Raw genomic sequence first — 55,932 nt, 5'->3', positions numbered from 1 at the left:
ATGGTCAGCAATCTGCTGGTGGTGCTGTGCGGCGACAAGAGCACCCAGCCTGTGGTCAATGCCGGCAGCCTGTACTGAGGCGCCTATGAGTAAGAAAGCCTACCCCTTGCGGATAAGCAGCGATGTACTGGCAGCCATGCAGCGTTGGTCGGACGATGAGCTTCGCAGTCTCAATGCCCAGATTGAATATGTGCTGCGGGATGCGCTGGTGAAAAGCGGCCGGGTGAAGCTGGTACAAAAAGTGGTGACTGAAGTGGTTCAGGACAGCGAAGACGGCGCTGACAACAGCTAAACCACAGTGCTCAGACTGAAAAAGGAAGCCTATGGCTTCCTTTTTTATCGCCCGGCCACCTCAGTGCCTGGATGAGCGCTGCTTAGAGCTGACGGCTCTTTTGCAGCAGCTCCTGACGAATGGTTTTCGAGAGGTTGTTCACCCACTTGTTGTAGTTGCGGTGAATGCTGCCATCATCAAAGTCGAGGTTTTCACTGTCTTTGTAGTGAATGGAGTAGCTGTCTTCGCTGAAGGGGATAAGCACATTGGCGCCGTGGCTGCGCACCGAAATTTGTGCCTCAATCAGACCTGGCTCGACTACCCGGGCAATCCAGCCTCGCTTGCGGCTGGCATCCAGGATGCCGCGCTCCACCGAGTCCAGACTCAGGCGGTTGCCGGTCACGGCAACGGGCACCAGCTGATCGTCCAGATCGTGTACCGGCTTGCTGGTGCAAGCGCCAAGCAGGCTTAAGGAAAGTATCGCAGTCAGGATCAGTCTCATGATGTACCTCGCTCATGTGGACAGCGTGCGGGGGAGGATGTGCTGCCGAATTCGATCGACGGCAGATTAGCAGACCGAGCTGAACCTTAGCTGACCCCGGCATACATTTGCTGCCGGATTGTGAGTTAATTCCTGTGTTGCCTCACATTTGCCAAAAATAAAGCCGCCCGGAGGCGGCTTTAGCGGATTATTCACCCTTATTCGACTTTCCAGCCGATGGTTTCACCGGCGCGGATTGGCACCACAGTGCCGCCGCCCAGCGGGTAAGATTCCGGCACCTGCCAGGGGCTTTTCACCAGGGTCACGCTGTCGGTGTTGCGTGGCAGACCGTAGAAGTCAGGGCCATTGAAGCTGGCAAAGGCTTCCAGCTTGTCCAGTGCACCTTCGGCCTCAAAGGCTTCGGCATACAGCTCCAGCGCGGCATGGGCGGTGTAAGAACCGGCGCAGCCACAGGAGGCTTCTTTTTTATCCTTGGCGTGGGGCGCAGAGTCGGTACCGAGGAAAAACTTCTTGCTGCCACTGGTGGCGGCAGCCAGCAGCGCTTGCTGGTGGGTGTTGCGCTTCAGAATGGGCAGGCAGTAGAAGTGCGGACGAATGCCACCTGCCAGCATGTGATTGCGGTTATACAGCAGGTGATGGGCGGTGATGGTGGCGGCCACGTTGTCACCGGCTGACATCACGAAATCCACAGCATCCTTGGTGGTGATGTGCTCAAGCACAATCTTGAGGCCGGGGAAGTCGGCGACCACTTTGGCGAGGATGTTTTCGATAAAGATGCGCTCACGGTCGAAAATATCAATAGCAGAATCAGTAACTTCACCGTGAACCAACAGCAGCAGGCCTTCTTCTTCCATGGTCTTGAGCACGTCACGGATGTTGTCAACATCGGTTACGCCGGAATCAGAGTTGGTGGTGGCACCGGCTGGGTAAAGCTTGGCTGCCACCACTTTGCCGGATGCCTTGGCGGCGCGGATTTCGTCCGGGCTGGTTTTGTCGGTGAGGTAGAGCACCATCAGTGGCTCGAAAGCGGTGGTGCTGTGGGCCTTGATGCGCTCGTAGTAGGCAATGGCGGCCTCGGTGGTGGTCACCGGTGGCACCAGATTGGGCATCACAATGGCACGGCCCATGTAACGACCGGCGTCGCGCACTGTATCGGCAAGGGAGTCGCCATCGCGCAGGTGAATGTGCCAGTCATCAGGGCGGGTGAGGCTAATTTGGGTCATAGGGGTATCTTCTGCTGTGAGGGTGGGCAGATTTTAAATTTCGCGGGCTCAAAGGGCAAGGAAAGCCGACGTTATCCCCTGGTCGGGCTTTGCCCCAAGCCGGGTTTGGGATATAGTCTGGCCTCGACTACGGAGCGGTTCCAACAAGGAAAAGATGTTGAAAATCCTGTCTAAATTAGCACTTCTGTTTGCCTTTATTCCCCTGTATTCCCAGGCGGACGCCGAACGGATCATCGCCTTGTCGCCCCATGCGGTGGAGATGCTGTACGCCATTGGCGCCGGCGATCGCATAGTGGCTACTACGGATCATGCCGACTACCCGGAGCAGGCCAAGCTTATCCCGCGCATTGGCGGCTACTACGGTATTCAGATGGAGCGGGTGTTGGAGCTCAAGCCGGATTTGATAGTGACATGGGATGGTGGCAATCGCGCTGAAGACATTGAAATGCTGAAAAAATTCGGCTTTAAGCTGTTTGCCAGCAATCCCAAAACCCTGGATGCGGTGGCCCAGGAACTGCTGACGCTGGGCGAACTCACCGGCACTCAGGGCAAGGCTCGCACTGTGGCGGCGGATTACCGCGCCGATCTGGCGGCGCTGCGGCTTGCCAATCGCAGCAAACCCAAGGTTCGACTCTTTTATCAGCTGTGGTCTCAGCCGCTGATGACCGTAGGCAAGGGCAGCTGGATTGAGCAAATCATTGATGTTTGCAACGGTGAGAATCTGTTTTTGGATGCCAGCGGTGATTATCCCCAGGTGAGTGTGGAGTCGGTGCTGCTGAAAAAGCCGGAGGTTATTTTACGAAGCCAGGACGAAGGTAACGTCAATGGCATCGACTGGAGCCGCTGGCCTGAAATCCCGGCGGTAGCCAAAGGGCAGATTTATGAGCTTAATGCCGACCTGCTGCACCGCGCTGGCCCCAGAGCCATAGATGGTGTGGAAGCACTCTGCGGAGCGCTGGATAAGGCGCGCTGATAGTCGCTCCTCAAGCTAGGTCATTAATCAAACAAAAAGGCGACCCGCAGGTCGCCTTTTTGTTTTCATGCAGTGGATTAGCTTCGTCAATCATCAGTTACCACTGCCAGCCATCAGTCACCACTGCCAGCCGGAGCTCTTCTTGCCAAGAATATGGCCATCGAAGATTTGACGGGCGGGGGCATCGCCTGCGGCGCCGAAACACAGATGCAGCGGTAACAGATGCTCTTCTCTGGGATGGCAATGCAGCGCCCCCGGGGCTTGCTGCCAGTGGATAAGCGCCGATGCTTTGGCGGCCGCATCGGTATTTGTGTCCAGCAGGCAACCGGCAAGCCAGTCTTCGAAGGCGAGATTCAGCAGGTCTTGGGTGGCGCCATTTCGAAACTCACGCAGGTTGTGGAATGAAAAGCCCGAACCAAGAATAAGCACATTGTCGTTTTTCAGCGCTGCGAGTGCCTTGCCGATGGCGATGTGCTGCGCAGGGCTTAGCCCTTTCACCAGTGACAGCTGCACGCAGGGAATATTGGCCTCTGGGTACATCAAGGCCAGCGGCACAAACATGCCATGGTCAAAGCCGCGCTCATTATCAATATGAGCCGCTATACCAGCTTCTGCCAGCAGCCCCTTTATCCGCCGCGCCAGCACCGGCTGGCCCGGAGCCGGATAACGTATCTGATAGCTCTCAGGCGCAAAGCCGTAGTAGTCATAAATCAGTCCGGGCTGCTCGGCGCCGGTAATCGTCGGCTGGCTTTCTTCCCAATGGGCGCTTATCACCAGGATGGCGTCAGGCTTAGGCAAACTGGCGGGCAGGGCTTTGAGAAAGGCCACCAATTCCTGATGCCCCGGATCGCCAAGCAGTGGCAAGGGCCCACCACCATGGGGGATAAAAAGCACGGGCGCAGTCGTGGCGTTAAGGGTGCTGGTATTCATGGCGTTATCTGTTGCCTTGCTGTTGTCAGTCAAAGCAGCGAACCATTCTTGGCGGTCCGCTGCCAGGTTCGGATTACAGGTTGCCAAACTTGCCGTTGGCGTTTTTCCATTCTGAGCTTGGTGGGATCTGCTCAATCACGTCCCAGTGCTCGACAATTTTGTTCTCTTCAACCCGGAATAAATCGTAGTAAGAAGTTGGCTTACCGGCAAAGTCGCCTTCGCTGATGGTCAGCACGAAATTCCCTTCTCCCAGTACCTTGTGCACCTTGGAATAACTCATGGTGACGCCCTGCGCCTGCATGGCCTCAATGGCATTGGCAAGGCCTGAGAGTCCATCGGCAATCATGCTGTTGTGCTGATGGTAATTTTCACCCTCGATAAACTGGTCCAGCTGGTCGTAATGACCTTGCACCAGCACCTGCTCGACAAACTGAGCCACCAGGGCTTTGTTGGCTGCAGTCAGCTTCAGGGAGGTGGCGGCGGTTGGACCATCAAGTTGGGTGCGGCCGCTGGGGTTTGGCGCCGTTTTCTGTGCCAGGTTGTCCCAGTGTTCGACAATTTTGCCATTTTCAAAGCGGAACAGATCGAAGCCGACTTCGGGGCCGAAAAAGTCGTAGTCGGTGTGGGTAAAAACAAAGTCACCATCCTCGAAGGCTCGCACCACATTTACCCGGGCACTGCCTGGGGGCAATTGTGCCAGCAGGGCAGTAAAACCCGCCACGCCATCGGCTACCGCCAGGTTGTGTTGGGTGTAACTCTGGGCGTTGATATAGCCCACGGCATGCTGGTCGCCAGTTTCAATGGCGTTCAGCAGGGCAACGGCTTTTTCATGGTTGGATAGAGGCATGGTGGATTCCCCCTGGGGTGCCGCAATAGCGCTGCCGCCCAAAATCATGGCAGCAAACAAAGTGGCGATGGATGAGATTTTCATGGTGTTGACCCGGTGATTTCGACAGGGGGATAGCATCGCCGCTTTGGCGGCAGCAATGCAGGTCAGAACCGGAGTGAAAATGGTAAAAATCGAACCTTATTCCGTATGCCTGAACTGATTCGGAGTCATGCCAGTATGCTTTTTAAAGTATTTGACGAAGTTGCTTGGCTCATCAAAACCAAGCAAGCCCGCCAACTGCTGAACCTGTAACGTATCGACTCTGAGCCTGAGTTTCGCTTCCAAAATACGATGTTCATCAATCAGTTGCTTGGCAGTTTTACCGGTTGCCGCTTTGCAGATAAGGTTAAGGGTTTTATAGCTGGTCCCCAGTTTCTCGGCATATTGGTGGGCGCCGGAGGTGGCGCTTAGAGGGGTATTCCCGGCGCTGGTATTTGTCAGCGCTTTTTGCAGCATATGTACAAAGCGCTCGAACAGTATGCCGTGATGATGCGCCAGCTTATGGTGCTTAAGTTCGGGCCTTGCTTCGCTCGCCTTGGTTAACAGCGCCGCAAACAGCACCTTCAAAAAGGTGGGATTGGGAGCGCGTCGGCCAAACTCGGACACCACTGCAACAATCAGCTGCTCCATGGCGTGGCAGGTGTCGCTCGACAGGCAAAAGCTGGGCTGATAGCTCATCACAAACTGGCTTGGCGCAAACAGTTGCACGTCGATGCGGTTAAGCACATCGTCCAGAAAGGCTTTGGTAAACAGCAGCAAAAATCCCTGTGGCCGGTTTTGGGTATCGAATGCGTGTACCTGGCCCTGATTGATAAGCACCAATGAGCCCGAGCTGACCGGATAGCGCTGAAAATCAATGAAGTGCTCGCCCGAGCCCGAGGTAATCAGCAGCATATTGTAAAACTGGATCCGGTGCGGCTGGGCGGCAAAGTCAACCGGCGCTGCCAGTGCCCGCTGGTAGAGGTGCTCAAGGGGCATGATTTCAAACCCAAGCTCCGGCAGTGAAGGCGCACTGAACCAAACCTCGGGAATGGTATCGGTTTGAGCGGAAGCTGAGTGGGTCATCGTGGGGCCGTCCGATTAGTTCGGGTCATGGATCTGAGCCTGCGTTGGCTTTGCATCAACTGATTGTTGCATCCCGTTGCCATTAAACCAAATTCTGCTTCATGGCTGATACCGGCGCCACTGTGTCTTTGTCTTTGCCCGGAACCCTTCGATTGCGCCAGCGGCTGTTGGCGCTCAAGCACATCAATCCTTCGTCGGTGATGGCACGGCCTTTTTTGTAATCCAGGTCACTGTTCCTGTGGCTTCGTACTTTCAGACTATTGGGCTTGGCGATTTATTCACCGTAAAGTCAAATGGTTATCTTACGCCATACCGCTCGGCTGGCGCTGGAGTGTTAATACGGAGAATGGATTATGAGTAAAGCTTTGCATGCCAAATGGAAACCTCAGCTTAAGGCCCTGTGCGCCGCAGTTGCTGTGGTGTTTGCCGCCTCAGTCCCCATTCAAAGCGCCACAGCCTGTACCGGTGTCACTCTGATAGCCGAGGATGGTGCCGTGATTTTTGGCCGCACCGAGGAGTGGGGCACCTTTGATTTGAATTCGCGTCTCGCTATTGTGCCGCGGGGTTATCAAATCAATACCGAGCTGCCGGATGGCAAACAGGGTTTATCCTGGCAGACAAAATTTGGCTTTGTCGGTGTCGATGCGCTGAATAAAGACCTGCTGATCGATGGTATGAACGAAAAGGGCCTGACGGCGAATCTGTTCTACCACGAGGGCTTTGCCAAATACGCCGATTATGATCCGAAAAAATCCGCCAATTCAGTGCCGATTTTGGCGCTGGCGCCCTATCTCTTGAGCAACTTCTCCAACACAGATGAGGTGCGTGCCGCGCTGGCAAAAATTGCCGTGGTGGGGGTGCATGTCGAGGCGATTGGCGGCGAGCCACCGGTACATATTTTCCTGACAGACAGTCGCGGCAAGGCGATTGTGGTGGAGTTTACCCAAGGGGTAACCAAGGTGCATGAGGCACCCCTGGGGGTGGTGACCAACGGCCCCAATTACGATTGGCACATGAACAATCTGCTCAACTACGTCAATCTGGATGAGCCGCTGCCGCATCGCCATGCCAAAGATATCAAGGCCATCAAATTCGGTGCCGGTGAGCGACTCTATGGCTTGCCCGGCGATTTGACCTCGCCATCGCGTTTCCTGCGTGCGGCGGCCTACGCCAGTTCGGCGCGCAAAACCGCCGATGGTCCCGAAACCCTGTACGAGATTTTCAGGGTGCTGGATAACTTTAACCTGACCGTGGGCACGGCTGCCGAGGGCGGTGGGGAAGTGAACCAGCAAGGCATGCGCAGCTCCACCATCTGGACCACAGCTTACGACACCAAAAATCTGGTGATGCACTATCACACCATGCACAACCGGCGGGTGCGTGAGCTGGATTTCAATAGTCTCGATTTCGATGCCAAAACGGTTGTGCGGCTGCCGCTTGATCGTGAAAAAACTCAGGATATTGAGAAGCTTATTCCTCCGAAAATTTGAGTTTTACCAATTTGCCTTGCCCGGATCTGAGCATGTTGGCCGTTCCGGGCTTTTTTATATCCGTGGGTTTCCAAAGCCTGCCACTAAAGCCTCGAGAGTATCGCCTTGCCGATGGCGCTGCTGGCGGGCAGCAGGGTATGGGGCAGCGGCACCTTCACCAGTTCACAGCGGTCGTCCTGCGTCAACCAGGGGGCGGTAACTTCGCTGAATGCCACCACGCCATCGTTACTTTCGCCATAAAAGGGCGCTATGGCTTTGTTACTGATGCCCTTCATGCCGACAAAGGCGCAGCAGGGAACACCCAACAGCGCACTGGGTGCACCTATGGCGGCCATTCTGTCACCGCTGCCAAGTAGCTGACCCGCATCGCCACTGAATAGCCTGAACAGTGCGCGATGTTTAAGGCCAATCGCCAGTCTTGCCGGGTTAACCGGAGAGCCCAGTAAAAAGAGTTTTTGTGGCAGATTGGCTGGCGGCGCAGGGCCTGTCAGCAGGTAGCGGCTTATCACGCCGCCGAGGGAGTGGCCGATAAGTACATAGGGCGTATCAGGCCCCAATGCATTGATTTTTCGGGCAAGCCGCCCGGCAATGCTTTCGACCGATTCGGTGGCGGCAAGGTATGCGACAACATGGCACTGAATACCGGCCCGCCGCAATGTCAGCAGCAGTGGCAAGCCCGACAGCGGCGTCCGCCCCAGGCCATGGATAAAAATGGCGTGCAATTTTTCCATCTCAGTCTCCCTTGTGTATCACCCCATTAGCTGGCTAAATACCCAAAAACACAAATGAATATTCGTCCATCTATTTGCTATCGGGAAGCTGATTATGACCATTTTGCTCACCTGCCTCATGATTGCCATGTTGCTGCCTTATCTGGCCAAGGGGCCTGTGGCCGTCGCCATGGCCAGGATGGGCGGCTACGATAACCACCATCCCCGCAGCCAGCAGGCGAAGCTCGAAGGCTTTGGTGCCCGGGCGCTGGCGGCTCACCAGAATGCCTTTGAGTCTTTGCTGATTTTTGGCTTGGCGACGCTTGCGGTACTGGCCACTGACAAGGTCAATGGAACGGCAGAAATCGCCGCTGTGGTGCATGTAGTTGCCCGTATTGGTTATCAGCTGGCCTACCTTTACGATACCGATAAGCTTCGCTCAAGCCTCTGGTTTGTGGGCATTATTGCCAGCTTTACCCTGTTGGCACAGGCGTTTTAATCGACATTGACCCCTGAGCCGTTCAGGCTTTAGAGATATAGCCGTGCTCTGGAAATATAGCCGCCACTGCCTTGCTGATGAAGCATGCCAAGTGGCGGCTTTGTTGTATTTAGTGGCGGCTTTGTTGTATTCAGTGGTGCTTGTTTGTGCTTGCTGGCGTTGATCCGTTTTGTGCAGTTTTACCGCTTCCCCCCAGCCTAATCCCTCACTATCTCTGCATTACTTTCTCGGCCTCACTTTCTTGGCCTGACTTTTTTTGCCTTCACTTTTCTTGCCCTCACTTTTTGCCCGCACAAAGCCGTGTCGCTTTTAGCTGCCGCCAGGGCGAGGGTGTACGCGGGCTGTCCGGACACCTCCAGCACGCGGACACTTTCAGTTAGATCGGACACTTTCATTTGTCCGCGGACAGCGAAATGCTGAAGTTGAATTGCTTAACTGTATGAAAAATAAATATTTTAAAAGTTGGCACGTCACTTGAATTGTTAGCTGCATCCAAAAGACAAATAACATGACCGGACACTCCGGTCGGGGATGGAAGCGATGATCAGGGACACCAGTGGACAGGACAAGGTGCTGGCACCGAAACGACATAAACGCCTCGTATGGACGCTTGGCGGCGTAGCGCTTGCCGCCGTGGCCGCAGTGTGGGCCATGGGCAATGTGGATGGCGCCGCCCATTCGGCCAAGCGCAGCGACCTGGTCACCGCCACTGTGACTCGCGGCACCCTGGTGCGGGACATCATCGCCAATGGCAAGATTGTCGCCGCCAATGCGCCCATTCTCTACACCCCCGAAGAAGGCATGGTGACCCTGGAAGCCCGCCCTGGCGATGCCGTGACAAAAGGTCAGCGTGTTGCCGTCATCGACAGTCCGCTGCTGACCAGCAACCTGGCTCAGGAGCAGGCCCGCCTCGACGCCCTCAGCGGTGATGTGGAGCGCGCCATGCTCGATGCCCGTCGTCAGCAGCTCAGCGCCCAGCAGGTGCTGGACACCGCCCGGGTCGAGCTGGAAGCCGCCGAGCGCGAAAGCCGCCGTGGCGACATCCTGATCCAGAAAGACCTTATCAGTCGCATCGACTTTGAAAAGACCAAAGACGATTTCAAAAAAGCCAAGCTCAACTATGCCCATGCCGAGCAGGAAGTGGCGCTGATGCGAGACACTTTGGCTTTCGAACTTAAAAACAAACAGTTGGAACATAAGCGTCAGCAGCTGCTGGTGGAAGATCTGCGCCGTCAGGTGACTGCGCTGGATATCAAGGCGCCGGTGGACGGCATCATCGGCAACTGGCTTACCGAACAAAAGGCCCGCCTCGCCCGTGGTCAGGCAATCCTGACAGTGGTGGATCTCAGCGCCTTTGAAGCCGAGCTGGCGGTGTCCGAATCCTACGCCGATGAACTGGGGCTGGGGATGGAAGTGGAGCTGGATTTGGGCGGCGACAAGGCGGCCGGTGTGCTGTCCTCCATCTCGCCCGAAGTGCAGGGCGGCCAGGTACTGACCCGGGTACGTTTTAAGGATGCCGAGGGGCTTAAGCTGCGTCAAAACCAGCGCCTGTCAGCCCGTATCCTGCTGGAAAATTTAGAAAATGTGCTGATGGTGCGCCGCGGCAGCTTTATTACCGACCCATCCGGTCAGGTGTACAGGGTCGAAGGAGACAGCGCCAGCCGTACTCCCATCAAGCTCGGTGCCCGCAGTGTCAGCCATGTGCAGATTATCGATGGGGCCAATGAAGGTGATGAGTGGGTGATTTCCGGCGCAGAAACGCTGAAAAAAGCCGACCGGGTAAGGCTTTACTGATGAATTACAGACTGATTAAACAGATCCCCGATTTTGCGCTGAGTGGCCTGATGCTGGGTATATCGCTGCTGATTCAGGCCCTGGCTGTTGGGATGATTGAATTTAACGAATTGGGACTCTGGCTGCTGCGTTAAGCCATAAAGAAAAGGAATAACACCATGTTAAGCATGAAAAATATCAACAAACTCTTTCGTACCGATCTGGTGGAAACCCACGCCCTGCGCGACTTTAACCTGCAGGTGAATGAAGGGGAATTTGTGGCGGTGACCGGTCCTTCCGGCTCAGGTAAAACCACCTTTCTGAACATTGCCGGGTTGCTGGAGAATGCTTCCGGTGGCGAATATTGGCTCGACGGTGAGAATGTGGCGAACCTGAGCGACAGTGGCGCAGCCAAGGTAAGAAACCATAAGATTGGTTTTATTTTTCAGGGCTTTAATCTTATCCCCGATTTGAATCTGGCCGAAAACGTCGAGCTGCCGCTGCGCTATCGCGGCTTTAATGGCGCCGAGCGTAAACGGCGGGTGGAAGAGGCGTTATCCCAGGTGGGGCTGGCCGCGCGCCAAAGCCATCTGCCATCTCAGCTTTCCGGTGGTCAGCAGCAGCGGGTGGCCATTGCCAGGGCGCTGGCCGGTAAGCCGCGTTTTCTGCTGGCGGATGAACCCACGGGGAATCTCGACTCACTGATGGCGCGTCAGGTGATGGAGCTGCTGGAAGATATTAACCGCAAGGGCACCACCATCATTATGGTGACCCACGATGGCGAGCTGGCCCGCCGCGCCGAGCGCAATATTCAGATTGTCGATGGTCAGGTGTGCGATTTCCTCAGCGGCCGCGCCGTGGTTAACGGTTAAGGGGGCGCTATGTTCAGTCATTATTTGGATCTCGCCTGGCGCTCTATCCGCAAGACGCCGATGATGTCGTTGCTGATGGTGATGGCCATCTCCATTGGCATTGGCATCACCATCATGACCCTCAATGTGCATCAGCTGATGGCGAACAACCCCGCCGGGGATCGCAGCGATAAGCTCTATTCGGTAAACCTGTGGAGCCAGGGACCGGACACCTGGGATGAGTTCGTGGTCAATCTGACCTATCAGGACGCCATGAACCTGCGCAAGTCAGATGCGGCGCCGCGCAAAGCGGCCATGATCCGCACCGGGCTGGCGTTGACCTCGTCGAATCCTGATATTGAGCCCAAGCTGGAAGATGTGCGGGTAACCGACCGCGACTTCTTTGCCATGTTCTCGGTGCCTTTCCTGTTTGGCGGCGCCTGGGATGTCAGTGTGGATACTGAACCGGCCAACGTGGTGGTGATAGCCAAGAAAGTCAACGACCGGCTGTTTAACGGCAGTAACAGTGTCGGTGAGGTGGTGTTCCTGAACGACAAGCCCTTTCGCATTGTTGGGGTGATTGACGACTGGCATGTGCTGCCGAAGTTCTATGATCTGCACAACGGCCCTACAGACGAGACCGAAGTGCTATTTGTACCCTTCTCGTTGCTGGCGCAGGAAAAATATGACCCCTGGGGCAATGTCAGTGGCTGGAAATATGAAGATGGCGGTTTGTTTAACACCGAAAAAACCTGGGTGCAGTTCTGGGCCGAGCTCGATACCCCGGCCGAGCGCGAAAACTACCGCAACTTTCTTGATGGCTACGTTGACAGCCAGCAGCAACTGGGGCGCTTCACCGACAAGAGTCGTACCTCCTGGGTGAGGCTCAATGATGTGGCCCAGCACCTTATCGACAACAAGGTTGTTCCCGAAGACAACAAAATTCTGATTGGTCTTAGCCTGCTGTTTTTGCTGGTGTGTCTGGTGAATATTCTCGGCCTGATGCTGAGCAAGTTCCTCAAGCGGGCGCCGGAAGTCGGAGTGCGCCGCGCCATTGGTGCCAGCAAGGGCCATATCTTTGCTCAGCATATGGTGGAAGTGGGCATGATAGGCGCCTTGGGCGGCGCCCTGGGATTGCTGTGGGCCTGGGTGGCTTTGCAATATCTGAGCAAAAGGTTTTTGCTGGATGGCATGGATAATCTTGACCCCAGCATCTGGTTTATTGCCCCCGCTATTGCCATCAGTTCGGCCATGTTGGCGGGTATGTATCCGGCATGGGTGATTTGTCGAACCAAACCCAGCGTGTATCTCAAGAGCCAATAAGGAGCGGCCATGACTGCGATTAAACCTATTTTGAGCGCCATGCTGCGAAGCCGCAGCGCGCCGATCCTGCTGCTGCTGCAAATTATCCTGTCGGTAGCCATAGTGGCCAATGCGGCCTTTATCATTCATCAGCGTCTGGGCCTGATGGAGCGCTCCTCCGGTGTCGCCGAATCAGAAGTGCTTACCTTCAAGTTGTACAACTATGGCGAGGGCATGGATTTAATGGCCCGCAGCCAGCGCGATATGGATATATTGCGTGGTCTGCCCGGGGTGAAAGCTGCGGCACCGGCCAACATGCTGCCACTTGGCAGCAGCGGTTGGATGTCGGGCTTTAATGATGGCCCCGACCCTGAAACCTCCAAAAGTTTGCCCGGAATGGCGGTTTATATGGGCGATGAATACCTGCTGGATGCCTTTGGTCTCAAGCTGATTGAGGGGCGCAACTTCCTGCCCGGTCGTATCGCTCAGGGCCTGGATGATACTGAAGTGCCCCGCGAGGTGCTGGTTACCAAGACCTATGCCAAGGAAGCCTTTGGTGAGGAAAGCCCCATTGGCAAGCGGGTGTATGAGGGCAGTAAGGTATTCACTATTGTCGGTGTGGTTGAGAAACTCCAGGGCGCCTGGGTAAATAACGACGACATTGAAAACAGCGTGATGGTGAACGTCAATATGAATGGCGGTGGGCAGTTCAACACCATAGTGGTGCGCGCCGATGCGGTGGATCACTCTTATCTTAGGGAAGCCATTAAGGAAGCGCTGCACAAGGACGACCCTCGCCGGGTACTGTTTTCCTTCAGAAGTATCGCCGAATACCGCGAGCGGGCTTATGCGCAACACGCCATGATGGCCTTTGTGCTCGGGGCCATGATAGTGCTGTTGCTGGGCATTACCGCTCTGGGACTGTCGGGCATGGTGATGTTCAATATCGAGCGGCGCACCAAGCAAATCGGCACCCGCCGCGCGCTTGGAGCCACCCGTGGCAATATTCTGGGCTGGTTCCTGACCGAAAACTACCTGCTGCTGGGGGCTGGCGCTCTGATAGGCTCGCTGCTGGCTTTTGAGCTCAGCCGTCAGCTGATGGCGTTTTTCAGCCTGGATGCCCTGGCCTGGCAATATCCGGCGATGACGGTGGCGCTGCTGTTTTTGGTAACGACGGTTGCGGTGATTATCCCGGCCAGAAAGGCGGCGGCAATCTCCCCATCCATTGCCACCCGAAGCGTATAAGCTGGTCGAACGAGGGCTCGCAAATTGCGGGCCCTTAAGTTAAGGTTTAGCAAAATTACTCAAAATGAATCAAATGGATAAGATACTCATCGTCGACGACAATCTGGATGTTTGTCAGGCGCTTTCGCTAATGCTCGAGCTGAACGGCTATAAAAGCCATTGTGTGCAGAGCCCGGAAGCGGCGCTGAAGGCCATTGGCGAGCATGAATTTGCGCTGGTGATCCAGGACATGAACTTCACCCGCGATACCACCAGTGGTGAGGAAGGGCGCGAGCTGTTCCATGCCATCCGCGCTGAATGTCCATCCATTCCGATCATTTTGCTGACCGCCTGGACCGAGCTTGAAATGGCGGTGGAGCTGATGAAAGCCGGCGCCGCCGATTATCAGGGCAAGCCCTGGGACGATGCCAAGCTGCTCACCAGTATCGGCAACCTGATTTCGCTGCATAAGTTGTCCCGTGAAAATGGTGAACTTAAGCGCCAGAAGGCGGAGCGTACTGCGGTATTTGATGAAGCCGACCTCTGCGGTCTGGTGTTTGGCAGCCCGGCGATGGAGCGCTGTGTCGATTTGGCGCTGCAGCTGGCCAAATCCGATGTATCTGTACTTATCACAGGCCCCAATGGCGCCGGAAAAGATCGCCTCGCTGATATACTGCACGCCAACTCGCCGCTAAAAGATAAACCCTTTATCAAGGTGAATGTGGGGGCGCTGCCGATAGAGCTGATGGAAGCTGAGCTTTTTGGCGCCGAGGCCGGTGCCTTTACCGGTGCTACCAAGGCGCGGATTGGTCGTTTTGAAGCCGCCGATGGCGGCACCCTGTTTCTGGATGAAATTGGCAACCTGCCACTCTCCGGCCAAATCAAGTTGCTGCGGGTGCTGCAAACCGGTGAATTTGAGCGCCTTGGCAGCCATCAAACCCGCAAGTGTAAGGTGCGGGTGCTGAGTGCCACCAATGCGGACCTGCGGCAGGACATTATCGACGGCCGTTTCCGCGAAGACCTTTTCTACCGTCTCAATGTGGTCGAACTGGCGTTGCCGCCACTGGCGGAGCGCAAAGACGATGTATTACCACTAGTGGCGCACTTTACCGGCGGTCGCGAGCTGGATGCTCAGGCCAGGGCGGCGCTGCTGGCCCACAACTGGCCGGGCAACGTGCGTGAGCTTGAAAACGCCTGTAAACGCGCATCTATACTGGCACGGGCCGAGGCCCTGAGCGCTGCCGATTTCGGTCTGACGGCAGTGTCACCCGTCAATTCAGCCGCCGGCGCAACCTCTCCGGCGGCGTTTGCGGCGTCCACCCAGATTTCTGAGTCTGTGGCGACTGCCGCTACAGCAGCGACTCCTGAGTCAATCAACAGCAAGCCCGATCGCAGTGAGATTGAAGCGGCGCTCGCAGAGCATCGCGGGGTAATAGCCCGGGTGGCCAAGTCCTTCGGCCTTAGCCGTCAGGCGCTGTACCGGCGCATGGAAAAGTTCGGCATTGAGGGCAAGCCCTCCAAAGAGAGTGAGTAAAGTCCTTGGCGGATGATAAGCACGAACCCCTGGCGGCGCTGGGATTAAGAGCAAGACTGCTGCTGGCCATTGCGTTCAGCTGGGCGCTTGGCAGTGCTCTGGTGTGGTTGGTGGTGAGCCGCTTTGGCGTTGACTGGCTACTGCCGTCGCTGGCACTGGGCGCGCTTTTGTCGCTGATGCTAAGCGCCTGGCTGACCCGCAGGCTCAGCAATGCCCTTAAGTCGATGGAGCTTGGGCTGCTGAATCTTATCGATAACGACTTCAGCGCCTCGCTGCCCGGCAGTGACGACCCAGTGCTCAGCAAACTCTCGTCGCTGTTTAACCGCGCCAGCGAGACACTGCGCCGTGAGCGCCAGCATCTGTATCAGCGCGAACTGCTGCTCGATAAGGTGATCCAAAACTCGCCCAACCTGATGTTACTGCTCGATAGCAGCGGCCACATCATTTACGCCAATGATTCTGCCCGCCATGAACTCCACGGCGGCAAAGCCATCACCGGCATGACCCTTACAGCCCTCGCTGCCGCCATCGGTGAGCCCATGGCGCCCATTCTGACCGGCGACACCGATGGCCTGTTCACCCTCGAACGGGAAGGCGACAGCGAAACCTGGCATATCAGCCGTGGCCGCTTCACCCTGAATGGCTTTGAGCATCAACTGATTTTGCTCAAGCAGATGACCCGCGAGCTCAGTCGTCAGGAAGTGGCGGTGTGGAAAAAGGTGATCCGGGTTATCAGCCACGAGCTGAATAATTCACTGGCGCCGATGCGCTCGATGGTGAACTCGGGCCGTATGCTGGCGGGCAAGTTGGATGAACCCAGGCTCAATCTGATTTTCGATACCATCGACAAGCGCACCGCACATTTGGGCGAGTTTATAGAGGGCTACGCCCGCTTTGCCCGCTTGCCTCGGCCCATCAAGGCGCCGGTGGACATGGCGCGGCTGTGCCATGAGCTTGGGCTGCAAACCCCATTTGTGGTGGTTGGTGAACTGCCTGCAGAGCCCTTGATTGCCGATGAAGTGCAGCTGGAGCAGGTGCTGCTGAACCTTTTGAAAAACGCCCATGAAAGCGGCTCGGCGCCACAGGAGGTGGCCATGGCGGTTCGGCCTCAGCCAGCTTCGGCTGCCAGCCCCGCGGGGGTTGTGATTGAAGTGATGGACAGAGGGCCGGGGATGTCGCCGGAAGTGCTGTCTCAGGCGCTGTTGCCGTTTTACTCCACCAAGCAGCAGGGCACCGGACTTGGGCTTGCCCTTTGCCGCGAAATCATCGAGGCCCACGATGGCCGCATCAGCCTGCAAAATCGCAGTGGCGGCGGCTTGGCAGTACAGCTGTTTTTGCCCGCCCAGAGCGCCTGAACGAAAGTATTAGTCGCCAATTCGCCTGCTATACCTTTGGGCTAATTTGCTGTAAAGATTAGCCTTTTATGATGACCTTTCCGAGCCATTCCTGATAGATTGCTTGCTTGTTCGTGAGTGATGTAGCGGGACACTGCGGCCTAAGGAGAGGCATGTTGAAGCAGGCATTATTGGCAGCCATCTTGCTGTCCTTGTTATCCTTTTCTTCGTTTGGCGTGAAGGCCAGCGACGATGAAGTTGAGATCAGCGGTCTGGTTATCGACCGGACTCTGACCCGTTTTGGCAAGGAATTCAGCTTCTATTACTCCTCCTATTGGCGCGAATTGCCCTTTACCCAGGGCTTTAACGTGACCCTTACCGAAACCGTATTTCCCCAGGCCGGCACCTTGCTGGTGATGGAGATTAACGGCACCAAGATTTACAGCACTCACTTTGGCCGCAGAGCCAGCTCAATCAAGGATAAGGCCGAGCAGGCGGTACTTATCACGGTGGACTATTTGGCGCAGGTCAGGGCCAATGCTATCGTCGGTGATGACATAGAACTCGGACACAGCAAACAGGAATGACAATGAAAAGGATGTTAGTGATGGCGGTGCTGGCGCTCGGCTTTTCCGCCCAGGGGACCGAATTGGTCTACACCCCGATAAATCCGAGCTTCGGCGGCTCGCCGCTCAATGGCTCGTTTCTGCTGAACAAGGCCCAAAGCCAGAACGATAACCAGTCGCCGTCCAACGAAAAAGACTTTGTGACCCGCTTTAAAGAGTCGCTGGAGCGCAACATTATCAACTCCATCACCCGCAAGGTGGCCGATGGCGATATCACCGACGGCGTGTATGACACCGGTGATTACCGCATTGAAGTGGCCTCCAATGGCGCCGGGGTTATCCTCACTATCACCAACCAGCTCACCGGTGAAGTGACAGTGATTGAGATGCCCGTGTATGGAGGTAACCCATGAGACTCTTAGCCGCAGCTTTGCTGCTTTCTCTGGGTGGTTGCAGCCTTGTGCCCAAGCCGGATCTGAATATCACAGAGGCGCAGGTAAACCCACTGAGCCAGACCATGGAGTCGCTCAAGGCTCAGCCCGGCCCCAAATTCCCCATTCCTGTGGCCGTGTACTCCTTTCGTGACCAAACCGGGCAATATAAGCCGCAGGCCAACGTAAGCAGCTTCTCCACCGCCGTGACCCAGGGCGCCACCTCCATGCTGGTGCAAACCCTGCTGGATTCGGGCTGGTTTACTCCGGTGGAACGTGAAGGGCTGCAAAACCTGTTGACCGAGCGTAAGTTTATCAATCGCCAGAAGAAAGGCGATGAGCTGCCTACCATGGCCAATGCCAGACTGCTGCTTGAAGGCGGCATTATCAGCTACGAAACCAACACCAGCACAGGTGGTGTGGGGGTTGAATACTACGGCATTGGCGCCTCTGAAATGTACCGTGAGGATCAGGTGACCATCTATTTGCGTGCGGTGGATGTGCACAGCGGTAAGGTGCTGATGTCGGTAAACACCACCAAGCGGGTGATGTCCCAGGAGATGCGCGCAGGACTCTTTCGCTTCACCAGCCTTAATCGCCTGGCTGAGGCCGAGGTAGGCTTTACCACCAATGAGCCGGTGCAGTTTTGTGTGCAGCAAGCGATTGAAGTCGCGGTGGCCGAGCTTATTGAAAAAGGCATTCGCCAGGGTTACTGGTCTGCCTCGCAAACCGCCCCCGGCAGCCAGCAGCTGGAGCAGGAAGGCTGATTGGGCCTGTTTCCCCATAACAAAAAGGGTGCCTTGGGCACCCTTTTTGTTTGTCACAGTCCTGTTCATCAGGGGCGCATGGCACGCCAGAACAGCTGAAAGCTAGCGTCTCTGTGCTCTGGGTCCAGGGCAAGTTCCGGGCGGTCCAGAAAAAAGCGGGTGGCAGACAGATACTGGCCGTGGCAGTTTTCCAGCATTAACGGCAGCGGCAAATGGGCGAGAACCCCTTGCTGTTGCCCCTGGCTAATCATGGTGCCGATAAAGCCGAGGATCCCCTGCATCGCTTGTTCTCTAAGGGCTAGCGGGATTTCCACCGACAGTGAAAACTGTTGGAAAAACTGTTGTTTATCCGGGTTGCTTATGCCCCAGTCGAGGGCGCCGAGCCAGAGGGTTTTGGCCTGCTGCTCCAGGTCGCTGCCGGGCAATGCCATGGCGCCAAGGGCGTCGGCAAACTCCTTTTTCACTGCCAGAAACAGCGTTTCCAGCAGTGCTTCCTTGGTGGGAAAGTGGTGAAACAGGGTGCCGGTTGCCACCCCCGCCGCCTTGGCAATGCTGGCGGTGGAGGTGCCATGAAAGCCCTGTGAATTAAAAAGCTTCAGGGCTGCATCCAGGATCAGGCTGCGTTTATCTGCGCCGCCGCTGACTTTGCTCATAGCCAAACCTCAGCGCAAGAATACTTTCATCAGCAGCTGCTGAATGGCATTGCCGTAGGGCGGATGCACCAGCTTGCCGGTATTCAGGCGGCCACGCTTGAGCACGGTTTTGGCGTGGCTGAAGGTGCGAAAGCCTTCTTCGCCGTGATAGTGCCCCATACCAGATGGACCTATGCCGCCAAAGGGCGCATCGTCTGCGGCCACATGGAATACGGTTTCATTGAGGCAGACACCGCCGGAGTGGGTGGCCTTGAGTACCTTGTCCTGGGTCTGGCCATCGAAGCTCATCAGGTATAACGCCAGCGGTCTTGGGCGGGCATTGATGTAAGCGATGGCGTCTTCAAGACTGGCGTAGGGAATGATGGGCAGCAGCGGGCCGAAGATTTCCTCCTGCAACACCAGCATCTCATCATTCACATTGGTCAAAAGCTGGGTCGGCAGCTTGCGGATGGCATCGAGCGGCGCTTCACCGCTGGCACTGTGCACTGTCGCGCCCCTGGCCTTGGCATCCTCCAGCACCTGCATCAGCCGTTGCCACTGGCGCTCGTTGATGATGGCGCCATAGTCGTTATTGGTTTCAACCTTGCCATAGAGGGCGGCAAAATTGGCCTGATAGGCGGCAATAAAGGCATCTTCCTTACCCTGAGGCACCAGTACATAGTCGGGCGCTACGCAGATTTGTCCGGCATTCAGGCACTTGCCATAAATCATCCGCTCAACGGCGGTATCCATGTCCATGTCTGGCGCCACAATCACCGGCGACTTACCGCCAAGCTCCAGAGTCACCGGCGTCAGATTGGCACTGGCGGCGCGCATCACATGCTTGCCAACCGCGGTGGAGCCGGTAAACAGAATATGGTCGAAGGCGAGGGCCGAGAACGCGGCGGCCACATCGGCTTCGCCTTCAACAACTGCCACCTGATGTTCGGCAAAAACCTTTGCCAGCAGGGATTTAAGCACCTTGTTGGTTTCGGGGGTAAATTCCGACATCTTCAGCATGGCGCTGTTACCAGCGGCAATGGCGGTGACCAGCGGCCCCAGGCTCAACATCACCGGGAAGTTCCAGGGCACGATAATGCCAATAACCCCTTTGGGCTGATACTCCACCTTCACACTGGCGGGTGCCAGCAGTATGCCTGCATGGCGGCGGCTGGGCTTTGTCCAGCGCTTGAGGTTGGACAGGGTGTAGTTGATGTGATTTACCACCGGCATGATGTCGGAGATACGGCTGTCGTCGGCGCTGCGATGGCCATAATCCCGGGAAAGCGCAGCTATTAGCGCATCCTGTTGTTCGAGCAGTGCGGCTTTCAGCGATTGCAGTGCGGCTTTGCGGCTGCTTAAGTCCGGATAGCTGTGGCTGGCAAAGTGCGAGCGCTGGCTGGCAAAAATCTGCTGCATTGCGGCTATTTCGCCGGATGTGGCTTGCTGCATCTGGGTGGCTGCATTCATGGTGGTATCCTTGCTGAAAATAAAACCGACTGATTAGTCGGTCTATGGTAGTCCGGGGGACGGATTTTGACAATGCCTTCGGGAAAAACTTGATCGGGATCACCTTTGGCAAGGGCAATGCCCGCCTACAATAAACAGAGAAAGTGGTGAAGGAGCACGATATGACAACTCTCAGACACGGACTCACCATTGGCGTTGAACGCCATGGCAAAGATGATTTCTTTGTGGTGCTCAAGGTGGTTGGCACCTTAACCCACGAAGACTACGAGCGCATGGTGCCTGTGCTGGAAGGCGCCATTGAAGGCGTAAAAGACCCTGACATCTACATGCTGGTGGATGCCACCGAGCTGGAAGGCTGGGAAGCGCGGGCCATGTGGGACGACCTGAAGCTTGGTATCAAACACGGGCGGCACTTTGAAAAGATTGCCGTGGTGGGCAAACCCGGTTGGCAGGAGTGGCTGACCAAGCTTGCCGACTGGTTTACCCCGGCCGATGCCAGGTTCTTTGTCGACCGTCAGGATGCGCTGGAGTGGCTTGGCGATTGACGTCAGGCCTGCACATTTACCAGGCTGGATCTGGAGGTAATTATGGTCAGTAACGCAATTTTGTGGCCGACCGACTTTTCGGAAACGGCATCCCATGCCCTCAGGTATGCGGTGGAAATGGCCAACCTGTATCAGGTGGGGCTGAAGATTTTGCACGTGGTCCCAAGGCCCATGGGCGATGAAAACTTTATGATTTTGGCTATTACCCCGGAGGAGCTGGCCAAGAGCATGGAGGAGGCGGCCGCCGAGAAGATGAAGTCACTGCTCGCCAAACTCAATACCGATTTGCAGGTGGAAACCAAAATCCGTATGGGTGAGGCGGCGGATGAAATCATCAAAGAAGCCAATGAGTTCGATATGGGTATGGTGGTGATTGCCAGCCACGGATACTCAGGCATTCGCCACTTTTTGCACGCCAATGTGGCTGAAGCTGTGGCCAATGGCGCCAAGTGCCCTGTGCTGGTGGTGAAGTAAACCGCGAATGAGGTGGTGACGCAGGTTTCGAACTGGGCTGTGTTGTGCTGGCTTATGCCTTTAAGGCGTAAGCCCGGGAAGCTTTGTATGCTCACAAACCTACGGGGATCCCCGTTTGTCAGTCGCTTTGCCAACATGACAATAAAAAAGCAGCCCTGTGGCTGCTTTTTTGAGGTTAACGTGCGCTCAGGCTATCTCAGGCGTTTTGCTGCTGCATCTTCAGCAGCCACTTGCCGTAGATAAAAATCCCCACCGCAGAGATGGTGCCGATGGCGGCAATGATGTACCAGGCCATGCCAATATTGTGGGCATTGTAGAGCACTTCCGTCAGCTCGCGGCTGCCGCGACCGGTGAATTCCACCAGGCGGGTAAAGGCTTCACCCTGGGGGATGGCGGCCACATCGGTCGGGCTCATGCCTTCTTCACCCAGCATCTGGCGCGCGAACTTTTCTTTCGAGGCGTACATCTCATACAGCTTGGGGCCGAAATAGCCTTCCAGGCCCCAACCTATGCCCTGTGGCAGCATTACAAAGCCCAGATACATGGCTTTTTTGCCCTCGGGGGCGATATTGCCCATAAACTCGTTCTTTTTCGGGCTAATCATCATTTCGCCCACAGAGAACATGGCAATCGCCAGCACTATGTACCAGGCGGCATGGGTGGCACCTATCATCACAAAGGCACCGATGGACAGCAGGCAGCCCCACAGCATGGCGGTGGTGATGCGGTACTTGGCGGTAAGGGCTGCCACCAAGAAGCAGCTGGTCATGATAAGGCCTGCGTTCAGGTTCAGCATGCCCTCTGGCATCACCTTGGTGCCTTCGTTATTCAGCCCCAGCCAGAACTGCAAAATGCCACTGCGGGTACCTTCTTCGCCAAACAGGGTCGAGACAATCACGCTGGTATCCACCCATTCGGCAATGTGAATGGGCAGCACATCGAACAGCGAGTTAAACAGGAACCAGAAACCGGCGAACACCAGCATGTAGTAAATCACCACTGGCTTTTTCAGCTCGTTCCAGGCGTCCTTCCACAGGAAGTCCTGCTTCATTTCGCCGGCTTTGATTTTGCGCTGGCGCTCGAGGCGGGCTTCTTTGCCGGGCTCTTTATAGGTAAGCAAAAACAAAAAGTTAAGCGAGATAATCGCGGCGCAGGCGTAGAACACATTGTCCCAGGAGAGCTGGCGCATATGCACGGCTACCAAGGGGCCAAGGAAGCCGCCGATATTCACCACCTGATAGAAAATCCCCCAGGCCATGGAGCTGTTGTCGCGCCTTGTTGCCAGCACCAGGGTGCCTTGGATACCGGGCTTAAAGATACCTGTACCGGCTGCCAGCAGCATGGCGCCTGCCAAAAAGCCCCAAAAGCTTGGGAAAAACGCCATGCACAGATAGCCGCAGATTTTAATGATGGTGGAGGCGAAGATGGTTTCTTTGTAGCCCACCCGGTCGGAAATACCGCCGGTAAATACCGGGATAAAGGTCTGCAGAATGGCCCAGCTGGAAATAATAATGCCGTAGTCAGACAGGGTAATGCCCAGACCGCCTTCGGACACAGGCGCTTTGGCATACAGACCGGCACTGGCTTTCACGCCGTAGTAGGCAATGCGCTCTACCAGTTCCATGCCGCCAACCAGCCAGAAAATGTAACCCAGGCTCATGATGGAGGCCCACATGCCGAGCTGTTTGACCTCGGTAAGGTCGTTGCCCGACAAATTGCTTGATTGACTCATGACTTGTCCTTCTCTTTGTCTTTTTTATTGGTGTTGTTATCGCGGCAAAACATCAATGGTTATGCCGCTTCCGGGGGAGTCTGCCGCCGGAATAGGCCACTTTACCCTGTTTGCCAGTAAAGGCCAAAAAATGCGGCCGAAGATGTGGCACAGCGCGGCCTGTTTGAGGGGAAAAAGGACAAAAAAAGGGGAGCCTGAGAAACTCCCTTCCAGATGGAAAATCGCTGCATTAAAGGCCGGTAAGCCCTAGAAGGGATACCAGATAGCCTCTTTACGGCGCAGGTTGATGATATAGAAACAAAGCGCCATAAAAACCAGCGCCGGAAAGGGTGAGGGCACATCGAAGGCAATGTGGAAACCTGCCGCACCAGCCATTATTGGAACAAGTCCAGTGGCGGCAAGGGCGCTCCAGCGGGGCAGCAGCAAGCCGATCCCGGCGGCCACTTCAGCCGCACCAATAAAGTAGCCAAACCAGGCTGGCAAGTTCATGGCATGAAAGGCACGGTGCAGCTCGGGCACGCCAGCCAGTTTGGCGGCGCCAAACCCAAGCATGGGCAGTGCCAGCAAAACAATGGGGGCGAGCTTTAATATGCCTTTGAGCTTACTCATAAAATGCTCCGATGTTGATGAACCGCCCTCAGTATTCACAGCTTAAAAAATAAATTATATTGATGTTAATTTATCAGGATGATTCATCAGGTTTATCTTTATGCCCTCTATCGATCAGTTCAAGGTGCTTAAAGCCGTGGTGGAATGCGGCTCGCTGCGCCTTGCCGCCGACAGCCTGTGTAAGACCCAACCGGCGCTGACCCACGCCATTCGGCAGTTGGAGTCCCAACTCGGGCTGCGTCTTTTCAGTCGTGAGGCTTACCGACTGGCGCTTACCGACGAAGGCAAACGCATCCATCAACTGGCGCTGCGGACCCTGGAGACCCATAACGAGCTGTTGCAGGTGGCGACCTTCCTGGCGGGAGGGAACGAGGCCTCAGTCACGCTGGCGGTGGAAGCCTCTTTTGAGCTGGCGCCGATATTGCCAGCCTTTGAGGCGGTGCAGGCCGAGTTTCCCGCCTGTGAAATCGTTATCCGTCAGGAATACTTAACCGGGGCGGTGGAGCTGGTGCAAAAAGATCTGGCCGAGCTTTGCATCAGCCCGGTGAATCCGGCACTGAGCCCGGGCGTGAGGTTGCAAAGCCAATTCCTGACCCGGGGCGAGATGGTTAATGTGGCGTCGCCCAAACTGCTTGCCCGCCATGGTGCGCTTCACTCGGTGGCCCAGCTGAAGGATGAATACCAGATCCTGGTGCAGGACAGCGGCAGCGGCACCCGCGGCCTCAAACTTGGGGTGCAAAGCGCCCAGCGCCACTGGTACGTCAACAACTTTGCCACCAAGCTGTCGCTGATTGAACAAGGGATGGGCTGGGGGCGCTTGCCGTTGTGGATGATAAAAACGGCCCTCGAAGAAGGCCGTTTATTGGTGCCGGAATTGAATGATTTCAGTGCCCGTGAGCAGTTTGGATACTCACTGGTGCGCCGTGCCGATGGCGCACCGGGGCCAGTGGCTACGCGGCTGTGGCAGGCGCTTGCGGGCACTGCAGGCTAGCTTTCACGCCCGCAGGCCCTGTCGTTGAAAGCCTGAGAGACAGGGAGTCTGCTTCGCAGCGTCAGTTATCCAGTGCACAGCTTCAGTTGTTCAGAGCGCAGCTTTAGTTATCCTGTGCGCAGCTTTAGTTATCAATAACACAGCCGCTGATTTGCTGATTGGCGCCCAGGGTGCACTCAAACTCGCCGTGCTTGCCAACAAAGGCATTCAGGCTGCCATCCACGGTTTGATAACCGAAGAGTCCGGCCTCGGCGTCCAGCGCCTGAACCTTACCTTCGAGTTCGATGCGGCTGGTTTGCTGCTTGGCTTCGATTTCAGTCACGATAAACTCGCCCGCTTGCTCGTAACCTGAGAGCGATACCCAGTTGCTGCCGTTAACATCGGCGGGCAAGAGGTCATCAAACTCGGCGGCGGATGACAGGGTCAGGCTGATGCCATTAAGGTTGATGCGGCCGTTGGCATCCAGAGTGGCAAAGCCCGGGGCTTCAAATTCGCGCTCATCCAGCTCAAAGCCGCTGTCGCCCTTGTGCTCAAATTCAATTTCTTTGGCCACCAGGTTCATGGCGCCCAGATCCCAGCTGCCTTCCACTTCAATTTGGTTGCCCACCTTCAGATCGGCGGCGCTGCCGTCTTCAAAACGGGTCTGGTCGGTGATGGCCACCGAGGTTTGCTGATTGAGCAGCAGATGCGAGCCGTCCTGACTCATCCAGCTGATAAGCCCTTCGGCCTCGATTTCATCGCCCTGATTATGCTCGCGGTTTTGCTTTTCGATATTGCTGGCCTTGAGGCTCAGACCATCGAGCAGGCCTTCAACTTCGACCAGATCGCCGTTGTTCAGGCTGATGGAACTGGCGCTGTAGTCCACGGTTACTTTGCCGAGTTTGAACTGTTTCGCCTCGGTATTCAGCGCCGTGACCACACCTTCGAGTTCGCTGTGGCTGTCGTCGCTGCGCTCAATAAAGCTGGCTTTAAGCTGGTCACCATCGAGGTAAAAGCCGCTCACTTCCAGCATATCGCCTGGCTTGATGGCGCTGAGACTCAGGCCGTCATCGAAGTGAGCCTCTTTGGTGAGCACCCGAATGCCCGCCATGGTCAGTACATCGCCATCAATATTGCTCACCGGGGCCTGCAATTCGCTGTTGAGGATCACGTCGGTGGCGACGCCTTTTTCGGTTTTAATGTCGAGTACCATGCCGGGCTTAAGCTCAGATAAGCTGGTGCCTTCGAAGCGGGCACCGGCGGCGTCCAGGCTGCGGCCATTGATGTTAAGGATGCTGCCGGATACGGCTTCGAGCTCACCGGAAATACTGGCCGGGGCCGTTGGGATAACAGGCTGGCCACTGTCGTTATTGTCGCTGCCGCCGCAGGCTGTGAGGCTGGCGACCAGGGGAATAAGTGTCAGAGAAGCTAACTTCTTCATGTTGCAAAGTACTCCTTATTGCAATCGGGTTATTAGGGAAAGGCGCGGATTCTAGCGCCGCAGATGGCGGCCAGAGAAGGGATGTGAACCACAATTAATCCTGATTTAACCTCGGCGGGAGAAGATGTGATCCAGGCCAAATTGGCCGTGTAAATGACTGTGAACCCGGGCTTTACCCGGGCCGGGCACAACCGCATAATGCCCGCTTCTTTTGATACTGTGGATGGATACATGTTCAAGAAACTTCTTGCTGCCGTTGGTATTGGCAGCGCCAAAGTTGATACCCAATTGCACCAAAGCCGCCTGTTCCCCGGACAGGAATTCGAGGCGACTATCGTTATTCAGGGCGGTGATGTACCGCAAAAAGTCGAGGGTATCGATCTTGCTCTGATGACCCGGGTGAAAGTAAGCGGTGAGAACGGCGACTTTTTTAAAAACCATTGCCTGGCCAAGTGGCGGGTGGCCAAGTCGTTTGAAATCCAGCCCGGCCAGGTGCTTGAAATCCCTTTCAAGGGCCAACTGCATCCGGAAACCCCCTTCACAGCGCTGCCGGTGCGCAACAACCAGTGTCAGGTTTGGCTGCAAACCGGGGTGGACATAGACGTTGCCCTCGACCCATCCGATAACGATGCCATAGAAATTTTGCCCACCCCGGTACTGGAACATGTGCTGACCGCCATGAACGAGCTGGGCTTTGCCCTCACCAAGGCCGATGTGGAGCAGGGCTTTTTGAATGCCCCAAGCTTCCGTTCCCGCTCCGGTTGCTATCAGGAGCTGGAATTCCACCCCCGCAGCTTTGGCTTCTCCAGCCTACGTGAAGTGGAAATTTCACTGGTGTGCGACACCGCCGAGACCCACCTCTTGATTGAACTCGACCGCGCTTTCCGTGGCGATGGTTACACCGCGTTCTCGCTGGCCAATAACGCCAGCGCCAGTGAAGTGCTTAGCAGACTCAAACAACATATCCGCTGACAACAACCCACCCCCAAAGGCGCCTGACGGCGCCTTTTATTTGCCGTTTTGCCGTATTCAGGTAGCGCCCCCAAGCACCTTCCCTTTGCTTCGCGTTTATTTCAGCGCTTATTCCGCAGACATGTTATGTTGTAAAAACGTTAAGGCATGAGTAAGTTAGGCCGCTTCCAGGCAGTTTGCTTTATGCCCCAGCCCAGAGATGGATTATGCAAAGCGATATTTCCCTTGCCAGAGTGAAGCAGTTTCCGCGCCTGATGTGGATTTTGCTGTTTGGCTCTTTTATTACCCGTGGCAGCTACTACATGGTGTGGCCGTTTCTGGCGGTGATCCTCTATGAGCGCTTTGGGCTGTCGGCCACCGAGGTGGGGCTGATTTTATCTGCGGCGGCGCTGGTGTCTGTGCTGGTAAGTTTTATTTGCAGCGCCCTGTCGGACAAGGTTGGCAGGCAAAAGATGATGTATGGCGCCGGGGTGCTGTACATCATTTCGTTTTCGCTGCTGGCCGAAGCCGATTCGGTGCCCGGATTTGCGCTGGTTATCACCCTTTGCTCTATTGCCGCATCGCTGTGGCGGCCTTTGGTGGCGGCCCTGATTGGTGACATCATCCATGAGTCCCAGACCCGGGAACTGGCGATGCAAAGCATGTACTTTATCGTCAATGCAGGCTGCGCCATCGGCCCCATTGCCGGTGTCTGGCTTGGGTTAACCGGCGAGCAGTCGAGTTTTTACATCACCACTGTGGCTTTTGCTATTTTGCTGTTGCTGCTCTGGTGGGGATTTGCCAAACACGACTTTAGCCGGGTTGCTGATGGCGTGAACGGCAGTCAGCCGGGCGATACAGGAGTTGGCAAAGAGGGCAACGAGGGCTGCGAGGGCCAGGAGGGCGGAGATGGCAGAGAAGAGCCGCCTGCCGGCAACCACAAGGCCACATCCGGCATGCGCTATACCCTGCGGGTACTTGCCAAAGACAGGCTGCTGCAAAGCCTTATTCTGGCCAATGTTATCTGCATGTTCATCTTCGGCCAGATGGATGGCTCCCTGGTGCAGTACTTAAGCCGCGCCGAGGTGCCCAATGTGCTCGAGCTTATTTCGTCAATGATTTTCACCAATGCGATGATCATCATCACCTGCCAGTTTTTGCTGCTCAAACTGATGGCTCACTGGTCTTTGGTCAAGCGTATTCAGGTGGCGTTGGTGCTGTTAATCGCATCGCAGCTGTGGATGGCGTTAAACCCGGTAACCCTGTTTTGGGGCTGGATTGGCGCCGTGGTGGTGATGAGTCTGGCGGAAGCGGTGCTGTTCCCCACCATGAACGTGCACATCGACCGCATCGCACCGCGCCATCTGCGCGGCGCCTATTTTGGCGCATCGTCCTTCTATGAATTCGGCTTCGCTTTGGCACCACTTGGCGGTGGCATAGTGCTGGATCTCTTAAACGGCTCCTGGCTGTTCTTCGGCTGCGCCGTGCTGACGCTTTTGGTGATCTTCCTCTATAGCCAATTGGAAAGCCTATCCCGCCCAGACTTTGCTACCGAGCGGGCTGGGGGTTAACGCCTTGCTAAGAGGCGAGTAATAGTTGGCTAAAATGTGTAGCGAAGCGGAACCGAGCCAACTGTTACGAGTCCTGCTTGAGCAACTTGTTAGCAGTTTTCACACCTTTTCCTGTTGCTTTTTAAATTCTGCAATCCTTTCTTCATCTGCTTTTCGCTGAGCCTCACGGTCTTTTGAAGTGTAAGTATTAACGTGTAATCTTTTAGATGAAGAGTTAGTCATTCTTTCGAATTGTTCTCTGAGCTTCTTTAAATCTCCTGCCATTTTATGCAGAGGATCGCCGCCTCCAATTTCTGTAATTCCTTTTAGTTCTGCAAAATCAATAGTTAACTCATTGGAATAGTCACTACCTTCAACATCGGTATAAGAAACAACTATTTTGAAAAACGGGGTAAAAATGTCATCACCTTCAAGTTTTCCTTTTAGCTCAAAAAAACTGAACAAGAAACTATCAATTTGTTGATTAATTCCCAAGGAGTGCATGCCGTTAGAAAAGATATGAAGCTTCAAAAAGTGATCCACGATTACATTTTCACCTTCGAGAATTTCAGCCCCGCTTTTATCAATAAATTTGAAATTTACATTTCGAGCAATGCCTTTTCCTAGGTTACTCACATTAATCATCATCAAATTAAATGATATATCACTATTTTTAAGAGTTACTGAAACACTAGGCCTAATATTTTCTTTTCTAAGGGAATTAACTTGCTCTATTTGGGCTTCCCTTAAGTACCAAGTTTCTTTAGCTAAGATAAATGTTAAAACAGCTATAGCAACAGTAGCTAAAGCAGATACCCATGAGGACAATGAGTCAGCAGTTAGAATTGAGGATAATTGAATTTGGCTACCTGCCACCATTCCAAGTATGAAAATTAGTGGAGCACTTACAAGCCCAATAACTGAAACTAAAGGAATCAAACTTCTCTCATTTTTCCGTTTACTCATACCTTTCCTTAAACTGCTAACATTTGTATAGTGCGCATGCGCATAATCTCCCCGCGTGACGCGCAGAACGCTTCGGCTCTCGCTAAACATGCAAAACTGTTTACATTGTTGCCACTCACGCGGTCGCTAATACCTTCCGACCACTTGGTGAAATCTATCGCAACACACTGTTTTTAAATTTGAATTTTAACTTAGCAAAATTCATCCAAGCTGGAAAGCGCGCATGCGCATGATTTGCGCCCGTTTTGTTTCGAGCACCATTTTTTCGTGAGGAAGAGTCACGAAACCCAAAACACCTTTACTGAGGAATACACCTATCCCGCTCGAAGCGGCCGCAGGGCATTGGTGGTCGTTGCGTGGCCGAGGCATGGATGCCGAGGCAGCGTCAGTCGAATCAGGGATGAGCGTCTGACGCGGTAGCAAAAGAACGTCAATGCCCAAGGGGATGTCCGCTTCGTCGCGGGCGGCAGGGGAGATCCAAGAGGGGATTGCTGTAGATCCCCTCTTGGTCGGGTATGGGTTGAAGACCCACGACCTTAAGCCGCTTGCAAAGCGACACAACATAAAACGACAAATCACCCCAATGGCAATTGGAACCACTGCCGAGCGGGGATAAAAAAGGGCTCCCTATGGCGCCCTTTTCAGAGGTTATCAATGATGCTGATAGTGAGCATCGAAGGTTTACAGCGCCTTCAGAATCGCCTCAACACTGTCCTTGGCATCGCCAAACAGCATCTGGGTGTTGTCGCGGAAGAACAGCGGGTTCTGTACCCCGGCGTAGCCTGTGTTCATGGAGCGCTTAAAACCGATAACGGTTTGGGCTTTCCACACTTCCAGTACCGGCATACCGGCGATGGGGCTGGCAGGGTCTTCCGAGGCCGCCGGGTTTACGGTGTCGTTGGCACCAATCACCAGCACTACATCGGTCTCTGGGAAGTCTTCGTTGATTTCATCCATTTCCAGCACTATGTCGTAAGGCACCTTGGCCTCGGCCAAAAGGACGTTCATATGGCCTGGCAGACGACCGGCAACCGGGTGGATACCGAAGCGTACTTCAATACCACGGTCACGCAGCTTCTGGGTGATTTCGGCCACTGGATACTGAGCCTGCGCCACCGCCATACCGTAGCCGGGGGTGATGATGACTGAGCTTGCGTTTTTCAGCATGTCGGCCACATCTTCGGCGTTGGTTTCGCGGTATTCACCCAGGTCTTCATCACCGCTGGACACGGCGCCATCGGTACCAAAGCCACCGGCAATCACCGAGATAAAGGAGCGGTTCATCGCCTTACACATGATGTAAGACAGGATGGCACCCGAGGAGCCCACCAGGGCACCTGTGACGATCAGCAGGTCGTTGGAGAGCATAAAGCCCGCTGCAGCCGCCGCCCAGCCTGAGTAGGAGTTCAGCATCGACACTACCACAGGCATGTCGGCGCCGCCGATACTGGCCACCAGATGCCAGCCAAAGGCGAATGCAATCAGGGTCATGATAACCAGCGGCAACATGGCGCCATCGGCTTTCACAAAGAGGACCATCAGGCCGAAGGATACCAGTACCGCCAGCAGGTTCAGCTTGTGGCGATGTGGCAGCATCAGCGGCTTGGAGGAAATCAGCCCGCGCAGCTTACCAAAGGCGACCACGGAGCCGGTAAAGGTCACGGCACCGATAAAGACGCCGAGGAAGACTTCTACCAGGTGGATGCTGAGCATGGCGCCGGTGAGGTGATGACCTTCGGCGGCTTTGCTGGCTTCCTGCAATGCGGCTTTGGCGGCTTCCAGGCTCTGGTCGATGTCGCCACCGACGCTAATCACCACTTCGGTGACGGCCTGAGGATGCAGATCTATAAAGCTGTTAAAGCCAACCAGTACGGCCGCCATACCCACAAAGCTGTGGAGAATGGCCACCAGTTCCGGCATCTCGGTCATTTCCACCTTGAGGGCCAGACGCACGCCAATGGCGCCGCCGATAACCATGGCGAGAATGATCCAGTGCACGCCACTGGTTTCCGGGTTGAGGATAGTGGCAATAAGCGCAATGGCCATGCCCGTGATACCAAAGAGGTTACCCTGCTTGGCGGTCTCCTGACGGGACAGACCCGCGAGACTCAAAATAAAACACAGCGCTGCTACTATGTAGGCTGCTGTTACCAGTCCTTGAGACACAGTGATTCCCCCTTAATCCTTACGGAACATCTTCAGCATGCGATGAGTGACAGTAAAGCCACCGAAGATGTTGATACTGGCAATAAGCACGGCAACAAAGGCCAGCGCGGTAACCAGCGTCGAGCCGCCGCCAATCTGCAGCAGTGCGCCCACCACGATAATGCCCGAGATGGCATTGGTGACCGACATCAGCGGCGTGTGCAGCGCGTGAGTTACGTTCCACACCACGTAGTAGCCCACCACGCAGGAGAGCAAAAACACGGTGAAGTGGGACAAGAACTCAGGCGGTGCCACGCTTGCCACGGCGCCAAAGCCAATCAGACCCAAAGCGCCCAGAATGTACTTGAGCTTGGAAGGCTCCTTGGGCTCGGCTTTTTTCAGCTCTACCTTGGGGGCGGCTTTGGCCGGAGCGGCAGACACGGAAATCTGTGGTGGCGGGAAGGTCACTTCACCGGCTTTGACCACAGTCATGTTGCGCATCACCACATCGTCAAAGTCGATAACGGCATTGCCGTCTTTCTCTTTGCACATCAGCTTCATCAGGTTCACCAGGTTGGTGCCGTAAAGCTGCGACGACTGGACAGGCAGGCGGCCTGGCAGGTCGGTGTAACCAATCACCTTCACGCCGTTTGCAGTTACAAACAGCTCGCCCGGGACCGTGTATTCACAGTTACCGCCGGTGGCGGCCGCCATGTCCACAATCACAGAGCCGCTCTTCATCGAATCCACCATTTCCTTGGTGATAAGACGCGGTGCTGGCTTGCCGGGGATAAGGGCGGTGGTAACGATAATGTCGACTTCTTTGGCTTGCTCGGCAAAGAGTGCCATTTCGGCCTTGATAAACTCTTCGCTCATTACCTTGGCGTAGCCGTCGGATGAAGCGCCGTCTTCGCCGCCGAAGTCGAGCTTGAGGAACTGGCCACCCATGGACTCGATTTGCTCCGCCACTTCAAGGCGGGTATCAAACGCGCGAACCACGGCGCCGAGGGAGCCTGCGGTACCTATGGCGGCAAGACCGGCCACACCGGCACCAATCACCAGTACTTTGGCGGGCGGCACCTTACCGGCAGCGGTGATTTGGCCAGTGAAGAAGCGGCCAAACTCGTGAGCGGCTTCGACCACGGCGCGGTAGCCGCCGATGTTGGCCATGGATGACAGGGCATCCAGCGACTGGGCGCGGGAAATGCGCGGCACCATGTCCATCGCCATCACGTTAATGTTGCGCTTTGATAATTTCTCAACCAGCTCAGGGTTCTGAGCGGGCCAGATAAAACTCACCAAGGTTGCGCCGTCTTTGATTTCTTTTATTTCATCTTCGGTTGGGGCATTGACCTTAAAGATAAGGTCGGCCTGCCATACGGAGGGCACTACGCTGGCACCCGCCGCCTCGAAGGCTGCATCACTGAAGCTGGCAAGGGTGCCGGCACCAGATTCGATAGCCACTTCAAAGCCGAGCTTTTTAAGTTGCTCTACCGTGGCCGGGGTCGCAGCGACCCGGGTTTCACCGGCGAGACTCTCTCTCGGAATTCCAATTTGCATGACGATTCCCTGATGGTTGAAAAAACATGAACACACCGTGTCCTGTGTCGGGCGAAACAGGGCAAGACTGATTGAACCGTTCGGTTCAAGCGACTGTCTGTAGGGGACAGAGCTTTCCACGGCGTGAGCTCATTGTGGCAAGTCTTCCTGCTGACACAAGCGCATATTCTTCATGTGGCGACTTAAGCCACTGGTCGGAGCAAAAATTTTGCGCCAAGCCACACTTTTGTAGCTTAAAAAATCGACTCTGCATATTCCTAAAGTGAATTAAAAATTAATATTTATTCTTTTTTGCTTTGGAAAAACTTCTCTAAGCTAGCATCCATCAAAATGTCACTGGGTCGTCCTCATGCTGTTAAAAGAATTATCATCCCTCGCGTCCCCGCTCAGTGCCGAGCAGGTCGACAAGCTCAAGAGTCTGAGCTTTGAACTCAATGCCGTGCAACTGGCCTGGGTCAGTGGTTATCTGGCGGCAAGCGCGCAATCTGCCGCTGGGGGGGCGTTTGCTGCAGCGCCAGCTGCCCAGGAAGCTGCTACGTTAACGGTGCTTTACGCATCGCAGACCGGCAATGCCAAAGGCGTGGCCAGTAAAATCAAAGCTGCGGCAGAAAGCCGTGGCTTAGCTGTGCAGTTACAGGATATTGCCTCGTATAAAACCAATGCGTTGGCAAAAGAAAAATTCCTCATCATTGTTGCCTCGACCTATGGCGAGGGTGAGCCACCAGAGAGCGCTGTTAGTTTCTATAAGTTCCTGTTTGGTAAAAAAGCGCCGAAGTTACCTGAGCTGCAATTTGCCGTGTTGGGCCTTGGCGATACCAGCTATGAGTTCTTCTGCAAAACCGCCACTGACTTTGACAGCCAACTGGCTGCATTGGGTGCAAAACGCTTGCATGAGCCGGCCCTGCTCGACGTCGATTATGCCGAGGGTGCGAAAAACTGGCAGGAAGCAGCCTTGGATGTGTTTGCACCGCTGCTTAAAGCATCAGGCGCCGCTAGCGAGCGAGTGATTGCATGGCCAGGTGCGACTGGCACCGCGGGCAGCCACAGCCAGTATGATAAGCAAAACCCAGCGACAGCTGAGTTAAGTGTTAATCAAAAGATCACAGCGCGTAATTCCACTAAAGATGTGCGTCATATTGAGATCTCGCTGGAAGGCACTGGCCTGAGCTATCAGCCGGGTGATGCTTTAGGGGTGTATTTCCGCAATGCGCCGGAGCTTGTCGCCAGCGTGCTGGCCGCCACAGGTTTAACCGGCAGCGAGCAAGTTGAACTGTCTGGCCAGACGTTAACCCTGCAAGCGGCGTTAACCGACGAGCTGGAGCTTACCCAGGCTTATCCGTCGCTGGTGACCAAGTACGCAGAGGCGAGCAACAATGCCGAATTGCAGGCGCTTGGCGCAGACAAAGACGCGCTGCGCGCTTATCTGGCCGATAAACAAAGTGCCGATGTGATTGTGCAAAACCCTGCCAACATCAGCGCACAGCAGCTGGTAGACAGCCTGCGCAAAGTGCAGCCACGTTTGTATTCCATCGCCTCAAGCCAGGCCGAAGTGGGCGAAGAAGTGCATTTAACCGTTGGCGTGGTGCGTTACGATGCTTTTGGCAACACCCATTTAGGTGGTGCGTCAGGCTTCTTGGCCGAGCGCTTGGCTGAAGGAGAGCCGGTAAAAGTCTTTGTTGAACACAATGACAACTTCCGCCTGCCAAGCCCCGATACGCCAGTGTTGATGATTGGCCCCGGCACAGGTATTGCGCCGTTTAGGGCGTTCCTGCAAGAGCGTGATAACGCAGGTGCGACCGGCCAAAACTGGCTGTTCTTTGGCAATCCGCATTTCACCCGTGATTTCTTATATCAGGTGGAGCTTCAGGACTACTTGAAGCGTGGGGTGTTAACCCACCTGGATGTGGCATTTAGCCGCGATCAAGCACAAAAAGTGTATGTGCAGGACAAACTGGCTGCCAAAGGCGCCGAAGTCTGGTCTTGGCTGCAACAAGGTGCGCACTTATATATTTGTGGTGACGGCAACCGGATGGCAAAAGATGTACATCAGGCGTTATTACAGATTGCCCAAACCCACGGTGGCTTGTCTGAAGAAGCAGCCGACGAGTATTTTGAAGAGTTACGCGAGAGCAAGCGTTATCAGAAGGATGTTTATTAATGAGCCAATATCCAATTAAACCTGAACTGCAGGTGCAGGGCCAGCTGTCTGATAACGAGCGTCTGAAGGCTGAAAGCAACCATCTGCGTGGCACTATCACCACAGATTTAAAAGACGAGATTACCGGTGGTTTTACCGGTGATAACTTCATGTTGGTGCGTTTTCACGGCATGTATCAGCAGGATGACCGCGATTTACGTGCTGAGCGCGCGGAGCAAAAGCTGGAGCCGCTGCACAATGTGATGCTGCGGGCGCGTATGCCCGGCGGGATTATCAAGCCTGAGCAATGGCTGGCGATTGATGAATTTGCCCGCGAGCACACCATGTATGGCTCAATTCGGTTAACCACCCGCCAGACCTTCCAGTTCCACGGGGTGTTTAAACCGGATATCAAGCCGATGCACCAGATGCTGAATAAAATCGGCATCGACTCGATTGCCACCGCAGGTGACGTAAACCGCAACGTGCTCTGTACCTCAAACCCTGTGGAATCGGAGTTGCACCAGCAAGCTTATGAGTGGGCTGCGAAAATCTCTGAACATTTGCTGCCAAAAACCCGCGCCTATGCCGAGATTTGGCTGGGCGAAGAAAAAGTAGAAACCACGGAAACTGAGCCGGTGCTGGGTGATAGCTACCTGCCGCGTAAGTTTAAAACCACTGTGGTGATCCCGCCGCATAACGATGTCGATGTTCACGCCAACGACTTGAACTTTGTCGCTATCGCCGAAAATGGCCAGCTGGTTGGTTTTAACGTGTTGGTTGGTGGCGGCCTCGCGATGACCCACGGCGATAAAACCACTTATCCGCGCCGGGCAGAAGATTTGGGCTTTATCGGTCTTGAGCATGTGCTGAAAGTCGCAGAGCACGTGGTGACAGTGCAGCGTGACTACGGCGATCGGGTTAACCGCAAAAATGCCAAAACCAAATACACCATAGATCGTATCGGCGTAGACGCTTTCAAATCTGAAGTGGAACAACGGGTTGGCGTGGCCTTTGGCCCAAGCCGTCCTTACGAATTTACCCACCGTGGCGATCGCTTTGGTTGGGTGGAAGGCATAGATGGTAAGCACCATTTAACACTCTTTATCGAAAACGGCCGTCTGCTCGATTACCCGGGTAAGCCGCTGAAAACGGGTGTGGCTGAAATTGCCAAAGTGCATAAAGGCGATCTTCGCATGACGGCAAACCAGAACCTGGTCATCGCAGGGGTTGCAGCCGAAGATAAAGCGCAGATTGAGCAACTGGCGCGCAGTCATGGTTTGTTGGAAAACGTGACTACTCAGCGTAAAAACTCGATGGCTTGCGTGTCACTGCCAACCTGTCCGCTGGCGATGGCAGAAGCCGAACGTTACCTGCCAACCCTGGTCACCCACGTTGAAGGGATTTTGAGCAAGCACGGCATTGCCGATGACCATATCATCCTGCGCGTCGTGGGCTGCCCGAATGGCTGCGGCCGCGCCATGTTGGCAGAAGCCGGTTTAGTGGGCCGTGGTCCTGGCAAATACAACCTTTATCTAGGCGGTAACACTGCGGGTACCCGTATTCCGAAATTGTATTTGGATAACGTAGCCGAAGCGGAAATTCTGGCTGCACTGGATACCTTGATTGGCCGCTGGTCAGTTGAGCGTAACCCAGGTGAATGTTTTGGTGATTTTGTTATTCGGGTGGGTGTTGTTGCCGAAGTGAAAGTCAGTAAAACCGACTTCCACGCCTGAGACCAGTCAGGGGGAAGCAAGGCTTCCCCCGTTTGTTTTGGCGGCCCTATGGCCGGTGCCAAGACCTCTAGCGACGCCAGAACCCTTGGAGATAAGCATGAATTATCACGATTTACTTAGTCTGGACGCAGCCGAGCAAACGGCCGCGCTTGCGGACATCAATCTGCAGCTGGCCAAGGCCACGCCTGCCGAGCGGGTTGAATTTGCGCTGCGTGAATTACCCGGCGAGCATATTTTAAGCTCCAGTTTTGGTATCCAGGCGGCGGTGATGCTGCATTTGGTAACGCAGGTAAAAAGCGATGTGCCTGTGGTGCTGACCGATACCGGGTATTTGTTCCCGGAAACCTACCGCTTTATCGATGAGCTGACCGAACGCCTCAAGCTGAACCTCAAGGTGTACCGCGCCCCGCTAACCGCTGCCTGGCAGGAAGCCCGCTTCGGTAAGCTGTGGGAGCAGGGACTGGACGGCCTTGAGCGCTACAACCGCATCAACAAGGTTGAGCCTATGCAAAGGGCGCTGGAAGAGCTGGAAGTGGGTACCTGGTTTGCCGGCCTTCGCCGCACCCAGGCATCGACCCGCGAAGGCCTGCCCATTCTTGCCATTCATGGTAATCGCTTCAAATTGCTGCCAATTATCGAGTGGAGCAACAAGGATGTGCATGAATACCTGACCAAGTTCGAGTTGCCTTATCACCCGCTGTGGGAGCAGGGCTATGTGTCCGTGGGCGATACTCACTCCACCAAGCCGCTGGAGCTTGGCATGAGTGAAGAAGACACCCGCTTTAATGGCATGAAGCGCGAGTGTGGTCTGCACTACGAAATCTGATGCAGATGTAAACAAAAACGCCGGCAATCGCCGGCGTTTTTTATGGGGCACTCAATTGTCAGCCATGGCCCTTGGCGGCATGGATGGCGGTTATCACGTCTTTTTCGCTAAGTTCCCCAGGCAAAATTCTGCCCTTTGGCAGCGACGGGCCGTAGACCTTGTTAAAGGGGGCGCCGGGCGCGGCGACATTGCCGTAATAAGGCGCGATACGTTCGGCTTCCTGACTCCAGTTAGCCTGCATCAGTACCACCTTGCCTGACAGCAGGGTGCTGACCACCTCGGGGCGATGCAGCACGCCGACCCGGTTGGTCTGACAGGCCATGCACCAGTCTGAGTGCAAATCAACAAATACTGTATAGCCGCCCTGAACCAGCATGGGGATTTTATCCACCGCCAGCGGTTGCCACAGCAGCTCACGGTAATCCTGCTGATCGCTGGCTCTATGCACAAAATAGGTGGCCGAGCCCACCATCAGCGCCATCAGGCCAATCACGGGAATGACCGCCAGCGGTATGGGTTTGCCCTTGCTGCGGGCAATAATCAGCGCCACCACGGCGGTAACAAGAAGCAGGGTCATCAGGGTGCTGAGAGTGAGGATCATCGGTTATTCCTTATGCAATCACCCCTTCAGCATAAAGAAGCGCCCTTAAGCCAAGGTGAAAGCGGCCGACTGTACGGCCGCCCTTTGACCTGGCGCACACCCCGAATTGCGCCGTTATGGGGCGAAGAACACCGATTCCTGTCGGACAGTTTCTGATTCATCCCCGTTATCGCTCACTCTGAATACAAGCTTGCTGCGACTGGCTGGAATGGTGCCAGTCGCCGTCAGCGTCAACGGCAGCTCAATTTGCTCGCCGGGCCCAATGCTGACAAAACTCGCCGAAACTGCCAGCGGCATTGGGCTTGCCACCGTGATGCTGTATTCCCGTGGCTGCTGGGTTTTGTTGCGGATTTTCAGAAGGTAAGTATTTTCGATGCCGCCGGTGCCGGTTTGACGATAGAGGCTTTGACGGTCACGCAGTACATTGAGTTCGATAGCGCTGCGACTTGCCATGTCCAGCCCCATGGTGGTGAGGATAACCACCAGTGCCAGGCCATAGCCGATAAAACGTTTGCGCTGCCACAATGGCGGCGTTTGCCCCTTAAGCTCGGCCTCACTGGCGAAGGCGATAAGGTCGGGTTTGTAGCCAAAATTGGCCATGGTCTGATTACAGGCATCGACGCAGGCGCCGCAGTTAATGCACTCATACTGCAGGCCATTGCGAATATCGATGCCGGTGGGGCAAACCTCAACGCACAGATTGCAGTCGACGCAGTCGCCAAGGTTGGTGGCGGCCTTACGCTTGCGTGGCCCCCGGCTTTCGCCACGGGCTGCATCGTAAGTCACGGTTTTGGTGAACTCATCGAACATGGCCGACTGAAACCGGGCGTAGGGGCAGCAATGCAGGCACATTTGCTCGCGCATCCACCCAGCATTGAGGTAGGTACAAATAGCAAAAAACCACACCCAGGCGGTGTCCCAGAATCCGGCACTGAAGCTGAAAATGGCCGGGTAAAGCTCCCGCGCAGGGACGAAATAGGCGATAAAGCCGCAGCCGGTCAGCAGTGACATCAGTAGCCAACTGCTGTGCTTCCCAACACGTTTGGTGAGTTTTTCCCGGCTCCAGGGCGCCTTGTCGAGCTTGATGCGTTGATTGCGGCTGCCTTCAAACTTCTCTTCGACCCAGGCAAACATAAAGGTCCACTGGGTTTGTGGGCATAAGAAGCCGCACCAGACCCGGCCCCAAAACAGGGTCACGAAAAAGAGACCAAAGGCGGCGGCAATAAACACCCAGGCCAGCAGGGTAAAATCCTGGGGCCACAGGCTGGTGCCAAAGAAGTAAAACTGCTGATTGCTCAAATCAAACCAGATGGCCTGGCGGCCGTGCCAGCTGATAAAGGGCAGCAGAAAAAACAGCGCTATCAGGCCAGCACCTGAGGCAGTGCGCCAGCGCTGAAACAGCCCTGACTGGCTTCGAAACTGAATTTTGCCGCTGCTTTTGGCCGCCGCTTTTTGGGAGGGTTTATGGCCAGTTGAAGGCTGTTTTAAGGCTGAAGGCTCTCTCTTCGCTGAAGGCCCTTTTGCGGCTGAAGGCTCTTGGTCTGCGGATGGGATAAAAGTGACGGGAATGCTTCCCTGAGATTGATTGCTTTGTTGCACCTTGGTTGTTCCTGAATGACTCACACAAGGGCGTTAATGGCAAGAGCTGTGCCAGTTGGGTGTTGTGCTAACTCATTGATTATCAATGGGTGACGTCTTTGGTTGGCACCATGGGGTCGCGATATATCGTTACATTGCGATATATCGTGACTTTTGCTGGCGTTGAGCTGCACTGTGCATTTGTTTGTTGGCTCAGATGGGGGGAATCGGCAGGCTTCTTATTAATGACCCAACCCGGGGCGATGGATCTTAAGCTTTTGCATCCGTGAACGCAGGGTGCTTGGGGGCAGCCCCAGGGCTGCTGCGGCGCCGGATGGCCCCGAGATCCGCCAGTGACAGGCATCCAGGGTCGCGCGAATGTGGCTTGCTTCCACTTCGGCCAGGGTGTTTCCCGCTATTGGCAAATTACTGCTGCCCGGGATGGAGCTGACCTTGAGGATAGGTTCGCGGCTCAGAATTGCTTCCCGCTCCAGCAGGTTTTGCAGCTCACGCACATTGCCGGGCCAATTGTACTGTTGCAGCCGCTTAAGGCTGGCGCTGTCGACTCCGGCAAGGGGCTTGCCAAGCTTTTGCGACAGGCCTTTGAGCAGCTGCTGCACCAGCTCGGGAATATCCTCGGTGCGTTGGCGTAGCGGTGGAACCCGCAGCGGAAACACATTCAGGCGGTAGAAAAGATCCATCCGGAACAGCCCCTGTTCGACCCGTTTTTGCAAATCATGGTGACTGGCGGCAATCAGGCGGATATCCACCTTGATGCGTTCGCTGCCGCCGAGGCGTTCAAACTCCTGCTCCTGAATAACCCGCAGCAGCTTGGACTGCGCCTCCAGGCTAAGTTCGGCCACTTCATCCAAAAACAAGGTGCCACTGTGGGCCAGCTCGAAGCGACCCTTGCGACGGCTGCTGGCGCCGGTAAAGGCACCTTTTTCATGGCCGAACAACTCGCTTTCGAGCAGTGACGCCGAGAAGGCGGCGCAGTTTACCGAGATCATCGGTTTGTCGCGGCGACTGCTGAGCTGATGAAGCTCGCGGGCAACCAGCTCTTTGCCTGTGCCGTTCTCGCCCTGAATGAGCACAGTACTGCCGGTGTTGGCTACCAGACGGATTTGTTTTTGCAGGTTTTGAATGCACTCGCTGCTGCCGGTGATTTGTGAGGGGCCGCGCTTGTCCTCAAGCTCGGCCTGCAGCAGTGAGTTTTCCGATGCCAGCTGCTCTGACAGCGCCTGCACCTGCTCGAGCGCCTGGCGCAGCGACTGCTCGGTTTGCCTTTGTAAACTGATATCACGAAATATCGCGACTACGCCTTTAAGCTTGCCATTCTGCCACACCGGGGTTGAGCTGTAGTGCACCGGGAAGCTGCTGCCATCCTTGCGCCAGAACACTTCATTGCTGATTTCCCGGGCCTTGCCGTCTTTCAATGTTTGATAGATGGGGCAGTCTTCCTGGGGATAGTGGCTGCCATCTTCGTGGCTGTGGTGGTGGAAGTTATGGATGGTTTTGCCGAGCAGTTCCTGTGCCTGCCAGCCGGTCATGCGTTCGGCCGCCGGATTGATAAATACGGCATTCCCATCCAAATCAAAACCATAGATACCTTCGCTGACTGCATCCAGCAGCAGACGATTTTCCGGCAAAAAGCTTTCCTGTTTGGCCATGGGCGTTTCCGGGTGGCGGTGGTATTGAGGGCATTATAGGGCTGGGAGCGCTGGGCGTCATGCTTCTGCTGTTATAAGTCACCAAATATCGTGACTTAATCGCACTTTTGCCAGGCAACGCGAAAGCATTTGCTTGCAATTGTCCTTTTGCCTGAGGCAGACGCAATTTGTACTCTTGCTGTTTTGGCTTTTTTGCTGCCGGAAATCGCCTTAACCCTGTCTCTAAAATAACTACAGGAATGACACCATGAAACGACTGCTTCCCTTGCTGCTGGGGCTGTGCCTGCCAGGATTGGCCTTGGCCGCCGACGATAAAGCGCCCGCAAACAATGTCGCAACGCCTCAGAGCTTTACCACCGAACATCGCGCAGATGTGGGTGGCCAGCGCATGGCCTACAAGGTGGTGGCCGGGGAAACCGTGCTGCAAAACGACAAAGACAAGGATATCGCCTCAATCTTTTCAGTGAGTTATTTCCGCACCGATGTGAAGTCTCCCAAGGCGCGGCCGGTGACCTTTGTGTTTAACGGCGGCCCAGGTTCAGCCTCTTTGTGGCTGCATCTGGGGATCTTTGGCCCCAAGCGGGTGGTGGTACCCGGTGATGCCCGTGATGATGGCGCCGCCCCTTTTACCCTGGTGGATAACCAGTATTCCCTGCTGGACGTATCAGATTTGGTGTTTATCGATCCTGTAGGCACCGGCTTTTCCCGTGCTCTCGGTGAAAGTCAGGGCAAGGATTTTTGGGGTGTACGCGAAGATGCGGAGTCGCTGGCGGAATTCATCCGCATTTGGCTCACGGAAAATGGCCGCTGGAACAGCCCCAAGTATCTGGCCGGCGAAAGCTATGGCACCACCCGCGCGGTGGCACTGCTGGATGAGCTGCAGGGCGGCTGGACCGATATTGCCGTTAATGGTGTGATGCTGATTTCATCTGTGCTGGATTTCAGTCACTTTCGGTTCCAAAACGGCAACAATCAACCTTATATTGGCTTTTTGCCGACTATGGCGGCCACGGCCTTTTACCACAATAAGGTGAGTGAGACCGATCGCAGCATGGGGCTGGCGGCCTTTGTGGAGGCTTCGCGCCAGTTTGCCCTGGGTGACTATGCCACTGCGCTGCTGCTTGGGAATCGTCTGGACAAAGACAAATACGACGCCGTGCTCAAACAGCTGGCGCGTTTTACCGGCCTTTCGAGTGAGTATCTGGCGCGGGTAAACCTGCGGGTGTCCGGCAGCCGCTATACCAAGGAGCTGCTGCGTGACCGCAGTCAAACCGTGGGCAGGCTCGACAGCCGCTACACCGGCCGAGACTATGACGATGGTGGTGAGCGAACCGATAACGACCCATCCGGCTACGGCATCGATGCCGCCTACACCGCTGCCATTCACGAATACCTGTTTGGTGAGCTTGGTGTGAAAATCAAACGACCTTTCAATGTGTTATCCGTTGATGTAAATCGCACATGGAACTGGCAGATGGGCAATGGCGGTGCGGCCAGCAACGTTAATGTGGCGCCACTGCTGGGCAAGGCGCAGCGGGAAAACAGCGATCTGCGGGTATTTGTGGCCAATGGTTACTTTGACTTTGCCACGCCTTTCTTCGCCACTGAAAACACCTTTGCTGACAATGGTATTTCCCCCGATGGCGTAACCATGACCTACTATGAGGCCGGGCACATGATGTATATTGAGCCCGCGTCGCTCGAGGCTCTGGCCCGGGATCTGCGCCGGTTTTATAAAGAAGGCAAAAAATAACGCCGGGTTTTATTAAGAAACAAGTTTTGGGGGAAGGATGAGTTTCAGTGTTTGGCTGGCCCTGCTGGCCGTGTGTTGTTTGGGGGCCATGTCGCCGGGGCCGAGTCTGGCCATGGTGGTGCGCCACACCCTGGGTGGCGGCCGCGGTGCCGGTATTGCCTGCGCCTGGGCCCATGCCCTCGGCATTGGGGTGTACGCACTCATTACCCTGCTGGGGCTGGCGCTTGCCATGAAAGAGGCGCCGCTGCTGTTCAATGGCATAGCGCTGATTGGTGCCCTGTACCTGATGTGGATGGGCTGGGGCGCGCTTAATTCAAAAGGCGGCATGCAGGAGAAGCTAGCGGCGGGCAAGGTCTCTACCCTGAGTGAAGCTGCCCGGGATGGTATTGCCATTTCGCTGTTTAACCCCAAGATTTTGCTGTTCTTTCTGGCGCTGTTCAGCCAGTTTGTGATGGCCTCATCCACACTGGAGGGCAAGGCGATTATTGTGCTGACGCCGCTGGTGGTGGATGGTCTGTGGTACACCCTGGTGGCGCTGATGCTGTCGCATCCAAGGTTGCTGCCCAAGCTTCGTGAGAAGGCGGCGATTATCGACAAGCTGTCGGGAGCTATCTTAATCCTGCTTGGCCTACGGGTTATCTGGACCCTGTGGCAGGGGCTTTGACGAGTTAGCCACACATGAAAAAGGCCGCATGATGCGGCCTTTTTGCTGGCTAAAAAACGGCACTCAGAGCTTAAAAGTCTGCACGGCGTTATCACTGGCAGGCTCGGCTTCCGGGGTGGGGACCACCGGCGGATTGGCAATATGGTCGTCCAGATTGTCGTTCAGCATGTCCTGATAATCATCACTGAACCACTTGAGGGCATTGGCCTTTTCGGTTTGCAGATCGGCTGATTTAATGGCGGCCTCGAAGGCGTTGAAGCGCGCGGCCGCAAAGCGCAGTGCGGTACCTACTTTACCCACATCGCCCTCGGCGGCGCTGAGCTCATTGGCCAGCGAAATAAATTTATCGGCAAGTTCAAACAGGTTGGTATTAGTCTCAGACATAGTCGGGTCCTGTATTTTCGTCTTTGCTGATTCTACATGATCCGGCTTTGCAGGCCACTGCCATCGGCCCTGATTGGGATCTGCATCGGCTCTCATCAGGCTGGCAGGCAACTGCGGCTGATTTGGCCGCGACTATGGGGTACACTGCAGCCTTTGAATTTTGACCCGGATGCCCCATGGCCATTGCAAGCTGGCAGGACTTTATTGCCGCCGAATCTGATAAGCCCTACTTCAAGACCCTCATCGACTTCGTGGCCGCTGAGCGCCAAAGTGGCAAAACCATTTATCCTCCTGAAGAGGAGGTATTTGCTGCGTTTGAGCACACGCCACTGGATAAAGTAAGGGTAGTGCTGATTGGCCAGGACCCTTATCACGGCGCCGGTCAGGCCCATGGACTGTGCTTCTCTGTAAAGCCCGGAGTTAAGCCGCCGCCATCGCTGGTAAACATGTATAAAGAGCTTTGTACCGATATCCCCGGCTTTGAAATACCCTCCCATGGCTATTTGTTGCCCTGGGCGAAACAAGGGGTGTTGATGCTCAATACCGTGCTGACCGTGGAGGAGGGCAAGGCGCACTCCCACGCCAAGGCGGGCTGGGAAACCTTTACTTCGGCGGCGCTCAAGCTTTTGAATGAAAAAGAGACGCCAATCATTTTTGTGCTCTGGGGCAGCCACGCGATTAAAAAGGGCAAGGGTATCACTGCGCCTCAGCATCAGGTGCTGTCCGGGGTGCATCCATCACCCTTGTCGGCTTATCGTGGCTTTTTCGGTTGTGGCCACTTCTCGAAAATCAATGAGCTGCTCAAAGCTCAGGGCGGCGAGCCTATCGACTGGCGCCTGTGATGGGCTAAGATGCTTAGCCATCGTTGACAATAAAAAACCTCGCAGATGCGAGGTTTTTTATTGAGTGAAGTGCGCAATCAGTTGCTGCGGACTATTAGTTGCTGCGGGAGACTGCGATTTTGGCCAGCGATTCAAGCGCTGTCTTAAAGTCACCTTCCGGCAGCACGCTGAGGGCGGCAATGGCCTTATCTGCTTCTTCTTCTGCGCGCTTACGGGTGTAATCCAGGGCGCCACAGCGGTGCAGGGCAGCGAGGATCTCCTCAATGGCGCCTGTGCCGTCAGCCTTTTCGATGGCAGTGCGGATGAGGCCGCGCTCGTGCTCGTTACCGTTACTGATGGCGTAAATCAGTGGCAGGGTTGGTTTGCCTTCGGCCAAATCGTCACCAATGTTTTTACCAAGCTCTTCGGCATCGCTGGTGTAATCCAGCAGGTCATCAATCAACTGGAAGGCGGTGCCCAGGTATTTGCCGTAATCGGCCAGAGCTTCTTCAACCTTTTCGTCACTGCCTGCCAGTACCGCGGCCAGACGAGTAGCCGCTTCAAACAGCTTGGCGGTTTTACAGTAGATAACCCGCATGTAGCTGTCTTCGGTGGTGTCCGGGTCGTTGCAGTTCATCAACTGCAATACTTCGCCTTCGGCCAGCACGTTGGTGGCATCGGCCAGTACCTGCAGCACCTTCATGCTGCCAAGTTCGGTCATCATCTGGAATGAACGGGTATAAAGGAAGTCACCCACCAGAACGCTGGCGCTGTTACCAAACAGGGCATTGGCAGTTTCACGGCCGCGGCGCAGGGTGGATTCGTCCACTACATCATCGTGCAGTAAAGAAGCAGTATGGATGAACTCAATAATGGCAGCGAGTTTAAGGTGACCTTCGCCCTCATAGTTCACGGCGCGGGCCGCCAGTACCGACAGTAATGGCCGCAGGCGCTTGCCGCCACCATTAATAATATAGAAGCCCAGCTGGTTAATCAGGGCAACGTCGGATTCCAGTTGTTTGTAGATCAGCTGGTTGACCGCCTGCATGTCGGCGTCGGCCAGCTGTCGAATCGCATTCAAATCCATAGCAGACTCTGGTGTTCAGGGCAGGGTATAATCAGGCCCTGTTTTAGGCATAAGTGTTATATTAGACGCGATCTTACCTAAAAATATTGCAGAAGGCAGTAGTTGCCCGGTCAATGTGGGAGTTATGCGGATCTTTTTTTAAACTTTGCTAATTAGGGCTTGTCAGCTGGGCATTCTTCGCGTAAACTCCGCGCCCATTGTCATTAAAGTTTTTTGTGGCGAATCGCCCCTATCCCGAGGGACTCAGGGCCGAGGCGTCAGAAATTTTCGGAGTAAAATAGCTATGTACGCTGTTTTTCAAAGTGGCGGCAAGCAGCACCGTGTTGCTGAAGGCCATACTGTACGTTTGGAAAAAATTGAAGTTGCTACCGGTGAAACCATCGAGTTCGATCAGGTTCTGTTGGTTGCTGATGGCGAAAACGTGAAAGTGGGTGCTCCACTGGTTGAAGGCGGCAAGGTAGTTGCTACTGTTGTTGCTCACGGCCGCGGCGAAAAGGTAACTATCCAGAAGTTCCGTCGTCGTAAGCACCACGAGAAGAAGATGGGCCACCGTCAGTGGTTCACCGAAGTTAAAATCACTGCTATCAACGCTTAATAGGAGTCTGACTCATGGCACACAAAAAAGCTGGCGGTTCTACTCGTAACGGCCGCGATTCAGAAAGCAAACGCCTTGGTGTAAAGCGCTTCGGCGGCGAATCAGTTCTGGCTGGTAACATCATTGTTCGTCAGCGTGGTACCAAGTTCCACGCCGGTGTGAACGTAGGTATTGGTCGTGACCATACCCTGTTCGCTCTGACTGACGGCAAGGTGAAGTTCGAAGTTAAAGGTCCTAACAACCGCAAGTTCGTTAGCATCGAAGAATAAGCTTCGTTACAGCTATGCTGATTAAGCCCCGCCTTTGGTGGGGCTTTTGTTTTGTCTGGGGCTATAGAGAGTTTTGGTCTGCCACGCTGCAGGCGGTATAATTGCCCTATTCTGTGGTGAGGAGTTGATATGAAGTTCGTCGACGAGGCGGTCATCAAGGTTCAGGCCGGTGACGGTGGCAGCGGTTGCGTAAGTTTCCGCCGCGAAAAATATATTCCCGACGGTGGTCCCGATGGGGGCGACGGTGGTGATGGTGGCAGTGTGTATCTGGTCGCTGACGCCAGCCTCAACACCCTGATTGATTATCGCTTTGAGCGCTTTTACCTGGCCGAGCGTGGCGAAAACGGCCGCGGTCGCGACTGTACCGGTAAAGGCGGCGAAGATCTTTACCTGCGCGTGCCTGTGGGTACCCGCGCTGTGGACATAGACACAGACGAAGTGCTGGGCGACCTGACTGAAATCGGTCAAAAGCTGTTGGTTGCCAAAGGTGGTTTCCACGGTTTGGGTAACACCCGCTTTAAGAGCAGTGTGAACCGCGCCCCGCGTCAAAAGACCTTGGGCACCAAGGGGGAAGTGCGCGAGCTGCGCCTTGAGCTGTTGCTGCTGGCTGACGTTGGTCTTCTGGGTATGCCAAATGCCGGTAAATCGACCTTTATCCGCGCCGTATCCCGCGCAACACCTAAAGTTGCCGATTACCCCTTTACTACCCTGGTGCCAAACCTGGGTGTGGTGAATCCGCGTCCCGGTCAAAGCTTTGTGGTTGCCGACATCCCTGGTTTGATTGAAGGCGCCGCCGAAGGTGCAGGTCTGGGTATTCGCTTCCTGAAGCACCTGGAGCGTTGCCGCGTACTGCTGCACATCCTGGATATCGAGCCAATCGATGGCTCAAGCCCGGCCGAAAGCGCCCGTGCTATTCTGGCTGAGCTTGAAAAATACTCACCTGAGCTGGCTGCCAAGCCACGTTGGTTGGTATTTAACAAAACCGACCTGCTGCTGGAAGAAGAGCTGCAGGAACGTGTGGATGCCATTGTGGCCGAACTTGGTTGGGAAGGCGATGTGTACACCATGTCTGCCGCCACCCGCGAAGGCACCAAAGCGCTCAGCGAGAAGCTGTACGACTTCATCAAGAGTCTGCCGGATGAAGCGGCCAGCGCCGATCCTGATAAGGAAGTGGAGTTCAAGTGGGACAACTACCACAAGGCTCAGCTTGACGATCTGAACCCGGATTACGATGATTCGGATGATGACGACGATGATTTCGACGATGACGACTACGACGTGGAAGTCATTTACCAGAGATAAGCCTTCAATCGGGGATTGCTGTGTACGCAGATACCCAGAATGACATAACCCGGCAGGTGGTGCGCGTAGCGCAGCTCCTGCTGGCCTACGGCGCCGAGTCTGATCTGGTGGAAGAGATCAGCCAGCGCCTCGGCCGGGCCCTCGGGCTTGGGAGCATTGAACTTTCCATCTCTTCCAACTCGCTGGTGCTCACCAGCCTGGTTCACGGCCGCTGTATCACCACGACCCGCCGCATTCGCGAGCATGGCATCAATATGCGCGTGGTGTGCGAGCTGCAGCGTATCTGTTTGCTGGCAGAAAAAGGCCTTTACGGCCCCAACGAGGTGCGTAAACGCCTCGCCCGCATCGCTCCCAAAACGTACCCAGCCATGCTGGTTATTCCCATGATTGGCCTTTCCTGTGCCAGCTTCTGCCACCTGTTTGGCGGTGACTGGATGGCCTCAGCCATAACCTTCCTGGCGGCGGCAATTGGCATGGCGGCGCGGCTGTTTTTAGCCAAGCGCCACTTCAACCCCCTGGTGGTGTTTTCTCTGACGGCTTTTGTGACCACCGCGGTGGCGCAGCTTGGGTATGAGTGCCCGCTCACCAAGACCCCTGAGCTTGCCATGGCTGCCAGTGTGCTGATGCTGGTGCCGGGCTTTCCGATGATCAATGCCATTTCTGACATGGTAAAAGGCCATATGAACGTGGGGATTTCCCGTTGGGGACACGCCACCTTGCTCACGGTGGCCTCGGTGATTGGCATTACTATTGCCATGCAACTGGGGGGCAAATTTCTGTGAATCTTTTGCTGACCCTGCTCAATGATGCTTTCTTCTCCGCCATACCGGCCGTGGGCTTTGCCATGGTGTTCAATGTGCCGAAGCGGTTCTTGCCTTACTGCGCACTGGCCGGTGCTTTGGGGCACAGTTTCCGTACCCTGATCCTGCACTTTGGCTTGCCCATCGAATGGGCGACCTTTGCCGCCGCCGCCCTGGTTGGCATGATCACTATAGGGTTTGCCAAGCGTCATCTGGCGCCGCCGCTGCTGTATGCGGTAGCGGCCATTATCCCGATGATCCCGGGCACCTACGCTTTCAATACCGTGATTGCTTTAGTGCAGCTCACAGCCCAGTCGCAGGTGAGCCCGGAGCTAACCGGCGCCGTTATCAGTAATGGTCTGAAAACCGTGTTTATTCTTGGCGCCCTGTCGGTTGGATTGGCGCTGCCTAGCTTGCTGTATTACCGTACCCGTCCCGTCATATAACCACAAACAAAGAGGGAACTTAGATGCGTATCGCCATTATTGCCGCGATGGCCAATAACCGCGTGATTGGCAAAGACAATCAGATGCCCTGGCATCTGCCGGAAGACCTGAAACATTTCAAAGCCATGACCCTGGGCAAGCCGGTGGTGATGGGGCGCAAGACCTTCGAATCCATCGGTCGCCCCTTACCAGGGCGCCACAATATCGTGATTTCCCGTCAGACCGATTACCCCCACGAAGGTATTAGTCTGGTAGCTTCCTTCGAAGAGGCCATGGCCCTGGCCGGTGATTGTGAAGAACTGGTCGTGATCGGTGGTGGTCAGCTCTATAAAACCCTGCTTCCACGCGCAGATAAGCTATATTTAACCGAGATAGCACTGGATGTCGAAGGCGATACCCATTTCCCTGATTGGGATGATGGCTCATGGGAAGCGATTGAAACCACTCAACATGTGTCAGCCAAAGGGCTGGAATATCGCTTTATCACCTTGGTAAAAAAGTGTTAAATTAGCTGTGCTTGTATGTACCTTACAGGTAAAGCCGGTTTATCGGTTTTATACATAAATAAAATAACAAACCAAGGAGTATCAGATGCGTGTGTTGCCCCTGGCCCTTGCAGCTGTGATAGCTGCTTCTTTTATTCCCACACAAGCCAAGGCAAATACCGATCCATTGGTGGCCAGTATTTGTGATTACGTGAAAGCGAACGACAAAAACCGTCTTCGTAAAAAGCTCAAGGAAAGTCGCGTTAAACTGCGTAACATCTATGCTGGCATAAGCTGTGATGGTACCAGTCTGCTGCGCACCGCAATGGGAGCCGGTGCCAACGACGTGGGTGAATTCATTGCCAAGCGTTTGTCTGCAAACGAGCTTGGTGCGACTGAAGGCGATGGCATGACAATTGTGGCTTGGGCAGAAGCCAATGGTCATGGTGGCAGCCCTATCACAGCCGCAATCAAAGACCGTCTCTCTGGCGGTGGTGGCGAGGAAGATTGATAGCCGCTCAGTATGTGTGAACCGCAGTATCGAAAAGGCCGGGTTTTCCCGGTTTTTTTGTGCCTCGAATTTAGTATGAGCCGCTTTTACTCAGGATTTCTGCCAATAAAAAAGCCCCATGAGAGGGGCTTTTTTATTATCGTTTTTAGGGTTCCCAGCGGGCCTTTAGCGTGCCTGCTTACACTCTGAACTCTTTTACTGAGCTTTGCAGTTCTTCTGCAAGGCGAGCCACCTCATGGCTGGACTTGGCAGTCTGCTCGGCGCCAAGGGCGGTTTCTTCAGAGATAGACGCGATGTGCTCAAGCTTTTCAGACACCTGCTGACTGACCAGGTTTTGCTCCTGGGCTGCCTGGGCGATATGAGTGCCGGCATCGTAGGCTTGATGCACCGACTGGCTGATGGTTTGCAGCGCCTGGTTGGCCTGTTCTGTCTTCTCGACGCAGCTCTGCGCCTGATTCTGACCAAGCTGCATCACACCCACAGCTTCCTGAGTACCTTGCTGCAGCACTTCAATCATCTGCTGGATTTCGCGGGTGGAATCCTGGGTGCGGGAAGCGAGGCTACGTACTTCATCGGCTACCACGGCAAAGCCACGGCCCTGCTCACCGGCGCGCGCCGCTTCGATGGCAGCGTTGAGTGCCAGCAGGTTGGTTTGCTCGGCAATGCCGCGGATCACATCGAGGATCGAGCCGATGGAAGCGCTGTCGGAATGCACCTTGTTGATCACCTTGCTGGCTTTGGCGACTTCATCGGCCAGCGACAAAATGGTGCGTTTGTTCTCATCGGCAATGGCCCGCATATGCTGGGTTTCATCATCGGCTTTCTTGATTTGATTCAGGGCGTCATCGGCGCTCATGTTCACCTGATGGGCGCTGGAGCTGAGTTCAGTTGTGGCGGTCGCGACCTGGTCAACCTGGCTCTTTTGCTCCTGAATGCCGATGGTGGTTTGCGAGGTGATGGCTGAGGTTTCTTCGGCCGCTGCTGCCAGCTGGTTTGAGCGGTCGAGAATACCGGCAATCAGACCGCGCAGGCTATCCACCAGACGGTTACAGTTGCGGGACAGGTCGGCAAATTCATCATGGCCTGAGTCATCCAGCTTGTGGGTCAGGTCACCGGAGGCCAGCACGTTCAGGGCGTCGTTGACCTGATCCAGCGAGCGCTTGAGCGGACGAACCACGGCAATACTGATCACCACGGCAACCACAATGGCAATCACCACTAAAATGAGGGTCTGCAGTGAGGCGCGGTTGATATCAGACAGCGCCTGATTACTGATGTCGTTGGTGACAGACTCGATGTCTTTGGCCAGACGCTTCATCTGCTCGGTCACTGTCTGAGCGTTCTTTTCTACGTTGGTCAGTTTTTCAGACGCGAGGCGGGCACTGGCAAGCTGCTTGGCTTTGAGGGTTACCAGCGTATCTGGTCCCTCAAGCATTTTGAGCACCTTGCTGGTGTCCTGTTTGAGGGTATCGACCAGCTCTTCATCGATGACGCCTTCGCCGTGGCGGGCAACGTATTCCATCTTGGTTTTGACTTCACCGAGCATGTAGTCGAGCTCTTTGGCAATCAGCTCATACTTGCTTTGCTCTTCGGTTGCCACCAGATCGTACACTGTGGTGATGATGCCGGTCATGGTGGTGTCAATGGCGCTGGCCGCAGCAGCAATTTCGCGCTCGGTGGCGTTCTGGCTGCTTTCCAGATCTATGAGGTCAAACAGGTTGGATGACGCGTCATCGGCGCTGTTTTCCAGCTTCTCACGCAGTTTGAGCAAGGCTTCCTGCTGCGACAGTGACTCGAAGCGAGCTTTCAGCATGGCGTCACTGTTGTTGTCGAGGGCCTGATAGCTGCCGTTAAGGGCGCTCAGTTGGCCGGCAAAGTTGTCTCTGTCTTGCAGCAAAGAGGAAAGCGTTGAGAACTTGCTCTGAAAATCGTTGCCCAGCTGCACAAAGGATTTTTCCAGCGGCGGTACCGCCGTGGATGATTTGCTGTGGAAGGCTTTAAGAATAAGGCGCTGCTGTTCGCTGAGGGTTTCTGATAAATGACTGGTAGCTTCAAGCGCCGGCATGCTGAGGTTCTGCATGATGGCGGTGCTTTCTTTGAGACTGTTGTTGGTGACCAGCGAAGCGCCACCGAGTACGACCAAAAGAAGGGTGACAAAACCAAACCCGCCAATGACTCTGGTGGCGACTTTTACTTTCATAGGATACTCCGGCGATGTTTTAGTTGTTTTCCCGAATCAAAAAGCATCTTGCGATGGCATTGCGCGGCTCTTATTTATCGGCCGATGCAAACTTTAGTTTAACCCTAATTTAACTTCTTTTGGGTAATTTTTTCCCCGGTTTCAAGCTGCCACAGGGTGAGATCTTCGCCCCAGCAACAGCCGGTATCCAGTGCAATTCGGTTGGCTTTTCCCGTGTGCCCCATCAGGGCCGCCCAATGACCAAACACCAGCGTGTAATCATCCAATTGCGAGGGGAACTCAAACCAGGGCTTCAGTTCGCTGTCGTTATCCTGCGGCGGCTTTTTACAGGCGAAATCCAGGCGGCCATCCGGATACAAAAAGCGCATCCGGGTTAAGGCATCGATGCAATAACGGTGGCGCAGATAGCCGGAAAGGTTAGGATCCCAGCCTTCGGGTTCTTCGGTGTACATGCTCTCAATCAGCTCAAGATAGCTGTCGCTCTTGAGCACCTGGCTGACTTCATTCGCCTCGGTTTTGAGAGTCTGCAAGTCCCACTGGGGCGGCACCCCGGCATGGGTCATGATGAGCTTGTGCTCAGGCAGTTCCCGCATCAAAGGTTGATGTCGAACCCAGTCGATAAACCTTGGCAGGTGTTTGGATTCCAAAAGCTTTTTCAGCTTGTCACTGGGTTTGGGCTTTTTGAGGCCAGCGGTGATGGCAAGCAGGTGCAAATCGTGATTGCCAAGCACTACCTTGGCGGCATCACCAAAAGAGCTCAGCAATCCCAATACCTTGTGGGATTGAGGCCCGCGGGCAACCAGGTCGCCGACTGACCACAGCTCGTCTTTGGAGGGGTGAAAATCCACCCGCAGCAGCAACAGCATCAGCTCTTCGTAACAACCCTGAATGTCGCCAACAAAGTACTTTGCCATCTCAGTGCAGTACACCCGGCACGGCTAAGCGAAAGGCGGGAATGGCTGCCGAGAAAGATTTGCCATCTTCCCAGACCATGCCGTAGCGACCTTCCATAAAGCCGACAGGCGTGTCCATTACGGTACCGCTGGTGTATTGATAGGCGGTGTTGGGCGGTATGGTTGGCGTTTCGCCCACCACACCGGCACCCTGCACCTCGGTGATATGACCATTGGCATCGGTGATAAGCCAATGGCGGGTCTCGAGTTTGGCCGCTCTGTCGCCCAGATTGATAATGGTGATGGTGTAGCTGAATACGTACTTGTCGTCAGCGGGCGTGGACTGCTCTTCGAGGTATTCGGTATCCACCTGAACCTTGATGGCGGGATCTACGTCAGTCATCGTCATTTCAATAAAGCCGTTCTCTTGGAATGGTTAACGCTTGTCGAACAGATAGTTGGCCATGGCAACGTATTGCGGCACGCTGATGTCTTCGGGGCGAAGACCGGCATCAATGCCCAGCGCCTCAAAATCGGCGTCGTTCAGCAGCGGCTTTAAGTTGTTGCGCAGGGTTTTGCGGCGCATGTTGAAGGCGGTATTACACACCTTGCGCAGCAGTTCTACGTCTTTGGCTGGCCATGGCTTCTGGGCATAAGGCACCAGACGCACCACGGCGGAGTCGACCTTGGGCGGCGGCGTAAAGCAGCCGGGCGGCACTTCCAGCACAGGCACAACCTGGCAGTAGTACTGTGCCATTACCGTTAGCTTGCCGTATGCCTTGGTGCCGGGTGAGGCAGACAGGCGCAGCACCACTTCCTTTTGCAGCATAAAGTGCATGTTCTCAATGTGTTCAGCAAATTCGAACAGATGGAACATCAGTGGCGTGGAGATATTGTATGGCAGATTGCCAAATACCTTGAGCTTGCGACCGGGCACAACCAGTTGGCCGAAGTCGAACTTCATGGCATCGCCCTGATGGATGGTGAGTTTATCCTTCAGGGTGGGGTGTACTTTCAGACGCTCGGCCAGATCGCGGTCGAGTTCGATAACCGTGAGGTTGTCGATGGACAGTGCCACCGGTTCGGTCAGGGCCGCGAGACCCGGGCCGATTTCCACCATCACGTGGTCGTTATCGGGGGCAATGGCGCCCACGATACGATTGATGATATTGCCGTCGGTCAAAAAGTTCTGACCGAAACGTTTTCTGGCCGTGTGGCCCAAATGCACTTTATTACTCATGACTCTCTATCAGTTGGTCTTGGCAGCCAGTTCGATGGCCTTGTTCAGGGCGCAAACGAAACTGCCGATGTCGGCGCGGCCGGTTCCTGCCAGCTCCAGGGCGGTACCGTGGTCCACCGAGGTGCGAATATAAGGCAGGCCCAGGGTGATGTTCACCGCCTTGCCAAATCCCTGTGCCTTCAATACCGGCAGGCCCTGATCGTGGTACATCGCCAGCACTACGTCGGCGTCATCCAGATACTTGGGTTGGAACAGGGTATCGGCAGGCAGGGGGCCGACGATATTATAGTTCAGCTCTTCCCTGAGTTCGTTGAGGGCCGGGATAATGATATCCAGTTCCTCGCGGCCGAGGTGTCCATCTTCCCCGGCGTGGGGGTTCAGGCCGCAGACATAAATTTTCGGGTCGTTGATACCGAATTTGCTGACCAGATCGTCATGTAAAATTCTGATGATCTTGTGCAGACGCTCGCGGGTAATGGCCTTGGCCACGTACGCCAGCGGAATATGGGTTGTGACCAACGCCACTTGCAGACCGGGGCAGGCCAGCAGCATGAC

Annotated in this window: 57 protein-coding genes (2 of these 57 cut by a window edge); 33 read left to right on the top strand and 24 right to left on the bottom strand. The window is 55.1% G+C overall.

Features of this window, described 5'->3' with window-relative positions; translation table 11 throughout:
* Positions 1-78, top strand: the final stretch of a protein-coding gene (locus tag STH12_RS13700; RefSeq protein ID WP_126169526.1) for an SPFH domain-containing protein. Its footprint begins 765 nt before the window's first position; the window shows 78 of its 843 coding nt (coding positions 766-843); its start codon lies beyond the left edge, outside the window; its stop codon occupies positions 76-78.
* 7 nt (positions 79-85) lie between these two features.
* The gene (locus STH12_RS13695) at positions 86-292 is read left to right on the top strand and encodes a type II toxin-antitoxin system antitoxin (protein ID WP_126168055.1); all 207 of its coding nucleotides are present in this window, start codon (positions 86-88) and stop codon (positions 290-292) included.
* 82 nt (positions 293-374) lie between these two features.
* Here the strand turns inward: STH12_RS13695 and STH12_RS13690 are convergent, their stop codons facing one another.
* Entirely contained in the window at positions 375-773 is a 399-nt protein-coding gene (locus STH12_RS13690; RefSeq protein WP_126168054.1) for a hypothetical protein, read from the bottom strand.
* Between the two features lie 197 nt (positions 774-970).
* Positions 971-1,996 carry a dihydroorotase gene (gene pyrC / locus STH12_RS13685; RefSeq protein ID WP_126168053.1) on the bottom strand — a complete coding sequence of 342 codons (1,026 nt, stop codon included), beginning with the start codon at positions 1,994-1,996 and terminating at the stop codon, positions 971-973.
* A gap of 154 nt (positions 1,997-2,150) precedes the next feature.
* Between pyrC and STH12_RS13680 the strand changes: the two genes are divergently transcribed.
* A complete protein-coding gene (locus STH12_RS13680; protein WP_126168052.1) occupies positions 2,151-2,969 on the top strand; it encodes a cobalamin-binding protein in 819 nt (272 codons plus the stop codon).
* 117 nt (positions 2,970-3,086) lie between these two features.
* Here the strand turns inward: STH12_RS13680 and STH12_RS13675 are convergent, their stop codons facing one another.
* From STH12_RS13675 to STH12_RS13665, 3 genes are all read right to left on the bottom strand, one after another.
* A complete protein-coding gene (locus tag STH12_RS13675) occupies positions 3,087-3,899 on the bottom strand; it encodes a DODA-type extradiol aromatic ring-opening family dioxygenase (protein ID WP_126168051.1) in 813 nt (270 codons plus the stop codon).
* A gap of 73 nt (positions 3,900-3,972) precedes the next feature.
* A complete protein-coding gene (locus STH12_RS13670) occupies positions 3,973-4,830 on the bottom strand; it encodes a nuclear transport factor 2 family protein (RefSeq protein ID WP_126168050.1) in 858 nt (285 codons plus the stop codon).
* A gap of 96 nt (positions 4,831-4,926) precedes the next feature.
* Positions 4,927-5,853, bottom strand: a complete 927-nt coding sequence (locus STH12_RS13665; protein WP_126168049.1) for an AraC family transcriptional regulator — start codon at positions 5,851-5,853, stop codon at positions 4,927-4,929.
* Positions 5,854-6,206: 353 nt separating this feature from the next.
* Here STH12_RS13665 and STH12_RS13660 point away from each other — a divergent pair, with 353 nt between their 5' ends.
* Complete coding sequence (locus STH12_RS13660; protein WP_126168048.1) at positions 6,207-7,343, top strand: linear amide C-N hydrolase; 1,137 nt, start codon at positions 6,207-6,209, stop codon at positions 7,341-7,343.
* Between the two features lie 83 nt (positions 7,344-7,426).
* Here the strand turns inward: STH12_RS13660 and STH12_RS13655 are convergent, their stop codons facing one another.
* Positions 7,427-8,074, bottom strand: a complete 648-nt coding sequence (locus STH12_RS13655) for an esterase/lipase family protein (protein WP_126168047.1) — start codon at positions 8,072-8,074, stop codon at positions 7,427-7,429.
* A gap of 94 nt (positions 8,075-8,168) precedes the next feature.
* Here STH12_RS13655 and STH12_RS13650 point away from each other — a divergent pair, with 94 nt between their 5' ends.
* From STH12_RS13650 to STH12_RS13605, 11 genes are all read left to right on the top strand, one after another.
* A complete protein-coding gene (locus STH12_RS13650) occupies positions 8,169-8,552 on the top strand; it encodes an MAPEG family protein (protein ID WP_126168046.1) in 384 nt (127 codons plus the stop codon).
* Between the two features lie 540 nt (positions 8,553-9,092).
* Entirely contained in the window at positions 9,093-10,346 is a 1,254-nt protein-coding gene (locus STH12_RS13645; protein ID WP_126168045.1) for an efflux RND transporter periplasmic adaptor subunit, read from the top strand.
* On the top strand, positions 10,346-10,480 hold the full coding sequence (locus STH12_RS21730; RefSeq protein WP_257791720.1) for a hypothetical protein: 135 nt from the start codon (positions 10,346-10,348) through the stop codon (positions 10,478-10,480). Before STH12_RS13645 ends, STH12_RS21730 begins: the two co-directional genes overlap by 1 nt.
* A gap of 24 nt (positions 10,481-10,504) precedes the next feature.
* Entirely contained in the window at positions 10,505-11,197 is a 693-nt protein-coding gene (locus tag STH12_RS13640; RefSeq protein WP_126168044.1) for an ABC transporter ATP-binding protein, read from the top strand.
* A gap of 9 nt (positions 11,198-11,206) precedes the next feature.
* The gene (locus tag STH12_RS13635; protein ID WP_126168043.1) at positions 11,207-12,499 is read left to right on the top strand and encodes an ABC transporter permease; all 1,293 of its coding nucleotides are present in this window, start codon (positions 11,207-11,209) and stop codon (positions 12,497-12,499) included.
* 9 nt (positions 12,500-12,508) lie between these two features.
* A complete protein-coding gene (locus tag STH12_RS13630) occupies positions 12,509-13,723 on the top strand; it encodes an FtsX-like permease family protein (RefSeq protein ID WP_126168042.1) in 1,215 nt (404 codons plus the stop codon).
* Between the two features lie 73 nt (positions 13,724-13,796).
* A complete protein-coding gene (locus STH12_RS13625) occupies positions 13,797-15,236 on the top strand; it encodes a sigma-54-dependent transcriptional regulator (RefSeq protein WP_126168041.1) in 1,440 nt (479 codons plus the stop codon).
* 5 nt (positions 15,237-15,241) lie between these two features.
* A complete protein-coding gene (locus tag STH12_RS13620) occupies positions 15,242-16,591 on the top strand; it encodes a sensor histidine kinase (protein WP_237158623.1) in 1,350 nt (449 codons plus the stop codon).
* A gap of 152 nt (positions 16,592-16,743) precedes the next feature.
* Complete coding sequence (locus tag STH12_RS13615) at positions 16,744-17,157, top strand: curli production assembly/transport protein CsgE (RefSeq protein WP_126168040.1); 414 nt, start codon at positions 16,744-16,746, stop codon at positions 17,155-17,157.
* Between the two features lie 2 nt (positions 17,158-17,159).
* Entirely contained in the window at positions 17,160-17,549 is a 390-nt protein-coding gene (locus STH12_RS13610; RefSeq protein WP_418856581.1) for a curli assembly protein CsgF, read from the top strand.
* Positions 17,546-18,334: a CsgG/HfaB family protein gene (locus STH12_RS13605; protein ID WP_126168038.1), complete on the top strand. Its 789-nt coding sequence runs from the start codon at positions 17,546-17,548 to the stop codon at positions 18,332-18,334. Before STH12_RS13610 ends, STH12_RS13605 begins: the two co-directional genes overlap by 4 nt.
* A 68-nt stretch (positions 18,335-18,402) precedes the next feature.
* Here STH12_RS13605 and STH12_RS13600 read toward each other — a convergent pair whose 3' ends face one another.
* Together STH12_RS13600 and STH12_RS13595 are read right to left on the bottom strand one after the other, a co-directional pair.
* On the bottom strand, positions 18,403-18,987 hold the full coding sequence (locus tag STH12_RS13600) for a TetR/AcrR family transcriptional regulator (protein ID WP_126168037.1): 585 nt from the start codon (positions 18,985-18,987) through the stop codon (positions 18,403-18,405).
* Positions 18,988-18,996: 9 nt separating this feature from the next.
* The gene (locus STH12_RS13595) at positions 18,997-20,436 is read right to left on the bottom strand and encodes a coniferyl aldehyde dehydrogenase (protein WP_126168036.1); all 1,440 of its coding nucleotides are present in this window, start codon (positions 20,434-20,436) and stop codon (positions 18,997-18,999) included.
* Between the two features lie 161 nt (positions 20,437-20,597).
* Here STH12_RS13595 and STH12_RS13590 point away from each other — a divergent pair, with 161 nt between their 5' ends.
* Both STH12_RS13590 and STH12_RS13585 read left to right on the top strand, forming a co-directional pair.
* Positions 20,598-20,981 carry a SpoIIAA family protein gene (locus tag STH12_RS13590; protein WP_126168035.1) on the top strand — a complete coding sequence of 128 codons (384 nt, stop codon included), beginning with the start codon at positions 20,598-20,600 and terminating at the stop codon, positions 20,979-20,981.
* A 42-nt stretch (positions 20,982-21,023) separates the two neighbouring features.
* Positions 21,024-21,455 (top strand): universal stress protein, encoded by a 432-nt coding sequence (locus STH12_RS13585; protein ID WP_126168034.1) that lies wholly within the window; start codon positions 21,024-21,026, stop codon positions 21,453-21,455.
* A 196-nt stretch (positions 21,456-21,651) separates the two neighbouring features.
* On the opposite strand, the gene STH12_RS13580 is transcribed toward STH12_RS13585, so the two are convergent.
* Together STH12_RS13580 and STH12_RS13575 are read right to left on the bottom strand one after the other, a co-directional pair.
* Positions 21,652-23,187: an MFS transporter gene (locus STH12_RS13580; RefSeq protein WP_126168033.1), complete on the bottom strand. Its 1,536-nt coding sequence runs from the start codon at positions 23,185-23,187 to the stop codon at positions 21,652-21,654.
* Between the two features lie 246 nt (positions 23,188-23,433).
* Positions 23,434-23,796: a DoxX family protein gene (locus STH12_RS13575; protein ID WP_126168032.1), complete on the bottom strand. Its 363-nt coding sequence runs from the start codon at positions 23,794-23,796 to the stop codon at positions 23,434-23,436.
* Positions 23,797-23,896: 100 nt separating this feature from the next.
* Between STH12_RS13575 and STH12_RS13570 the strand changes: the two genes are divergently transcribed.
* Positions 23,897-24,787: a LysR family transcriptional regulator gene (locus tag STH12_RS13570; RefSeq protein ID WP_126168031.1), complete on the top strand. Its 891-nt coding sequence runs from the start codon at positions 23,897-23,899 to the stop codon at positions 24,785-24,787.
* Positions 24,788-24,911: 124 nt separating this feature from the next.
* Here STH12_RS13570 and STH12_RS13565 read toward each other — a convergent pair whose 3' ends face one another.
* Positions 24,912-26,207 carry a DUF5666 domain-containing protein gene (locus tag STH12_RS13565; protein WP_126168030.1) on the bottom strand — a complete coding sequence of 432 codons (1,296 nt, stop codon included), beginning with the start codon at positions 26,205-26,207 and terminating at the stop codon, positions 24,912-24,914.
* 231 nt (positions 26,208-26,438) lie between these two features.
* Between STH12_RS13565 and STH12_RS13560 the strand changes: the two genes are divergently transcribed.
* Both STH12_RS13560 and STH12_RS13555 read left to right on the top strand, forming a co-directional pair.
* A complete protein-coding gene (locus STH12_RS13560; RefSeq protein WP_126168029.1) occupies positions 26,439-27,179 on the top strand; it encodes a sporulation protein in 741 nt (246 codons plus the stop codon).
* 206 nt (positions 27,180-27,385) lie between these two features.
* Positions 27,386-28,729, top strand: coding sequence for an MFS transporter (locus STH12_RS13555; protein WP_126168028.1), 1,344 nt, complete (start codon positions 27,386-27,388; stop codon positions 28,727-28,729).
* Between the two features lie 99 nt (positions 28,730-28,828).
* On the opposite strand, the gene STH12_RS13550 is transcribed toward STH12_RS13555, so the two are convergent.
* The 3 genes from STH12_RS13550 to STH12_RS13535 all read right to left on the bottom strand — a co-directional run bounded on the left by STH12_RS13550 (position 28,829) and on the right by STH12_RS13535 (position 33,379).
* Entirely contained in the window at positions 28,829-29,674 is an 846-nt protein-coding gene (locus tag STH12_RS13550) for a hypothetical protein (protein WP_126168027.1), read from the bottom strand.
* Between the two features lie 681 nt (positions 29,675-30,355).
* Positions 30,356-31,840 (bottom strand): Re/Si-specific NAD(P)(+) transhydrogenase subunit beta, encoded by a 1,485-nt coding sequence (pntB, locus tag STH12_RS13540; protein ID WP_126168025.1) that lies wholly within the window; start codon positions 31,838-31,840, stop codon positions 30,356-30,358.
* Positions 31,841-31,852: 12 nt separating this feature from the next.
* Positions 31,853-33,379 carry a Re/Si-specific NAD(P)(+) transhydrogenase subunit alpha gene (locus STH12_RS13535; protein ID WP_126168024.1) on the bottom strand — a complete coding sequence of 509 codons (1,527 nt, stop codon included), beginning with the start codon at positions 33,377-33,379 and terminating at the stop codon, positions 31,853-31,855.
* Positions 33,380-33,728: 349 nt separating this feature from the next.
* On the opposite strand from STH12_RS13535, the gene STH12_RS13530 reads away from it, so the two are divergent.
* The 3 genes from STH12_RS13530 (at position 33,729) to STH12_RS13520 (ending at position 38,078) form a co-directional block, all read left to right on the top strand.
* Positions 33,729-35,537: an assimilatory sulfite reductase (NADPH) flavoprotein subunit gene (locus STH12_RS13530; RefSeq protein WP_126168023.1), complete on the top strand. Its 1,809-nt coding sequence runs from the start codon at positions 33,729-33,731 to the stop codon at positions 35,535-35,537.
* Positions 35,537-37,252 (top strand): assimilatory sulfite reductase (NADPH) hemoprotein subunit, encoded by a 1,716-nt coding sequence (gene cysI / locus STH12_RS13525; RefSeq protein ID WP_126168022.1) that lies wholly within the window; start codon positions 35,537-35,539, stop codon positions 37,250-37,252. The genes STH12_RS13530 and cysI overlap by 1 nt, the downstream gene beginning before the upstream one ends.
* A 97-nt stretch (positions 37,253-37,349) precedes the next feature.
* Entirely contained in the window at positions 37,350-38,078 is a 729-nt protein-coding gene (locus STH12_RS13520; RefSeq protein WP_126168021.1) for a phosphoadenylyl-sulfate reductase, read from the top strand.
* Positions 38,079-38,136: 58 nt separating this feature from the next.
* On the opposite strand, the gene STH12_RS13515 is transcribed toward STH12_RS13520, so the two are convergent.
* The 3 genes from STH12_RS13515 to STH12_RS13505 form a co-directional block, all read right to left on the bottom strand.
* Positions 38,137-38,679, bottom strand: coding sequence for a thioredoxin family protein (locus STH12_RS13515; RefSeq protein WP_126168020.1), 543 nt, complete (start codon positions 38,677-38,679; stop codon positions 38,137-38,139).
* Between the two features lie 114 nt (positions 38,680-38,793).
* Positions 38,794-40,233, bottom strand: a complete 1,440-nt coding sequence (ccoG, locus tag STH12_RS13510) for a cytochrome c oxidase accessory protein CcoG (protein WP_164551301.1) — start codon at positions 40,231-40,233, stop codon at positions 38,794-38,796.
* A 266-nt stretch (positions 40,234-40,499) separates the two neighbouring features.
* The gene (locus STH12_RS13505) at positions 40,500-41,927 is read right to left on the bottom strand and encodes a sigma-54 interaction domain-containing protein (protein ID WP_126168018.1); all 1,428 of its coding nucleotides are present in this window, start codon (positions 41,925-41,927) and stop codon (positions 40,500-40,502) included.
* 247 nt (positions 41,928-42,174) lie between these two features.
* Between STH12_RS13505 and STH12_RS13500 the strand changes: the two genes are divergently transcribed.
* Complete coding sequence (locus STH12_RS13500; RefSeq protein WP_126168017.1) at positions 42,175-43,680, top strand: S10 family peptidase; 1,506 nt, start codon at positions 42,175-42,177, stop codon at positions 43,678-43,680.
* A 37-nt stretch (positions 43,681-43,717) separates the two neighbouring features.
* On the top strand, positions 43,718-44,344 hold the full coding sequence (locus STH12_RS13495) for a LysE family translocator (RefSeq protein ID WP_126168016.1): 627 nt from the start codon (positions 43,718-43,720) through the stop codon (positions 44,342-44,344).
* Between the two features lie 63 nt (positions 44,345-44,407).
* Here STH12_RS13495 and STH12_RS13490 read toward each other — a convergent pair whose 3' ends face one another.
* Positions 44,408-44,728: a DUF3144 domain-containing protein gene (locus tag STH12_RS13490; protein ID WP_126168015.1), complete on the bottom strand. Its 321-nt coding sequence runs from the start codon at positions 44,726-44,728 to the stop codon at positions 44,408-44,410.
* Between the two features lie 176 nt (positions 44,729-44,904).
* Between STH12_RS13490 and ung the strand changes: the two genes are divergently transcribed.
* A complete protein-coding gene (gene ung, locus STH12_RS13485) occupies positions 44,905-45,570 on the top strand; it encodes a uracil-DNA glycosylase (RefSeq protein WP_126168014.1) in 666 nt (221 codons plus the stop codon).
* Positions 45,571-45,664: 94 nt separating this feature from the next.
* On the opposite strand, the gene ispB is transcribed toward ung, so the two are convergent.
* Positions 45,665-46,636 (bottom strand): octaprenyl diphosphate synthase, encoded by a 972-nt coding sequence (ispB, locus tag STH12_RS13480; RefSeq protein ID WP_126168013.1) that lies wholly within the window; start codon positions 46,634-46,636, stop codon positions 45,665-45,667.
* Between the two features lie 283 nt (positions 46,637-46,919).
* On the opposite strand from ispB, the gene rplU reads away from it, so the two are divergent.
* The 7 genes from rplU (at position 46,920) to STH12_RS13445 (ending at position 51,044) form a co-directional block, all read left to right on the top strand.
* On the top strand, positions 46,920-47,231 hold the full coding sequence (rplU, locus tag STH12_RS13475) for a 50S ribosomal protein L21 (protein WP_126168012.1): 312 nt from the start codon (positions 46,920-46,922) through the stop codon (positions 47,229-47,231).
* Positions 47,232-47,245: 14 nt separating this feature from the next.
* The gene (gene rpmA / locus STH12_RS13470; RefSeq protein ID WP_037439204.1) at positions 47,246-47,500 is read left to right on the top strand and encodes a 50S ribosomal protein L27; all 255 of its coding nucleotides are present in this window, start codon (positions 47,246-47,248) and stop codon (positions 47,498-47,500) included.
* 129 nt (positions 47,501-47,629) lie between these two features.
* Entirely contained in the window at positions 47,630-48,802 is a 1,173-nt protein-coding gene (gene cgtA / locus STH12_RS13465) for an Obg family GTPase CgtA (RefSeq protein WP_126168011.1), read from the top strand.
* A gap of 20 nt (positions 48,803-48,822) precedes the next feature.
* Positions 48,823-49,584 (top strand): threonine/serine exporter family protein, encoded by a 762-nt coding sequence (locus tag STH12_RS13460; protein ID WP_126168010.1) that lies wholly within the window; start codon positions 48,823-48,825, stop codon positions 49,582-49,584.
* Entirely contained in the window at positions 49,581-50,048 is a 468-nt protein-coding gene (locus STH12_RS13455) for a threonine/serine exporter family protein (protein WP_126168009.1), read from the top strand. The genes STH12_RS13460 and STH12_RS13455 overlap by 4 nt, the downstream gene beginning before the upstream one ends.
* Before the next feature lie 23 nt (positions 50,049-50,071).
* Positions 50,072-50,554: a type 3 dihydrofolate reductase gene (folA, locus tag STH12_RS13450; protein WP_126168008.1), complete on the top strand. Its 483-nt coding sequence runs from the start codon at positions 50,072-50,074 to the stop codon at positions 50,552-50,554.
* An 85-nt stretch (positions 50,555-50,639) separates the two neighbouring features.
* Positions 50,640-51,044 (top strand): DUF3718 domain-containing protein, encoded by a 405-nt coding sequence (locus STH12_RS13445; RefSeq protein ID WP_126168007.1) that lies wholly within the window; start codon positions 50,640-50,642, stop codon positions 51,042-51,044.
* 178 nt (positions 51,045-51,222) lie between these two features.
* Here STH12_RS13445 and STH12_RS13440 read toward each other — a convergent pair whose 3' ends face one another.
* From STH12_RS13440 to pdxA, 5 genes are all read right to left on the bottom strand, one after another.
* Positions 51,223-53,244 (bottom strand): methyl-accepting chemotaxis protein, encoded by a 2,022-nt coding sequence (locus STH12_RS13440; protein ID WP_126168006.1) that lies wholly within the window; start codon positions 53,242-53,244, stop codon positions 51,223-51,225.
* A 104-nt stretch (positions 53,245-53,348) separates the two neighbouring features.
* Positions 53,349-54,158, bottom strand: coding sequence for a symmetrical bis(5'-nucleosyl)-tetraphosphatase (locus tag STH12_RS13435; RefSeq protein WP_126168005.1), 810 nt, complete (start codon positions 54,156-54,158; stop codon positions 53,349-53,351).
* A gap of 1 nt (position 54,159) precedes the next feature.
* Positions 54,160-54,540 carry a Co2+/Mg2+ efflux protein ApaG gene (gene apaG, locus STH12_RS13430; protein ID WP_126168004.1) on the bottom strand — a complete coding sequence of 127 codons (381 nt, stop codon included), beginning with the start codon at positions 54,538-54,540 and terminating at the stop codon, positions 54,160-54,162.
* Positions 54,541-54,573: 33 nt separating this feature from the next.
* Complete coding sequence (rsmA, locus tag STH12_RS13425) at positions 54,574-55,377, bottom strand: 16S rRNA (adenine(1518)-N(6)/adenine(1519)-N(6))-dimethyltransferase RsmA (protein ID WP_126168003.1); 804 nt, start codon at positions 55,375-55,377, stop codon at positions 54,574-54,576.
* A gap of 9 nt (positions 55,378-55,386) precedes the next feature.
* Positions 55,387-55,932, bottom strand: partial view of a 4-hydroxythreonine-4-phosphate dehydrogenase PdxA gene (gene pdxA / locus STH12_RS13420; RefSeq protein WP_126168002.1) — the 3' portion only. It continues 444 nt past the right edge of the window; only the last 546 of its 990 coding nucleotides appear in the window; its start codon lies off the right edge, out of view; the stop codon is at positions 55,387-55,389.

It is taken from the genome of Shewanella khirikhana, from assembly GCF_003957745.1.
Lineage (GTDB): Bacteria > Pseudomonadota > Gammaproteobacteria > Enterobacterales > Shewanellaceae > Shewanella > Shewanella khirikhana.
Note: the sequence above shows the minus strand (reverse complement) of the source record. Positions and strands in the feature narration are given on the sequence as shown.

Excerpts from the sequence above, each read along its gene's own strand:
- STH12_RS21730 (WP_257791720.1), top strand. The coding sequence starts at position 10,346 with ATGAATTACAGACTGATTAAACAGATCCCCGATTTTGCGCTGAGTGGC.
- rpmA (WP_037439204.1), top strand. The coding sequence starts at position 47,246 with ATGGCACACAAAAAAGCTGGCGGTTCTACTCGTAACGGCCGCGATTCA.
- STH12_RS13640 (WP_126168044.1), top strand. The coding sequence starts at position 10,505 with ATGTTAAGCATGAAAAATATCAACAAACTCTTTCGTACCGATCTGGTG.
- STH12_RS13615 (WP_126168040.1), top strand. The coding sequence starts at position 16,744 with ATGTTGAAGCAGGCATTATTGGCAGCCATCTTGCTGTCCTTGTTATCC.
- pyrC (WP_126168053.1), bottom strand. The coding sequence starts at position 1,996 with ATGACCCAAATTAGCCTCACCCGCCCTGATGACTGGCACATTCACCTG.
- STH12_RS13690 (WP_126168054.1), bottom strand. The coding sequence starts at position 773 with ATGAGACTGATCCTGACTGCGATACTTTCCTTAAGCCTGCTTGGCGCT.
- STH12_RS13490 (WP_126168015.1), bottom strand. The coding sequence starts at position 44,728 with ATGTCTGAGACTAATACCAACCTGTTTGAACTTGCCGATAAATTTATT.
- STH12_RS13680 (WP_126168052.1), top strand. The coding sequence starts at position 2,151 with ATGTTGAAAATCCTGTCTAAATTAGCACTTCTGTTTGCCTTTATTCCC.
- STH12_RS13625 (WP_126168041.1), top strand. The coding sequence starts at position 13,797 with ATGGATAAGATACTCATCGTCGACGACAATCTGGATGTTTGTCAGGCG.
- STH12_RS13550 (WP_126168027.1), bottom strand. The coding sequence starts at position 29,674 with ATGAGTAAACGGAAAAATGAGAGAAGTTTGATTCCTTTAGTTTCAGTT.
- STH12_RS13655 (WP_126168047.1), bottom strand. The coding sequence starts at position 8,074 with ATGGAAAAATTGCACGCCATTTTTATCCATGGCCTGGGGCGGACGCCG.
- STH12_RS13445 (WP_126168007.1), top strand. The coding sequence starts at position 50,640 with ATGCGTGTGTTGCCCCTGGCCCTTGCAGCTGTGATAGCTGCTTCTTTT.
- STH12_RS13660 (WP_126168048.1), top strand. The coding sequence starts at position 6,207 with ATGAGTAAAGCTTTGCATGCCAAATGGAAACCTCAGCTTAAGGCCCTG.
- STH12_RS13630 (WP_126168042.1), top strand. The coding sequence starts at position 12,509 with ATGACTGCGATTAAACCTATTTTGAGCGCCATGCTGCGAAGCCGCAGC.
- ung (WP_126168014.1), top strand. The coding sequence starts at position 44,905 with ATGGCCATTGCAAGCTGGCAGGACTTTATTGCCGCCGAATCTGATAAG.
- STH12_RS13505 (WP_126168018.1), bottom strand. The coding sequence starts at position 41,927 with ATGGCCAAACAGGAAAGCTTTTTGCCGGAAAATCGTCTGCTGCTGGAT.
- ispB (WP_126168013.1), bottom strand. The coding sequence starts at position 46,636 with ATGGATTTGAATGCGATTCGACAGCTGGCCGACGCCGACATGCAGGCG.
- STH12_RS13500 (WP_126168017.1), top strand. The coding sequence starts at position 42,175 with ATGAAACGACTGCTTCCCTTGCTGCTGGGGCTGTGCCTGCCAGGATTG.
- STH12_RS13515 (WP_126168020.1), bottom strand. The coding sequence starts at position 38,679 with ATGATCCTCACTCTCAGCACCCTGATGACCCTGCTTCTTGTTACCGCC.
- STH12_RS13570 (WP_126168031.1), top strand. The coding sequence starts at position 23,897 with ATGCCCTCTATCGATCAGTTCAAGGTGCTTAAAGCCGTGGTGGAATGC.
- folA (WP_126168008.1), top strand. The coding sequence starts at position 50,072 with ATGCGTATCGCCATTATTGCCGCGATGGCCAATAACCGCGTGATTGGC.
- STH12_RS13665 (WP_126168049.1), bottom strand. The coding sequence starts at position 5,853 with ATGACCCACTCAGCTTCCGCTCAAACCGATACCATTCCCGAGGTTTGG.
- STH12_RS13565 (WP_126168030.1), bottom strand. The coding sequence starts at position 26,207 with ATGAAGAAGTTAGCTTCTCTGACACTTATTCCCCTGGTCGCCAGCCTC.
- STH12_RS13635 (WP_126168043.1), top strand. The coding sequence starts at position 11,207 with ATGTTCAGTCATTATTTGGATCTCGCCTGGCGCTCTATCCGCAAGACG.
- STH12_RS13650 (WP_126168046.1), top strand. The coding sequence starts at position 8,169 with ATGACCATTTTGCTCACCTGCCTCATGATTGCCATGTTGCTGCCTTAT.
- STH12_RS13535 (WP_126168024.1), bottom strand. The coding sequence starts at position 33,379 with ATGCAAATTGGAATTCCGAGAGAGAGTCTCGCCGGTGAAACCCGGGTC.
- STH12_RS13530 (WP_126168023.1), top strand. The coding sequence starts at position 33,729 with ATGCTGTTAAAAGAATTATCATCCCTCGCGTCCCCGCTCAGTGCCGAG.
- STH12_RS13560 (WP_126168029.1), top strand. The coding sequence starts at position 26,439 with ATGTTCAAGAAACTTCTTGCTGCCGTTGGTATTGGCAGCGCCAAAGTT.
- STH12_RS13435 (WP_126168005.1), bottom strand. The coding sequence starts at position 54,158 with ATGGCAAAGTACTTTGTTGGCGACATTCAGGGTTGTTACGAAGAGCTG.
- STH12_RS13575 (WP_126168032.1), bottom strand. The coding sequence starts at position 23,796 with ATGAGTAAGCTCAAAGGCATATTAAAGCTCGCCCCCATTGTTTTGCTG.
- apaG (WP_126168004.1), bottom strand. The coding sequence starts at position 54,540 with ATGACTGACGTAGATCCCGCCATCAAGGTTCAGGTGGATACCGAATAC.
- STH12_RS13675 (WP_126168051.1), bottom strand. The coding sequence starts at position 3,899 with ATGAATACCAGCACCCTTAACGCCACGACTGCGCCCGTGCTTTTTATC.
- STH12_RS13670 (WP_126168050.1), bottom strand. The coding sequence starts at position 4,830 with ATGAAAATCTCATCCATCGCCACTTTGTTTGCTGCCATGATTTTGGGC.
- STH12_RS13590 (WP_126168035.1), top strand. The coding sequence starts at position 20,598 with ATGACAACTCTCAGACACGGACTCACCATTGGCGTTGAACGCCATGGC.
- STH12_RS13495 (WP_126168016.1), top strand. The coding sequence starts at position 43,718 with ATGAGTTTCAGTGTTTGGCTGGCCCTGCTGGCCGTGTGTTGTTTGGGG.
- STH12_RS13440 (WP_126168006.1), bottom strand. The coding sequence starts at position 53,244 with ATGAAAGTAAAAGTCGCCACCAGAGTCATTGGCGGGTTTGGTTTTGTC.
- STH12_RS13595 (WP_126168036.1), bottom strand. The coding sequence starts at position 20,436 with ATGAATGCAGCCACCCAGATGCAGCAAGCCACATCCGGCGAAATAGCC.
- cgtA (WP_126168011.1), top strand. The coding sequence starts at position 47,630 with ATGAAGTTCGTCGACGAGGCGGTCATCAAGGTTCAGGCCGGTGACGGT.
- STH12_RS13555 (WP_126168028.1), top strand. The coding sequence starts at position 27,386 with ATGCAAAGCGATATTTCCCTTGCCAGAGTGAAGCAGTTTCCGCGCCTG.
- rplU (WP_126168012.1), top strand. The coding sequence starts at position 46,920 with ATGTACGCTGTTTTTCAAAGTGGCGGCAAGCAGCACCGTGTTGCTGAA.
- STH12_RS13610 (WP_418856581.1), top strand. The coding sequence starts at position 17,160 with ATGAAAAGGATGTTAGTGATGGCGGTGCTGGCGCTCGGCTTTTCCGCC.
- STH12_RS13520 (WP_126168021.1), top strand. The coding sequence starts at position 37,350 with ATGAATTATCACGATTTACTTAGTCTGGACGCAGCCGAGCAAACGGCC.
- STH12_RS13645 (WP_126168045.1), top strand. The coding sequence starts at position 9,093 with ATGATCAGGGACACCAGTGGACAGGACAAGGTGCTGGCACCGAAACGA.
- rsmA (WP_126168003.1), bottom strand. The coding sequence starts at position 55,377 with ATGAGTAATAAAGTGCATTTGGGCCACACGGCCAGAAAACGTTTCGGT.
- STH12_RS13605 (WP_126168038.1), top strand. The coding sequence starts at position 17,546 with ATGAGACTCTTAGCCGCAGCTTTGCTGCTTTCTCTGGGTGGTTGCAGC.
- STH12_RS13585 (WP_126168034.1), top strand. The coding sequence starts at position 21,024 with ATGGTCAGTAACGCAATTTTGTGGCCGACCGACTTTTCGGAAACGGCA.
- STH12_RS13695 (WP_126168055.1), top strand. The coding sequence starts at position 86 with ATGAGTAAGAAAGCCTACCCCTTGCGGATAAGCAGCGATGTACTGGCA.
- cysI (WP_126168022.1), top strand. The coding sequence starts at position 35,537 with ATGAGCCAATATCCAATTAAACCTGAACTGCAGGTGCAGGGCCAGCTG.
- STH12_RS13580 (WP_126168033.1), bottom strand. The coding sequence starts at position 23,187 with ATGAGTCAATCAAGCAATTTGTCGGGCAACGACCTTACCGAGGTCAAA.
- STH12_RS13600 (WP_126168037.1), bottom strand. The coding sequence starts at position 18,987 with ATGAGCAAAGTCAGCGGCGGCGCAGATAAACGCAGCCTGATCCTGGAT.